We start from the raw sequence: 57027 nt of genomic DNA, 5'->3' as shown, positions 1-57027 counted from the left end.
ATTCGCTGTGGGAGCGCGAGCCCGAGACCAAGGTATTCCCCGTGCTCGCGGAGCTGGGCATCGGTTTCGTGCCGTACAGCCCATTGGGCCGTGGCTTCCTCACCGGCCAGATCCGCAGCGCGGACGACTTCGCGGAGGACGATTTCCGCAGGCACTCCCCCCGGTTCCAGGGCGAGAACTTCACACGGAACCTGGAACTGGTGGACCGGGTCAAGGAGCTGGCGGACCGGAAACAGTGCACTCCCGGCCAGCTGGCCCTGGCCTGGCTGCTGGCGCAGGGTGAGCATATTGTTCCGATCCCGGGGACCAAGAAGCGTGAACGGCTGAGGGAGAACCTGGGCGCCGTGGACGTGGAGCTGACCCAGGACGAGCTTCAGCTGCTGGACCAGCTGGCACCGGCTGGGTCCACTGCGGGCGCGCGCTACCCCAACATGTCCACCATCGACACGTAGCCTTCGGGAACCACGCACGGACGGCCCTTCCCCGCATAAGCGTTGCCGGCCAGCACCGCTTATGCGGGCCCGGGCCGTCCACGCCCCGGCCAGGGCAATGGTTTACGGTCGCGGGGCGGGGCTGGCGTAGGGTGGTCCTACGGCTGAAGCAAGCGGCTGCTGTTTTCTTCTGTGCGGAGCTCCGTTTCCATGTCCGACGAATCTGCCCTTCGGGCCCTTGCTGCTTCATCCTTCAACCTGCCGGACCTCCGGGACGGGCAACTGGCCGGCATGGCCGCCCTCGCGGACGGCCGCGACGTCCTGGCCGTCATGCCCACTGGCTACGGCAAATCCGCCATCTACCAGGTCGCAGCCCTGCACCTGCACAAGGCAACGGGACGTCCCGCCGTCGTGGTTTCCCCGTTGATCGCCCTGCAGGAGGACCAGCTGGACGGCCTGTCCCAGGTCCTCGGACCGGACGCCGCGGTAGCCATCAACTCCTCGCACAGCGACGCCGACGTGGAAGCCTCCTGGCGGGCCGCCGAGGAGGGTACGGCGGTGTTCCTGTTCCTCGCCCCGGAACAGCTGGCCAAGCAGTCAACCGTGGACCGGATCAAAGCCCTGGACATCACGCTGTTCGTGGTGGACGAGGCACACTGTGTCTCCTCATGGGGGCACGACTTCCGGCCGGACTACCTCGCGCTGGGAAATGTCCGCGCGCAATTGGGCAACCCGCCCGTGGCTGCCCTGACAGCCACGGCCTCCCCGCCGGTCCGGGACGAAATCGTGGAGCGGCTCGGGATGAAGAAGCCGCTGGTGCTGGTGCACGGTTTCGACCGGCCCAACATCACCCTTGACGTGGTCCGGCACCACGAAGACAAGGGCAAGCGCCAGGCCGTACTTGAGCAGGTGGCAGCGCTGGCCAGGAACGGGCATGGCCTCCTGTACGCCGCCACGCGGAAGGACACGGAAAAGTACGCCGCCACGCTGGCCAAGGAGGGCCTGCGCGCCGAGGCGTACCACGCTGGCCGTTCCGCCAGGGACCGCGAACATATCCACGAGCTGTTCCTGAACGACAAGCTGGACGTGGTGGTGGCCACCACCGCGTTCGGCATGGGCATCGACAAGCCCAACGTCCGTTTCGTGGTCCACGCCGACATTCCCGAGTCGCTGGACTCCTACTACCAGGAGATCGGACGGGCAGGCAGGGACGGCGAACCGGCGTCCGCCGTGCTGCACTACAGGTCCGAGGACCTTGGCCTGCGGAAGTTCTTCGGCACCCACTCCCCCGATCCCGACTCTCTCCTTGCGATCCTGAAGGTCCTCAAGGCGGCCCATGCCCCCACCCCAAGGTCATCCCTCGCTGAGTTGACGGGTTTCAAGGCCCGGCGCCTTACCGGGCTGGTGAACCAGCTGGAGGAGACGGGCGCCGTCAGTGCCGGCAAACGGGGGGTCCGGCTGACATCCAAGGCAAAGCTGCCCACGCTGGTGGCCGACGCCGTCGAACTGGCAGAGGCCCGCCAGCGCGTGGACCAGTCCCGGCTCACCATGATGCGCGCCTACGCGGAAACCGACGGCTGCCGCCGGCAGTTCCTGCTGGGCTACTTTGGCGAGGACCTTCCGGAACCCTGCCGAAACTGCGACGGGTGCGCCGAAGCCGCCAACCAGGCGGAGATGAGAAAGTCCGACGGCGGGGTCCCGGCTTCCGCAGCCGACGAGCCATTCCCGCTGCAGTCCACGGTGGTTCACAAGGAGTGGGGCCCCGGCCTGGTGATGCGGCACGAGGACGATGTCATCACGGTGCTCTTTGAGCAGGAGGGGTACAAGACGCTTTCGCGGGCGGCCGTCGTGGAGCATCAACTCCTGAAGCCCGCTTAGGTAGGCTGGGAGGACCCTCCGACGAAAGGCCCCGCGCGTGGAAGTACCTGCGTATGTCTGGACCCTGACCATTGCGGGAATCATCGGGCTGCTGGCCTTCGATTTCTTCTTCCACGTCCGCAAGGCCCACACCCCTTCCCTCAAGGAATCGGCCACGTGGTCCGCCATCTACGTGACCATCGCGGTGGTGTTCGGCCTGGTTGTGCTGCTGTTCGGGGGCGCCGACATGGGCACCGAATACTTTGCCGGCTACGTCACGGAGAAGGCATTGTCAGTAGACAACCTTTTCGTCTTCCTGATCATCATGGCCAGCTTCAAGGTGCCCCGCGCGGACCAGCAGAAGGTGCTGCTGTTCGGCATCGTGTTCTCCCTGATCGCGCGCACGGCGTTCATCTTCCTGGGCGCGGCACTGATCAACAGTTTTGCCTGGGTGTTCTACATCTTCGGGCTCATCCTGCTCCTCACGGCCGGAAACCTGCTCAAGCCGGACGACCACGATGACGACTCCGACGGCCTGGTGGTCCGGCTTGCCAAGAAACTACTGCCCGCCTCCGACCATTACGACGGCGACAAACTCTTCACAGTGGAGAACGGCAAGCGGGTCCTGACCCCGATGCTGCTGGTCATGGTGGCCATTGGCGGCACGGACATCCTGTTCGCCCTGGACTCGATCCCGGCCATCTTCGGCCTGACCCAGAACGTCTTCGTCGTTTTCACCGCCACCGCGTTCTCGCTGATGGGCCTGCGGCAGCTGTTCTTCCTGATCGACGGGCTGCTGGACCGGCTGATCTTCCTCTCCTACGGCCTGGCGGTCATCCTTGGCTTCATCGGAGTGAAGCTCATCCTGCATGCCCTGCACGAGAACACCCTGCCGTTCATCAACGACGGCGAGCAAGTCAACGTGGTGGAGGTCAGCACCGGCCTGTCACTCAGCGTGATCCTCGGGGTGCTGGTGGTGACCATCCTGGCGTCTGTCTTCAGCCCCAAGGGCAAGGCCAAGAACGCGGTCTCGGGGGCCAGGCGGCATGCCACCGAGTACGTGGACCTCAACTACGAAACGGACATGGCGGAGCGGGACAAGATTTTTGCCAGGATGGTCCGTGAGGAGGACCAGATCCGCAAGCTCCCCGAGAAGTACAAGCGGCTGATCCGCAACGAAACCGAGTTCCTGGACCTGATCCGGAAAGCCCATGACCAGCACGACAAAGCCCAGGTGCGGGCTGCCGCCACGGAGGGCTGACGCCGGCGGCTCCGTTCGGCGCCTGGAAAGAGCCCTGCCCGGGGCCATCACCAGGGCCTGCTGGAATGTTTGTCAGCCCCTCTTGCTACGTTTGATCCCAAGCCAGGGGAACCGTCCCCCGGCCCGCGAACAGTTGGGGAGGCCCCGTGTTTCTGCTCGACGCTGCCGGCAAGGATGCCGGACCCGGCACACCGCCGGACCTGGTCTTTTCGGCCAGCGACCTGGTGGCAGCCAGCGAGTGTGAATACCGCACGCTCCGCATCCTGGACGAAAAGCTGGGCCGCACCGCCAAGGCGGAGTTTCCCGCTGACGAGATGCAGAAACGCGCCGGCGAGTTGGGCGACCAGCATGAGCGGACCGTGCTTGCCAGCCTGGTGGCCAAGTACGGCGAATGGGACGCCAGCCGCGGCGCAGGGGTCTATTCCCTTGACCGCGGCCAGAACCTGCGCGGCGAACTGCAGGCCAAGCACGCCGAAACCGAACTCGCCCTCCGTTCCGGGGCAGACGTGGTCTTCCAGGCCACCTTTTTCGACGGCGAATTCCTGGGCTACGCCGACTTCCTGGTCAACGAGGCCGCCGGGACCGGCAACCCCGGCCGCTACGAGGTGTGGGACACCAAACTTGCCCGGCATGCAAAAGTGGGGGCGCTGCTGCAGCTTGCCGCCTACGGCGACCAACTCCTGGGGATGGGCCTGGAGCCCTCACCGGTTGTCACGCTGGTACTCGGAACGCGGGTGGGCGATGACTGGCTCAGGAGCAGCCATTCCCTGCCGGATCTCCTGCCCGTCTTCCGGGAACGACGCCGGCGCTTCCGCCACCTCACAGCCAGCCACCGCGCCGGTGACGGCGCAGTGGAGTGGCAACAGCCCGGCGTCGTCCACTGCGGGCGCTGCGACTACTGCGCGGAGCAGGTGCAGCTTCACCGGGATCTCCTGATGGTGGCTGGCATGTCCGTGGTCCAGCGGCGGAAGCTGCACGGGGCCGGCATCACCACCATCGACGAGTTGGCAGCCATGCCTGCCGGCGAGGCCAGGAACTCGGTGGCCAGGCTCCGCGCCCAGGCGCGGATGCAGCTTGGCCTGGACCCGACTGCAGGTTCCCGGACGTTCACCAAGGATGGACAGCCGCATACAGTGTCGTTCAGCGTCCTTCCCGACCATACGATCGGCTCGCTTCCTGCCCCCAGTGCCGGCGACATCTTCTTTGACTTCGAGGGCGATCCGCTCTGGCAGGATCCCGCCACCGGCGCCTGGGGCATCGAATACCTGTTTGGTGTCATAGAGGCCCCGGTGGCGGGCGCCCCCGGGGATCCGGTGTTCCGGCCGTTCTGGGCCCATTCCCGCTCCGGCGAGCGCCGCGCCTTCCTCGACTTCCTGGATTACGTCGAGGAACGCCGCGCCATGTACCCGGACATGCACGTCTACCATTACGCCGCCTACGAAAAAACGGCGCTGCGGAACCTGTCCCTGGCGCACCAGGCCGGTGAGGACACAGTAGACGACTGGCTTCGGCAGGGGCTGCTGGTGGACCTGTACGCCACGGTCCGGCACTCCATCCGGGTCTCGGAAGCGTCCTATTCCATCAAGAAGCTGGAACCGCTTTACATGGGGGACAACCTCCGGTCCGGCGAAGTCAAGGACGCCGGGGCCTCTGTGGTTGCCTACGCCGCCTACTGCGCCGCCCGTGATGACGGGCGGCAGGACGATGCCGCCGCCATCCTGGCCTCGATCTCGGACTACAACCAGTACGACTGCCTCTCCACCCTCCGGCTCCGGGACTGGTTGCTTCAGCTGGGCCAACAAGCCGGTGTCCCCGGAGAGCCAAGCCAGGAGGCCCTGGGAGCGGTGGATGCTGCGGGCGGACAGGCCACTCTGCCCGGGCAGGTGCTGTCATCGGCCGGCGAGGGCACTGCCGGTGACGGTTCAGCCCACGCCGGTGAGTCCCCTGAGGAAACCAGGCTGCGGGAGTACCTTGCAGGCTTGCCGGACAACCGTCCGTGGACCGACGACGAGCGCGCCATCGCCATGGTTGCCGCCGCCACCGGATACCACCGCCGCGAGCGCAAGCAGTTCTGGTGGCAGCATTTCGACCGGGTCGAGGCACCGCTGGACAACTGGTCCGACCAACGGAACGTGTTCGTGGTGTCCTCGGCGGAAGTTGTGTCGGACTGGGCCCTGGCAAAGCCCCGGGAACGGATGCGCACGCGGGTCCTGAAGCTCCGGGGAACCATGGCCGAGGGCTCAGATTTCCGCCCCGACTCCAGCTGGTGCCGCCTGTATGACGCGCCTGGACCCGATGGCATGACCGATCCGCCAGCCGCGTCCGGTGCGCGGGCATTCACGTTCGGGACCAGGATCAGTGAGCTGGAAGCGGCGCCGGACAGCCCGGAACACCTGATCACCATTGCGGAGCGGGAGACCGGAAAGGTCCGCGCCTACCCGCACGTGCCGGTGGCCCTCACCGAGGACCAGCCCCTCGCGACCGCCAGTATTGAAGCCGCCATCGCGGCGATAGCGCAGGCTGTTGGCTCTTCCGTGCCGTCCCTCCCCGCGCAGCCGGGCCTGGACATCCTGCGGAAGCTGCCGCCGCGGTTCCGCTCCCGGCAAGGACCAGCCGGAGTGCTGCCTGGTGAAGACGGCACCGCTGACTATGCACGGGCGATCACCGAGTCACTGCAGGACCTGGACCATTCCTATCTGGCCGTCCAGGGGCCGCCGGGGACAGGCAAGACGTTCGTGGGTGCCCATGTGATCGGCAGGCTGGTGGCCCAAGGATGGAAAATCGGTGTGGTGGCCCAGTCGCACAACGTGGTGGAAAACCTGCTGTGCCGGGCCATTGAAACCGGTGGAGTGGATCCGCAGGTGGTGGGCAAGAAACTGGCCGCTCCACACCAGGTTCCCTGGAGCCATACGTCAGAAGGCGATGTGGCCCGGCTGCTGGCGTCGCCGGGCGGATGCCTGATCGGAGGCACGGCATGGACTGTGACGGGTAAGGAAGTCCCTGCAGGGTCACTGGATCTTCTGGTCATTGACGAGGCAGGCCAGTTCTCGCTGGCCAACACCCTGGCGGTCTCTGTGGCAGCCACGCGGCTGCTCCTGCTGGGCGACCCGCAGCAGCTCCCGCAGGTTACACAGGGCACGCACCCCGAACCCGTGGATGAATCCGCTCTCGGCTGGCTGGCCGCCGGCCACGCCACCCTGCCTTCAAGCCTGGGGTACTTCCTGGCAGACACATGGCGGATGCATCCGCACCTGTGCCGGGCGGTGTCCAATCTCAGCTATGAAGGAAAGCTGCGTTCCGCTCCCGCTGCGGCCCTCCGCGAACTGGAGCAGCTGGCCCCGGGCGTGGAGACGGTCCTGGTCAACCACGCGGGCAACACCACAGCGTCACGGGAGGAGGCGGCGGAAGTTGTGCGCCAAGCCCGCCGCCATCTCGGCCTGAAGTGGACGCCGGGCCCGGACGCTGAGTCACTCCCCCTCGAGCAGCAGGACCTGCTGGTGGTTGCTGCCTATAACGCCCAGGTCCATCTGATCCGTAAGCATTTGGCAGAGGCCGGCCTGCCGGAGGTGCGGGTGGGAACCGTGGACAAATTCCAGGGCCAGGAAGCTCCGGTAGTGCTGGTCTCCATGGCGTGCTCCGCGGTGGCCGAGGCCCCGCGCGGTGCCGAATTCCTGCTCAACCGGAACCGTATCAACGTGGCCGTTTCCCGCGGACAATGGCGTGCCGTGATCATCCGCTCCCCGGAGCTCACCAGCTACATGCCGCACAAGCCCGCGGCGCTGGAGGAACTTGGCGCCTTCATCGGCCTAAGCCCCCGGGAGTAGCCGCACAGAAACGGGTGCCGTCAGTGCGCCCGGAATCCGCCGAAGGTCCCCTGGGCAGCTGAAAAGCCGGACTCAACCCGCTCCACCCGCCCAGGGGTCCGGTCCGACTTGAGCCAGTCCAGCAGTTTCCGGACCTGCGGTTCGGCGCCTTCGGCAATTACCGACACCGACCCGTCGTCGAGGTTGCTCACCTCGCCGGACAATCCAAGTTCCTCCGCGGTGCCCATGGTCCAGTAGCGGAAGCCCACACCCTGGACCATCCCAAACACCCGGGCGTCCAGGCGGACAGCGTCCTGGGCCGGACCGCCCCGCGCCGAATCGTGCGCTGAGTCTGCGTGCCTGCCCATGGTGCTCCTTCTCCAAACCTTGCTGCCCCCATCGGGTCGCAGTAACCGCGTCCCCCAACCCGGGAGACGGTTACTTACGACCCGACGGGGCTGCGTAAGGGCTAGTTGATGGTGATGTCGCGGGTGGCGTGGTTGTAACGGATGGTCACGGTGCCGCCGGCGTGGTGCAGCTCGTGGTTGGGGCCATCGAAGGTGCCGAACGCGCCGTAGTTCTCAGTCCACGAGCGGTTGAGGGCGATCTTGAACGTGTAGAAGCCGGCGGGAAGCTCGGCGCTCTTCTTCCACAGCTGGTCCAGGAAGTCGAACTCCATCTGTGCTTCGTCATACTGCGGCGCCCAGTTCTCGGGTGCACCCAGGATGGTGTTGAAGTCGCCGGCCAGGGCCACGGCTTCGGGCTGCGGCAGGGTTTCGACGTCCGGACCCTCCAGCGGTTCGGCAGCAACATCGGCAGCAGGTGCAGCAGCGGCCTTGTCCTTCGCGGGCGTCTTGCCCTTGCGGACGGCTGCCACCACGGGCTCGACGGCGTCTTCGATCGCCTTGGCTGCCTTGCCCACAACGGAGGCTGCCGTCTTGGCCGGGGCCTTCTTGGCGGTCTTCTTCGGAGCTTCCGTCTTGGCCGGAACCTCAAGTGTGGCCGCAGCGGCAGAGACCGGGCGGACAAAGCCTGCGGGAGCGCTGGGGACCGGGGTGTCGGCAGGGACGGGAGTACCGGCGTCGAGCGCGGCCGCGAAGGAGTCAGCGTCCGGGAAGGCGACCGTGGCGCGCATGCCGTCCTCGGTGATGGTCCAGCCGGTGCGGCCCTTGATCAGCCAGCCGGCCTTCACCAGCTTGGCGGTGGCCGAGGTGAGGGTCTTGTGGCCGCGCGGGATGCCGCCGCTGAGGAGTTCGGCCTCATGGTCGTTGAAGGGCACGCGGGCGGTTGCCTCCGCCAGGACCTGGCCCGCATTCAGTGCATCGCCGGACCACACGCCTTCGGTCAGGACATCCAGGACGGTCTTGAGTCGAAGGTAGGTGTTTTCTGCGGTGGACTTGGCCATGATTCCCCTTATATAAAAGCGATCGGTCTTAGGCATCTTGCCAACTGCCCATTAAATCGCGCGACTTTAATTGGTTAACTCTGCGTGTCGTGACCGACTGTGAAGCGGATGGTGCCGCAAGTGAGGCGGAGGTCTCGGGTAAGGGCTGTCTGCATAACCCTGGAAGCGCTGGCATGGGTGCCGCCCTGCACTCCCCGGACACGCCTGCGGCACCTAGTTTACCGGGCGAAAAGCACCGCTGTTGCGCCCGACACAGCGGGGGTCAGTCGGACACTTCCCTGCCGTTCAATTCCGCCAGCAGTTCCGCCTTCCGCTCCTCCGACGCGAAGGAGGAGTGGATGGAGTTCGCGGCCAGGCGTGCCTTGTCGAAATCAGAGAGGTCGAACACCGCGGTGAGCTGCGCAAAGTTGTCATCCACGTACCCGCCGAAGTACGCGGGGTCGTCGGAATTGACCGAGACATTCAGGCCGGCTGCCAGCATGGCGGGCAAGGGATGATCGGCGAGGGTGTCCACGGCGCGGAGCCGGACGTTGGACAGGGGGCAGACCGTCAGGGGCATGCGTGCGTCCACGAGGCGCTCCACCAGGTCGGGATCGTCCATGCAGCGGATGCCGTGGTCGATCCGTTCAACGCCCAGGACGTCCAGGGCTTCGATAATGTACGACGCCGGGCCCTCCTCCCCTGCGTGGGCCGTCAACCGCAACCCAGCTTCACGGGCCTTGCCGTACAGCCGCTCGAACTTGGAAGGCGGGTTGCCCACTTCGGCCGAGTCCAGGCCGATCGCACCGATCGGAGCATTCATGGCCAGCAGTTGATCCAGGACTTCGAGGGCGGAGTCCTCCGGGAGGTCACGCAGGAATGCAGCGATCAGCATGGTGGAGATGCCGTAGTCCTCCTCCGACGTGGCAAGGACAGAAGCCACACCTTGGACGCAGGCCTCCAGCGGAATCCCGCGGGATACGTGAGCCTGCGGGTCCATCATGATTTCCGCGTGCCGGACGCCGGCGGCAGCAGCCCGCTCCAGGTATGCCCGCGTCATGTCCGCGAAGTCCTGCTCGGTCCGCAGCACGGCCATGTTGGCGTAGTAGAGGTCCAGGAAGGACTGCAGGTCTGTGAACTCGTACTTTTCGCGCAGTTCGTCCAGGCCGGAGTACGGCAGCGCAATGCCGTTGCGTTCGGCCAGGGCGAAGATGAGCTCGGGCTGCAGCGTGCCCTCAATGTGCAGGTGCAGTTCGGCCACCGGGAGGGGCTTGGCAGGGACCGCAGGTTCCGCGAAGTCCGTTTCGGTTTCGGGCATGGTGCTGCCGCCGGGAAAGTTGTCCATCCGGTCAGGATAGTGCCCCGCCCGGTTTCGCGCCTGCCCGGGCCTCTGGAAGCGGATGGGTCCCACGCGTGGCGCGTGCCATGGCCCACACTCAACACGCCCGCTGGAATCTCGATTTGATAACACCCAAACGATGTCTTAGCGTGAAATGCATGCCCGTTCGGCGGGCTTCTTGATTGCCCGGTGCTGCCTTCACCAGAACTGCCCAGCGGCAGCCACCGATAGTGACCTCTATTCGTCAGGGGCGGGCAGTGGCGCGACGATCTCCGGGGACGGAACCAGCGCTGGTGGCCTTCAGGAGCATCACCATCATGAAAAACACCAAATTCCGTACTGCCGCACGCCGCGGAGTCACCCTGGCCGCCGTCTCCGCGGCAGGTTTGGCCCTCTCAGCCACGGCGGCCAACGCAGCGACCCCCACGTCCACCTGGGATGCACTCGCCCAGTGCGAGAGCGGCGGGAACTGGTCCACCAACACGGGCAACGGCTTTTCCGGCGGCCTGCAGTTCACCTCCAGCACCTGGTCAGCCTATGGCGGAACCGGTTCCCCGGAGAACGCCAGCCGTGAACAGCAGATCGCTGTCGCCGAGCGGGTCCAGGCATCCCAGGGCTGGGGCGCCTGGCCGTCCTGCTCGTCGCAGCTCGGACTGAGCGGCGGCGGCGGAGCACCGGTCCAGAGTGCCCCCGTTCAGAGCGCCCCCGTGCAGAGCACCAAGGTTCAGAGCGCTCCGGTCCAAAGCGCTCCGGTCAAGCAGGCACCTGCGCCGCGGCATGCAACTTCGGTTCCCCTCAGCGGCGAGACCTACACCCTGCAGGCCGGGGACACCTTGAGCATCGTGGCCCAGAAGCTCGGCATCCAGGGCGGCTGGCAGCACCTTGCCGACGCAAACCTGGACACCATTTCGGATCCGAACCTCGTGTTCGAGGGACAGGTCATCCAGCTCCCCGCCTAATACCTGGGGACGTTCCACCAGCGGCTGCGGCCGCCGCGCCTTTCACAGGCGCCACAGACAGGTCGGCGATAGACAAATTCCGTTGACCAAAGAACGACGCCGGCACACCCCCATAAGGGATGTGCCGGCGTCGTACTTTAATCAGTCAGCCCCTGCCGCCCTGGGCGGCAGGGACCGGACGGTCAGCTGGCGGGGAGCTCGCGGACGATCCGCACCTTCCAGGCGGACTCGTCGCTGGTGTCCAGCAAGGCGACGGTGCCATGTGCCAGATTCAGGGCAACCCGCTTGACGGCCAGCAGCTCCAGGTAGAGGTGCTCGTTCATCCGGCTGGGGGTGTCGATCATGTACTTCACCGCGTCGCGCAACTGCCGGTAGTTGGCGCTGCGTTCCCGGTGCATGTGCAGTTCCAGCGCGGAGCGTTGCTTGAGCCGCGGCTCGTGCCGGTTGAGCAGTGTCACGGCGGTGTGCACTGCAACCACGAGGGTCAGCGAGACGCCGTAGATCCACCAGCCGCTGGAGAGCAGGAACAGGGGCAGGTTTCCAATGGCCACGAGCGCGATGACCACCCGGAGGGCGGCGATGCGGCGGACCGTCCTGGCGACGGCAGCCATGCCGTCGCGGAAACGGTGCTGATCCTTGCGCGCGGCGGCGGGATCGATAATGAACTCGTCCAGAACCAGGATTCCCTGGGCTTCCGGGCCCAGCATCTGCCCGTAGCGGGGCAGCGCGGTGCGGGCGTGGTCGACGGCTTTGTCAGGTGTAGATGTCATGAGAGAGCTTCCAAAACGCGGGGGTGGTTGCGGTGATCTTAGTGGTTTAACCTGAAAGCCGTATGCAGGCGTCCATTATTTGGACAGGTCGCGCTGCCTCAAGTGGTCCTGCGCACTGTAATTGGAACATCCGGCGCATGCCGTCAGACTGAATAGATGCAAACCTTCCTCCCGTACCCTGACTTCCGCGAAAGCGCCAAAGCCCTGGACACCGCACGGCTGGGCAAGCAGCGGGTTGAAGCGCTGCAAACCCTTCGCGCCCTGGTGATTCCGGAGTACGGCTGGCAGACCCATCCAGCTATCCGGATGTGGATGGGCCACGTTCCCGCCCTCACCATGTATGGCCTGGCCATGGCGGACGAATGGATCGAGCGCGGCCACCCGGACAACACCCGCGCGAACATCGCGGAATTCGCACCGCAGGCAGCCCACCCTGACTACGCCGCCAAAATCGTGATGCCGCCGTGGCTCGGGGACCCCGACTTCCACTTGAGCCACCGTTCCAAGCTGGTGCACAAGGAGCCCAAGTTCTATACCCGCGTTTTCCCGGATGCGGTCCCGGATATGGACTACGTCTGGCCGGAGCCGCGGCACGAATTCCTGCCGCAGGAGCCGGAAGGGGACATTCTGTGGATCCTGCGCGAGCCGCACGACGACGTCGACCCCCAGTCCCTTACCACCGTGGCGCTTCCGCCCGTGAACCGGAATTCTGCTGCCGCCGCGGCGGCGGCCGGGGCCGACGGCTACTCTCCCGTCTACGTGGAGGATGGCTCCCGCCGGCCTTCCCGGGCCCCCAAGAAGGCGGCGCCCAGGCCGCAGATGAAGAAGCCCACCCGTAAGCGCCTGGCGCAGGAGGAGGCCTTCCGGACCCTTCCGGGAAAAACGCCGGTTGCTGTTCCGTTCGAGAACGGGGCCAGGTTCGCCGTCGGACAGGTGGTTGGGCGCCCCCTTACGCTCGATGACGGCCGTTTCGGCAGGAACTTCGAAGTCACGGAGATCATTGACCGCTCGGCATTCGCGTACCCCGCCCTGCTGCAGGATCCCCGCGTGTTCTTTCCGGTAGAGGCACCGTAGGCCATGACGGTTCTGTTGGCGGGGTGTGGGGACCTGGGCACCGAGGCGGGCCTGCGGTTTGCTGCCCTGGGCCACCGGGTTGTGGGCTGGCGCCGCTCCCCCGCCAAGCTGCCGGCGGCCATCGAAGGTGCCGCGGCTGACTTGGGATCGAAAGACCTGCCGCCCGTCCCCGCGGACACCACCGCCGTCGTCATCGCTGTTGCTGCTGACTCCCCTACCGAGGAGGCATACCGCGCTGCGTATGTACGCGGGGTGGAAAATGTCCTTGATGCCCTGGAGCGTGACCAGGTGTCGCCGGAACGGATCATCTTTGTGTCCTCCACTGCCGTATACGGGGACGCGGGTGGCGGCTGGGTGGATGAGTCCACCACCGCGGAGCCGGGCGGGTTTTCCGGCCGGGTGTTGTTGGAAGCCGAGGGGCTTCTGCAAGCCAGGCTCTCGGGGACCCGCACGGCCGGCGTCTCACTCAGGCTGGGAGGCATCTACGGGCCGGGCCGGACGCGCCTGATTGACCAGGTGAAGACGGGCTCTGCCGTGATCCCTGAAGACGTGCGCTACACCAACCGGATCCATCGCGACGACGCCGCGGCTGCCATCGTGCACCTTGCCGGGATGGCAGCTGTACCGGGCCCCGTATACATCGGCGTGGACAATGAGCCGGCCGACCTCGGCGCGGTGTTGCGATTCCTGGCAGCTGAACTTGGTTTCCCTGAGCCCCAGGTGGGTGACGCAGGACCTGCCCGCGGGGGCAACAAGCGCTGCCGAAACGGTCTCCTCCGCAGCGCGGGATTTTCCTTCACGTTTCCGACATTCCGGGAAGGGTACAAGGACGTTATAGCGGGGAACGGCGTCCGCCATCCGTGAGTGCGTCCGCCGTCCCCTGACCACTGCCGCGGCCCGCTCAGCGGGCCTTGGCCTGAGTTGAGGCAGGGCATGGAATTCCGGCACATCATTGAGACGGTTGGGCAGCTGGTCGACTTCGCCGGGGTTGCTGTGATGGTGATCGGCGCGGTGGTCTCCCTCCCGCTGGCGATCCGTGGTCATCAGCCCCGGCAGCTTCCGCCAGGTGCTGCAAAGCTGAGTTTCTACCGCTCCTACCGGCAACTGCTGGGCAGATCCATTCTGCTGGGGCTGGAACTGCTCGTCGCTGCCGACATCATCCGCACCGTTGCCGTCACGCCCACGTTCGCCAGCGTCGGGGTGCTGGCCATCATCGTGCTGATCAGGACGTTCCTTAGCTTTTCCCTGGAGCTGGAAATCACCGGGCGCTGGCCGTGGCAGAAAGAACCCTCAGCGGCCCGTGCCGGGTCGACCGCCGCCGCGGGCTGAGGCCCGCCGCCCACGTTTTCCACATAGGGGTCTTTGGGTCTCTTCGTTGTCAGGGGCGGCTGGCAGAGTGTGGTTATGGAGGCCATTGGGGAGCATCTAGGTGCGGCGTACGGCGGGAAAGCGTACGACGCCGGCAGCTGGCTGCCGCGCCCGGCCCACCTTCATGCGGTCCCAGGGGAGGCTTCACAGCAGCGGGCCACAGGCCCTGCCCACCAGGACCTCCTGGCTGGGTTGGCGGTCCGGATCGCGGCCGTTGCCGTGGCCGCCCCGGATGTTCTGGCGTCTGCCTCTTATCTCGAGGCCGCCGAGTTCGCCGCCCGCGCCGAGGAGCTCGCCCGGAGCGTGGAGTACCTGCAGCTCCTGGGCGCCGGGGCGGTGGACCGGACCCGCACCCAGGCCACCACCGACGCCGCAGCCACGACCCGTGCCGCCCGGTCCGCCGCCGTGGTTGAGACCGACGCCAACTGGCCCAATCCGGCCGCCGGTCCCGGCCACCCGGTGGTGTCACCGGCCGATGACGGGTGCCGGAACACCGCAGAGTTCCTCCGCCTGCGCTTGCGGATCCCCATCCGCGAAGCCCGCCGCCGCCTCGCCCTCGCCCACCACGTCCTCCCAGCCACCAGCCTTACCGGCGAACCACTCCCACCAGCCCGGACCCACCTCGCCGCCGCCCTCACTCCCACCACCGACACCGGGATCACGTCCCCGGTCGGGTACGGACCGGCCCTGTCCTCGCACGCCGCCACCCTCATCACGGCAACCCTCGACCGGCTCCAGCACCACACCACCGCCGAGACCCTGGACACGATCGAACACCACCTCACCACAGCCGCCACCATCACCGACCCTGACTTCCTCACCCGCCTCGCCCAACGCTGGACCGACACCATCGACGCCGACGGCACCGAACCCACCGAAGAAGCCCTCCGCCACACCCAGGGCGCCTTCATCCGCAAACCCCGCCACGGCCTCCACCACCTCGAAATCTTCGCCACCACCGACCAATACGAACACCTCCTCACCGTCATGAACACCGCCACAACCCACGCACCACCACCGGCACAGCAACGAGTCCAGCCAGCCGAGGCAGTTCAGGCAATCCAGGCCGTCCAGGCAGTTCCGAGACCCCGGCGGCGAACCACACCGCAGAACAGGGCGTATCCGAGCACACCCCGCTTCCCGACCTGGACCGGCGCACCCGCGCCCAGAAACAACTCGACGGCCTCATCACCGCCGCCAAAACCGCGCTCGCCACCAACACCCTGCATAACCGGCGGCAATCGACCCCACATCATCGCCACCATCAACTACGAAGACCTCTTCCCCACCAACCCCGTCACGCCCGCCACCTCGGCAGGAAAAGACCACAGCGTGGAAACAGTGACAGGTACGGGGACCTTCGCCTTCACCGGACCCGTCCCCGCCGCCACCCTGCGCAAAATCGCCTGCGACGCCGACATCATCCCCGCCCTCCTGGGCACCACCGGCGAAATCCTCGACCTCGGCCGCAAAACCCGCCTCTTCACCCCCGCCCAACGCACCGCCCTCACCGCCCGCGACCAAGGCTGTGCCTTCCCCAACTGCACCATCCCCGCACCCTGGTGCGAAGCCCACCACATCACCTACTGGTCACGCGGCGGGCCATCCACCACCAACAACGGCGTCCTGCTCTGCAGCCACCACCACCACCTCGTCCACAAAGAACAATGGACCATCACCACCACCCCCGGCACTCCAGCCTTCATCCCCCCCCCCACATCGACCCCACCCAAACACCCCAACAAAACCACTACTTCAAACCACCCCCGCCACCCCAACCACCACACCGCAGAGTGTCCAAAGACTGTCCGTTAGGCTTCACCCATGACCAAAAACAGCAGCGCAAAAGCCTCCGAACTTCTCCGCCTCCACCAGGCCCCTGAGATCCTCCAAGTGGTCAACGTGTGGGATGCCATCACAGCCAAAGTCATCACGGACATCCCGGGAACCACTGCCCTGGCAACGGCAAGCCACTCGATCGCCGCCACGCTGGGCTACGAGGACGGCGAGAACATTCCCGTCGACGAGATGATCAGCTTTGTGGGCCGCATCGCGGCCGCCACCCACCTGCCGGTCAGCGCTGACCTTGAGTCCGGCTACGGGAACCCTGGGGAGACAACCCGCAAGGCCATCGGAGTCGGAATCGTTGGCGCCAATATCGAGGACCAGATGCGCCCGCTCGAGGACGCGGTGAACCAGATGGCAGCCGCTGTGCATGCCGGCGCTGCAGAGGGAATTGACTTCGTCCTGAACGCGCGGACCGACGCCTTCCTCAAGGGCAAGGACCGGGACCCTGAAGACGTTCTTGCGGATGCCATCGCACGCGGCAAGGCCTTCCTGGACGTCGGTGCCACCACGGTCTTCGTCCCGGGCCTTTTGGACGAGCCCACGGTCACGGCCCTGGTGGAAGGCATCGGCTGGAACAAGGTCTCGGTCATTAACGTGCCGGGGTCCCTGCCTCCGGCGAAGCTGCAGGAACTGGGCGTGGCCCGCATTTCGTACGGTCCCTGGACCCAGCGGGTGGCGCTGACTGCCCTGGCTGACACAGCTGCCAAACTTCTCGCCGGTGGCCAGCTTCCAGAAGGCACACGTCCGCTGAACTGAGAGCTGCGGGGCGGAAACCAGGAGCTTCGCCACCTGGACCGAGCGAAGGAGTGGGAGCTTGACCGGAAACCTGAATACCGCGGGAGTGTGGCCGCGGCCGCCGGCACTTCCCAGGCCGGTATTTTCCGACCAGCGGTGGCTTGATGCCGTCTTCCTTCACTGGCGCATTCCGGAGGCTGCCGCCGCCGCGTTCATGCCGGAGGGAGTCCAACCCGATGTGTTCGACGGTAGTTCCTGGGTTGGCCTGATCGGCTTTCGCATGGAGCAGGCAGCGCTTGGGCGAGGCCCCGGCATCCCGTATCTGGGAAGCTTCAACGAGGTGAACGTCCGGCTTTACTCCCGCGAGCCGGACGGCACCCGCGGAGTGGTGTTCCTGAGCCTGGATGCAGACCGGCTGCCCGTTGTCCTGGCGACCCGGGCTGCCGGGATTCCTTACGTGTGGTCGCGCATCCGGCAATGGCCGCCCTTTCCGGGGAACGGCGGGGAACGGCAGCACGCCACCGGCGCGGCTGGAACACCCGGCGGCCGGAATGGATCCGCCGTTGGTTACTCGGTGCGCCGGCTGGGCGCCACTGCCGCCCGCAGCAACTTTGGGGTCATCCCCAAACTGCACACCGCGGCAGCCGACCCTTTATCCATCTTCCTCACCGCCAGATACGGCATGCATGGCCGCTTCCACGGCAGAACCATCTACGTTCCGAACACGCACCACGAGTGGCCGCTCTTCGGCGCTGAGGTCCACCAGCTCAGCGATGGATTGGTAGGAGCCGCCGGGATCAGTGTCAGCGGTCCGCCAGAGTCCGCTCTCTACTCCCCGGGGGTCCGGACAAGGTTCGGCAGGCCGCGCACGCTGGAGAGCGCCGGCTAAAGACCCGCGTCCTGGACGTCCTGCCAGCCCTGGCCTTCGGTGAACGTGCTCACCAAGGTGCCCACGCCTGCCTGGAGGGAGTCAGAGGGATCGAAGTAGAGGGATGCTTCCGAGGCGCGGCTGTGGGTAATCAGCTGTTCGGCCTCGAGCTTCGCCTCGGGCACGGTTGCGCCGACGATCCCGGTGCGGGCCGGGAGAACCGGTGTGTGCACCACGTCGGCGTCCGTCTGGGTCAGCGGAACCGTGGTGCCGGGGTTGATCTCATCGTTGGGGAACTCGAACTCGGCATCGCCGGGGGCAACGGGAACGGTGTACTCCAGGAAATAGGTCATACCCCCACCCTTGCAGAAAAGCCGTCACCGCCAAAAGACCTGGTGGACTACTTGCCCAGGCCGGCCTTTCGAAGTGCCTCGGCCATGGCCGTGTTGACAGGTTGGGGTGCGGGGCTGGACCTGACACTCCCACCGGACGTGCCCGATCCCTGCTTCCCCTGCTGTTGGCGGTCCGGACGCCCGGCACGCTCGGTCTTTCGGCTCCCGGAATCGCGCCGGCCGGACCCTGAATCGCGCCGGCCTGAACTTGCGCCGCCGCCGGCGGGTTCGTCGTCGAGCCTTAACGTGAGCGAAATCCGCTTCCGCTCCGGGTCAGCCTCAAGTACCTTCACCCGGACCACCTGGCCGGACTTCACCACCTCGCGCGGATCGGACACAAAGCGGTTGGACAGGGCGGAAACGTGGACCAGGCCGTCCTGGTGGACTCCAACATCCACGAACGCCCCAAAGGCCGCGACGTTGGTTACCGTTCCTTCGAGGATCATGCCCGGCACCAGATCCGAGATCTTCTCGACGCCTTCCGAGAACGTGGCGGCGGCAAAGGCGGGCCTAGGGTCACGCCCGGGTTTGTCCAGTTCAGCGAGGATGTCCTTGACGGTGGGCAGGCCGAACGTGCCGTCGACGAACTTCTGCGGGTCCAGGGAGGAAGCCGGGGCGGAACCGGCGGCCACGAGGATCTTCCTTGCCACGGCGTAGGACTCCGGGTGCACGCTTGATGCGTCCAGCGGCTCGGCCCCGCCGGTGATCCTGAGGAATCCTGCGCACTGCTCGAACGCCTTGGCGCCCAACCGCGGCACTTTCTTGAGGTCGGTCCGCTTGTTGAAGGGTCCGTGCTCGTTCCGGTACGCCACGATGTTTTCGCTCAGCAGGGGCCCGACGCCGGCAACCCGGCTCAGCAGCGCAGGCGAGGCAGTGTTGACGTCAACACCGACGGCGTTCACGCAGTCCTCCACCACCGCGTCCAGGCTCCGGTCCAGTTTCGACGCGGTCACATCATGCTGGTACTGGCCTACACCGATGGACTTGGGATCGATCTTGACGAGTTCGGCGAGGGGATCCTGCAGGCGGCGGGCAATGGACACGGCACCGCGAAGCGAAACGTCCATTCCCGGCAGTTCAGCGGCGGCGAGCGCGGAGGCGGAATAGACCGACGCGCCGGCCTCGGACACCACGATTTTCTGGGGTTTCCGGTCCAACTCGGGAAGCAGCTTGATCAGTTCGGCAGCGAGTTTGTCCGTTTCGCGTGAGGCGGTCCCGTTGCCGATGGCCACAAGTTCGACGGCGTGCTGCCGCGCCAAACGCACCAAAGTGGCCAGCGCTTCGTCCCATTTCCGCGCCGGAGCGTGCGGGTAAACGGTATCGGTGGCCACCACCTTCCCGGTGCCGTCCACCACGGCGACTTTCACCCCGGTCCGCAGTCCCGGGTCGAGGCCCAGCGTGGCACGGTTTCCGGCGGGGGCGGCCAGCAGGACGTCCCTGAGGTTGGCGGCGAACACCCGGACCGCTTCGTCCTCCGCTGCGGCGAACAACCTGGCGCGGAGGTCGGAAGTGAGCCGTGCCAGCACGCGTGAACGCCAGGCCACCTGGGCTGTCTGCATCAGCCATGCGTCGGCGGGACGGCCACGGTCGGCGACCCCGAGGAACCTGGCAACTGCGGACTCGTAGCGGGCGCGGGCGGCGGTGAGGGCGGCGTCGTCCGATGGGTCGGCTTCGGCGAGGTCCAGCTCAAGGACGCCGTCCTTCTCCCCGCGGAACAGCGCGAGCACACGGTGGGACGGCATCCGGTCCGGTGCCTGCGCGAACTCGAAGTAATCGGCGAACTTCTGGCCTTCGGCTTCCTTGCCCTTTTTGACGCGGGAGACCATCCGGCCCTGCGTCCACATCCTGTCCCGGAGGGTTGCGGCGAGGTCAGGGTCCTGGGCCACGCGCTCCACAAGGATGGCCCGGGCACCGGCGAGCGCGGCGGCGGGGTCACCGATGGCGTGGTCACTGTTGAGGTACTTCCCCGCCTCGTGTTCGGGGTCCAGGTCCGGCCGCTTCAGCAGCGCATCGGCGAGCGGCTCCAGCCCGGCCTCCCGGGCAATCTGGGCCTTGGTCCGGCGCTTGGACTTGAACGGGAGGTAGATGTCTTCGAGCCGCGATTTGGTGTCCGCGGCCAGGATCGCCTTGCGCAGTTCAGGCGTCAACTGGCCCTGCGCCTCGACCGCTTCGAGGACTGCGCGACGGCGGTCTGCCAGTTCGCGGAGGTAGCGCAGGCGTTCGTCGAGGTCACGGAGCTGGGTGTCGTCCAGCGTGCCGGTGGCTTCCTTGCGGTACCGGGCGATGAACGGAACCGTTGCCCCGCCGTCGAGCAATCCAACCGCGGCCTTTACCTGCCAGGCCGTGACCCCCAATTCGGCAGCGATCTGGGCGAAGATCGCATCGTCCTCCGATGCGCGGGAGGGGGCGGAGGCAGCGGAAGGTGCAGGCAGTTGAGTCACCAGAACATCTTGCCTTACCGCGCTGCAGGGCTCCACCGGACGCCGTGCGGATGGGGATTCAGCAGGGGACGGGAGGGTATTCCGCTGGGCCCGGCAAAGTGCTGTAGTGGACATGCCGTTACTGGCGCCCATGCTCGAGGAAGAGGCCATCATGCGGGAACTGCTTGTGGTGTTTCAGGAGGGATTCGATGAGGCTAACGTCACCGTGACAGTCAACGGCAAGGAGGTGCGGCGGGACCTGGGGATCTCGACCAATCCGCTGCTCGGCATCGCATCCGAGGTGTCTGTGGAGTTGCCGGCAAAGGGCGCACAGGTGGGAGTTGAGGTCACGAATCGGGGGTTGAAAGCCATTACCAAGGTCAGCGGAAAACCCAAGAGCGTGCTGGTTTCGATCGAGGATGGGCGCCTGCTGATGAAGGAAGGCACAGGCCGCGAGGCCGTTCTGTAGCTAACTTCCCAGGTGGCAAAACTGGCTCTGGTAAGAGTCCATTCGATGGAGTAGCATCTGATCACCGCCGGCTTCCAGTGGAGTCCGGCGGGCCACACAAGTCTTCAGCCGGGGGTCGTCGGATGGCCTCCGGCGCCGCTGTCGGGGACCAGCACCCCTGACAGCCAACGACGGCGGCACCCATGATGGGTGCCGCCGTCGTTGTTTCATCCGGGTTGGCCGGTGGGCCGCCGTTTAGCCCTGGTACAGCGGGTAATCCGTGTAACCGGTGGCGCCCTCCGCGTAGAACGTGGAGGCGTCGGGCTCGTTGAGCGGGAGGCTTTCCTTCCAGCGCCGGGCAAGGTCCGGGTTGGCGATGGCGGGGCGTCCCACCACAACGGCGTCTGCGTGGCCTTCCGCCACCAGGTTCACGGCTTCTTCGCGCGTGGTGATCACGCCGAAGCCGGTGTTCACCAGGAAGGTTCCGCCGAAGCGTGCACGAAGGTCCTGGACAAGTTCGCCGGTGGGCTCGTGGTGCAGGATGCTCAGGTATGCCAGGTTGAGCGGTGCGATGCTGTCCACGAGGACCTCGTAGGTGGCACGAACGTCCGCTGCGTCCATCTCGGCGATGCCCTGCACGTTGTGCTCGGGGGAAATGCGCACACCCACGCGGTTCGCGCCAAGGGCTGCCACCACGGCGTTGATGGTTTCGATGACGAAGCGGGCGCGGTTTTCCGGTGAACCGCCGTAGCTGTCCGTCCGGACGTTGGAGTTCGGCGCCAGGAACTCGTGCAGGAGGTAGCCGTTGGCCGCGTGCAGTTCCACGCCGTCGAACCCTGCCTCGATGGCGTTCAGCGAAGCGTTGACGAATTCCTGGATGACCATGGGGAGTTCGTCCGTGGTGAGGGCGTGCGGCACGGGGTACGGCTGCTTGCCGGCCGGTGTCCGGACCACGCCGTCGATGGCTACGGCGCTGGGAGCGACGATAGGCAGCCCACCGGTGATGTCGGAGTGGGAAACGCGGCCGCCATGCATGATCTGTGCGAACATGCGTCCGCCTTCGGCGTGGACGGCTTCGGTAACCGTCTTCCACCCGGCAACCTGTTCTTCGGTGACGATACCGGGCTGGCCCGGGTAGGCCTGGCCGGCCGGGGTGGGGTACGTGCCCTCGCTGACGATCAGGCCCAGGGAGGCGCGCTGGCGGTAGTGCTCGGCCAGGAGCGGTCCGGGGATGCCTTTCTCACCTGCGCGGAGGCGGGTGAGGGGTGCCATCACCAGGCGGTTGGGAAGTTCAAGTTCGCCGAGGGTGAGTGGGGAAAACAGCATGCGCAGTTCCTTTCGAAGGCTTAAGACGTACTGTCTTTGCCAACTGTGGGGCGCGTGCAACTATTCCGGACTTCCGCCAGTGCGACGGGGATCACAGGTTTCCCTCGGTCCCCGCGCTATCCTCCGACACCGGGGCAGCCCTGGCCCTGCGGATTGGCGTTGCAGTCGTCGGCGTAGTTGCGGGTGAGCGAACGCCACACACTGATGGTTTGCGGTGGTGCGTTGAACTGGCCTTGACCGGGGATCGGCAGCGGCGGCCCGGCGTTCACCGAGTACGTACCCTGGAACGAGGTGGTCAGGACAACCTGGAAATCGCCTGTGGAGGCATACGCGTGGCTGGTGCGGGTCTTTTCGCCCCACCGGTCCTGCGGCAACGGGCCGCCCATGGAAGGCTGCGGGCCGAAGACTGTGCCATCTCCGTAGTTCCACGTGTACTGCACCGGAGTGGCCACCACGTGGACTTTCTGGCCGAACATGGTGATGTCGAACTGCTGTTCAGCCGCTTCCGCGTAGAAATTCGTCTCAGCGCCCCGGAGGGTGTTGGGGCTGGGCTGGGCCACGACCGCCCCGGCACTGACAGGGAGGTTCTGGAACTGCCGCTGGATATCCGCGGCGATCCTGGGCAGGAGGTCCTCGGGCTTCGGATCGTAAAGGCAGGTGGGGCCCGAGTGATGCGCCCAAACAGCCCCCGGCACACCCCGGGGCCGCGACAGCCACATGACCGGAATGCCCTTGGCTCCGTCCTCACGGTCTTTGCAATCGAGCTGGCGGGCGAGGCAGGGCGTATCGAAGTCGCCTCCGCCAAGATGGCACTGAAGTTCGTACTTGTACTCGTTGGGGTCTTCGGAGGCGAGGTCGGGGCGTGCGGGAACAAACTCTTTCCGTTCGGGATCCCAAGTGTGCCCACCCATGGTGAGGCCAGGATTCCAAGCACCGCCAAATTCCGGATCTTCACCACCTTCCGCAAGCGCGGGGCACGCCGTGAACAAAACGGACATGACCGCCACGAAGAGCAGAGAGAGCAGCCGCGAAGGGGACATGTCTATCCGACGATGTTTCCGAGCTCAACCACCGACCATTTTCCGTCAGCGTAGGAAAGGACGAGCAGATTTCCTTGGTCAGGCGCCTGAGGATCTGTCCGAGCCACGGTTCCATCGGCCCTCATATAAATCAGAGGATCCTGGTGAACCTGAGCTGCGACTTGATACGTGCCATTCTGGCCCTTAGTGAATGTCGTATTTGCGACAGGCGTTGAAAGCTTTCCTCCAACCAACCAGCGGCCCTCAGAGTGCCAATCTTTGATCACCTTGCTAACCTTCTGGCACGCTTCGCATGGGCTTGGAGCAATACTCTCGAATAAGGCAGCATCACCCGTCTCATAGGCATAGCTCAGAACCGAGAACCAATGCTTGGCGAACGCTTCTGCACCTTCCTTCGTCTCCGTCTTAGCTACCTCGGGCAGCACAGGCACGGGGACGTTCTGGGCGGGTCCGGAGGCGTCGGCAGGCTTGTAGACGGCATTCGGCGTTGGGGTGGGAGTGGCCGTGGCGCTGGCAGTAGGTTTTTCCTCCGCTACCTGGGACGAAGTGCCGCCCGGCCCCGGCGACCCTCCGGAGTTACAGCCGGACAAAGCGAGCGTCAAACCGACAACAAGGGCTGCTGCTCCCGACGGCACAGCGCGGGACGTAAAGGAGTTCTGTGATGTCATGGGCCGCTATTCCCCCAGTAGTTTCAAGACGGCTTGCTCCGAACAGTGCCTTAAGGGTAGCCCACGTCACAATTTGGCGATCAAACTTATCCACAGGCACCGCCCACCGTTCTACCACCAGGTCCGGCCGGCAAAAAGTCATAAGGGGAGCCGATGCATAAAGTGCACCGGCTCCCCCGTCAATAAAGAATCAAGGAAACAAAACCCTACTTCTGTGCGGGCAGGACCAACTCCCCCGTCTTGTCCGTGGACAACGCGAGCGACGAAACATACTGCGGGCCGCCGTCGGACGCGTCCTGTGCGGACCGCACCATGTCCGGCCGTTCGAACTCCAACCCCGTCACGTGGCACAGGAGCTTGGCGTCGCTGGGGTTCCCGTCGGCGTCGAACATGGGCAGGTCGATCCCGTCGTCGGTCCGGCGGAGGTAGTAGCGGCCGCGGGTCAGGACCGCGAGCGCCGGTGGCAGGACCAGCGCCAGCCCCACCGCGAAGATGGGCGAGTACGGCTGGATCGCAGTTCCAAATGCCCCGAAGAACACGGCAATCGAAACCCCTGCGGAGACCAGCATGGACACGAAGCCAACAGGGTTCACGGCGTACAGCATGCCGCGGCGGAACTCAGGCACCTTGGGTGAAATCTTGAGCAGGTACTTGTTGATGGCAATGTCGGACGCCACGGTGACAACCCACGCCATGGCGCAGTTGGCGTAGAACCCGAGGATGGTGTTGAGGAAATCGAACATGTTCGCTTCCATCAGGACCAGCGCGATCAGCAGGTTCACCACCACGAACACCATCCGGCCCGGGTAGGTCTTGGTGATGCGCGTGAAGGAGTTGGTCCAGGCCAGCGAGCCGGAGTAGGCGTTGGTGACGTTGATCTTGATCTGCGAGATGACCACCAGCACCACGGCCAGCGTCATGGCCAGCCACGCGGGCATCATCTCCTGGTACACGCCCAGGAACTGGTGCACGGGCTCATTGGCCGTGGCGGAGGCGGCAGGATCAAGCGTGGCGATCAGGTAGATGGCGATGAACAGGCCCACGATCTGCTTGATGGCCCCGAAGATCACCCAACCCGGGCCGGCCAGGATCACTGCGCGCCACCAGGCGCTCCGGTTGGCCTCAGTGCGCGGCGGCATGAACCGGAGGTAGTCGATCTGCTCGGCAATCTGCGCCATCAAGGACAGGCACACGCCGGCGGCGAGCATCACGGACGCAAGGTTGGGCCCGCCGTCGCCCGTTGCTCCGGTGTAGGCGAAGAAGCTGTCGATGCTCTCCGGGTGCGAGACCAGCAGGTATCCCACAGGCACCACCATGAGGAGCAGCCAGAGCGGGGTGGTCCACACCTGGAGTTTGGCCAGCGTGTTCATGCCGTAGATGACCAGCGGGATGATGATCACCGTGGACGCGGCGTATCCCATCCACTGCGGAATGCCGAGCCCCAGCTCCAGCCCCTGCGCCATGATGGAGCCCTCCAGCGCAAAAAAGATGAAAGTGAACGTGGCAAAGATGACGTTGGTGACCACCGACCCGTAGTATCCAAAGCCCGAGCCCCGGGTGATCAGGTCCAGGTCGATGTTGTAGCGCGCGGCGTAGTACGCCAAGGGAAAGCCGGTGGCGAAGATGACCACGGCCGCCACCAGGATTCCCAGGATCGCGTTGACCGTCCCGTAGGAGATGCCGATGTTCGCCCCGATCGAGAAGTCCGCCAGGTAGGCGATGCCGCCCAGCGCACTCGTGGCCACCACGCCCGCACTCCACTTGCGGTAGGACCGCGGCGCGAACCGCAGCGTGTAATCCTCCAGGCTTTCCTTGGTGGCGTTGAGGGCGGCAGTGTTGCCCGCCGTAGGGATTGCCGGAGAACGTCCGACGACGGCGGCACCAGCGGGTGCCGCCGGTTCCAGCAGTTGCGTTGTGTCTGTGTCGTTGCCCATTGGGTGCGTCGCTTTCGTTTGCCTTCAGCCGTCATGGCCCTGCGTGCGACGCTATCCAGCGGGAAATACAGCCCGGTCACAGACCTGTTTCCGAACTGTTAAGCCTTGACTGTGCTGTCATAAAGCGGAGGAAATGGGGCACAAAGCCTCTGGCGCTTTTCTACTCCACGTAGAAGAATGGCCGCATGATGTTTGAACACGCGGACGGCAATCCTGTCCTGGAACTCGAAGATGAGCAGTCGTGGCGGCTTCTGGCGGCAACGCAGCATGGCCGGCTGGTGGTTTCCGTCGCAGGGGAACCGGACATCTTCCCGGTGAATTACGTGACCTCCAACCGGAAGCTCTACCTGCGCACGGCACCTGGAAACAAACTGGCGCAACTCACAATCAACGCCAAGGTGCTGTTCGAAACCGATGGCATCCTGTCGCAGGAGGCCTGGTCCGTTGTCCTCCGGGGGACGGCAAGGGTCCTCAGCAACTCGGACGAGCTCGCTGCCATCGAAGAACTGGGCCTGAAGACCTGGGTCCCCACGCTCAAGGACTTCTACGTGGAGATCGACCCAACCTCCGTCAGCGGCCGGCACTTCGTGTTCGGCGAACAGCCGGAACGGGAGATCTAGGCCCTCCTAGACTGGAAGGATGCCGGACGACTCCAGCGCTGCCAAGCCCGCTGCAGACAGGCTCACTACTGAGCAGCGCAGCTGGAACATGTCCCGGATCCGCGGGAAGAACACCAAACCCGAGCTGCTGGTGCGGCAGCTCCTGCACGCCAGGGGCTACCGGTACCGGCTGCACGGCAGGTCCGGCAGCACCAGGCTGCCAGGCAATCCTGACCTCGTCTTCGCCGCCCGGCACAAGGTGATCTTCGTCAACGGCTGCTTCTGGCATTTCCACGACTGCAGGGTGGGCCTGCACGCCCCGAAGGCCAACGCCGAGTTCTGGGCAGCAAAGCGGAGCCGGACCCGGGAACGCGACGCCGGCCAGCGCCGGAAGCTGGAAGACGCCGGCTGGGAAGTGCTGACGGTCTGGGAGTGCGAACTGAAGGATCGATCAGCACTCGAAGCCCAGTTGGTGCACTTCCTCGAAGCCGGCGCCTGAAGGCCTGTAAACAGCCAATCTTGAGGAAATCTTTCGCTGCTCCGGCCACTGTCCTTGATCCTGGCGCGGCAGGATAAACGGGTTGCCGGCGATCAGGCAGCCGCCACTGACAGTTTCGGAGCAGCTATCCCCTATCCCCTAGCTTCTTCGAGCCAACAGGGCGGACTTGAACGCCGACGCCGACGAGTCACTGCTGTTGATGCGCCAGTCTGTTTCCTTTTGCATATGGAACCAGACAAAGCCCATCACGTCCGGCTGGGCGGCAAGGTAGGACACCAGGTCCGTATTCCAGGTCGCTTTGGAACCGCCCAGTTCGCTGGACGCCGTTTCCGCGACCAGCACGGGTTTCCCGGGGGCCAGGGTGCGGAGCTGGGAGATGCCGGGGCCGAGGAGGTCCACGGGGGAAACCCAGCTGCTCCAGGTTTGCGAGGTGCCCCAGTTGTAGCCGTCCAGGGCCACGATGTCCGCGTAGCCCGGGCCCGGGTACAGGCCTGCCAGGTCAGTGGAGCCCCAGTACGGCACGTTGGGCGACCAGACCCACTGGACGTTCGCGGCGCCCGTGGCGGCAACGACGTCGTGCACATGCCGCCAGGCGGCTATGTAATCTCCGGGCTGGTTGCCGTTGACGCCTTCGGCCCAGGGATACCAGTTGCCGTTCATCTCGTGGGCAAAGCGCAGCATGACCGGTTTGCCCCAGGCCGCGAGGGACTGGCCCCACTGGCTGATGTACCCGTCGAAGTCCCCGGCAGTAATCCGGGCCAGCGAATACGCCGGCTGGTTGACGCCGCCTCCCCATGCCCACGGCTCCCAGGTAACCAGGGGCGTGGCTCCGCGGGAGCGGACAGCGTCCAGCTCAGTGATGGGCGGGGACTGCAGGAAATCCTTGTAACTCATCACGATGGAAGGGATTTCCCCGGACACGGTGGCAACCTCGTCCAGTTCCGAACTGGCCAGGGGTCCCCCCGGCGTTGCCGCTCCAAAGCGCAGGGCGGCGGAACTGATGGCCGGCGCCGGTGCGGGCGCCGGAGCCGGAGCCGCCTGGACCACGAATGTGGCGGATGCCTTGATGGACGACGTCTTGGCGGTAATGGTGAGGTTCCCGGTAGCCGCCGCCGGAATGGTGATGCCTGTGCTGAACGCACCCGTCGAGGTTGTTTGGAACGCGAACGTGGTGGACCCGACGATCACGGTGCCTGTGGTGGAGGCCCTGAACCCGGTTCCGGCGACCGTCACGGCGGAACCGGCCGGTCCGGAGGTGGGATTGAGCGAAACTTGCGGTGACGTGGCTGCTGCGCTGGCCGGCTGGATGACGGAAACCGCCAATCCAACCCCGATTATGAGCGCGACAAATAAGGACCTAAGCATTCGGAACACGGCAATCTATCCCCAGATTGAGAGGCGGCCGCGGCCGCCGGTGGCGTCAATGCAGAAAGCACTGGCCTTGATTTTATGGGCAAAAATCCGCCCTCCCATCAAGAAAACCACAATTCTTGCCGAGTCTTCTGCGAGGTCCTGGGAACAGTCCTAACCTGAAAAAGAGCAAGCGTTCCGGCCTCACCGCCCAGATTCCCGAGTCTACAAAACCAGCAGAAAGGAGTGTCATGAGCACATCAGATGATGCCCCCAGGCCGCTGGTAGACCAGTCCGTCCTGGACCGGCTGCGGGATGAACTCGAGGAGGAGGAAGGCTACAGCCGCGTCTTCGTGGGGAACTTTATCGAGTACCTGCCCCAGCGGCTGGGCCGGTTGCGGCTGGCCCTGACCACGGGGGACCTGGAGGGCTCCATGGACGCGGTCCTGAGCCTGAAGACGTCAAGCCAGATGGTGGGAGCAGAGCGCCTGGCCGGACTGGCTTTGGAACTGGAGAACGAGATCCGCGCCGAGGCGCGCCACGCTGACATGGCGGTGGCGCTGCCCAGGCTGGCCGCCACCTATCTGCGGCCCATCACCCAGTGCAGCAGGCAGACCATGCACCGGCTGCAGGCTCAGTGCTGCCCCGGGGCCAAACGGTAGCCCACCCCGCGAACGGTTTGCAGCCACCGTGGCTGCTGCGGTGAGTCGCCCAGCTTTTTGCGCAGGTTCCCCATGTGGACCTCCACGGAACGTTCGTCTGCTTCGCTGATGTAGCTGCCGACGTCGTAATCCTCATCGCGGAGCCGCCGCACCAGGTCGGACTTGGTCCTGACCGTCCTTCCTGCTTCCAGGAGCGCGTAAAGGAGTTCGAACTCCGTACGGGTCAGGTTCATCTCCTTGCCGTCAACGGTGACGGTGCGGGAGGCGTAGCTGAGCTCCAGGCCGTTGTGGGTGAAGTTTCCTCGCTCCGGATGGGCCGCGCTGTCCACGGAGGCATCCACCGAAACTTCGTGCGGGTCAGGAACGGACCGCGGCCGGCGCATCATGGCCGCAACCCGTGCGCGGAGCTCCCGCGGGCGGAACGGCTTGGTGAGGTAGTCATCGGCCCCCGATTCGAGCCCGATCAGGGTGTCCAGTTCCTCGGTGCGCGCCGTCAGCATCACGATGTAGGCATCCGAGAACTCGCGGATCTGCCGGGAGACCTCAAAGCCGTCGATGTCCGGCAACCCCAGGTCCAGGGTAATGACATCGGGATTAAGGCTCTTGGCCATCAGGACGCCCTCGGCGCCGCCGCTGGCGACAGTTACCTCAAATCCAGCCTGGGTCAGCACAGTGCGAACCAGTTCCCGAATGTCGTGGTCATCTTCGATGACCAGACCCACACGTGCCTCACTCATAGAGCCCCCTCAGTGCCAACGTCTGAAGTATAGCTGGCTGCGGATATCCTGCTGGTATGGTCCCGCACACCCCCACATCCGCGTCCCCCGCGCCATGAGCGACCCCACTGCCTGGTCCTCGGGCCGGCTGCGGTTTTTCAAGCGGCCCTTCCATGAGTACCGGCTGACGGACCGGGTGGCCCTGAGCCAGATGCCGTTGTTCGTGACCACGCTCCTCACGGCTTTCCTGGTGTGGGCGTTCTTCCCGGACACCATGGGCAATCCCCTCTTTGTTACGTTCCTTGTTTCGCAGCTGGCCATCATGGCGCTCTGCTACGTGATCCCCTGGGACCGGTTGCCCTACACCAGCTTCCTCGCCATCCCGCTGCTGGACTTCATCTCCATCGGCGCAGGCCGCGAAGGCGGCCAGGAAAGCCTGACAGGGATCAGCCTGCTGGCCGTCTTCCCCGTCATTTGGCTCTGCGCGTCCGGCTACTATCCGAGGGCCGCGCTTTGGTTCTCCTTCCTTGGACCGCTGGCCATCATCTGGGTGCCGCTGCTCCTGAAGGGAAATTTCACGCCGCAGGATTTCGCGCGCTCACTGCTGCTGCCCGTCATGATGCTGGGCATCGGTGTGTCCGTGAGCGTCCTGACCTTGAGCATGATGCGCCAGCAGAAGCAGCTGGAAGAGAAGGACGAGCAGCTGCGGGCCAACCTGCGGACCAGCAAGCGCCAGGAATCGCTGCTGAACACTGTGCTGGATACCGTGCATCTGGGCGTGCTGGCTATTGATGCCGACGGCCATGACATCCTGATGAACCGGAAGCAGCGGGCCAACCATGAATTGGCCCGGCCAAAGAACATTGCGGACCCCAACGAATCGCAGCTGCTGGTCTACGGCCCGGACCGGAAAACCCTGATCCCCGTCCAGGAGCGTCCCGTGCGCCGCGCCGTCCTGGGCGAAACCTTCACCGATTACCTGGTCTGGCTGGGTGACGGGAAGGACCAGCGGGCACTCGTGACCACGGCCCGGGCCATGAAGGACTCCGACGGCAACTTCACCGGCTCGGTGATTGTCTTCAGCGACGTCACGGACCTGGTGAACGCGCTCACCGCCAAGGACGACTTCGTCTCCAGCGTCTCGCACGAATTCCGGACCCCGCTGACGTCCATCCTGGGCTACGTTGAGATCCTGCTGGCCGATGATCCGGACGAGCCTGAGCGGGAGATGCTGGAGATCATCCGCCGGAATTCCGAGCGCCTCCTGACCCTGGTGTCGGACCTGCTGGCCAGCCGGAACGGCCAGCTGATCGTCTCGCCCGACGCCGTGGATGTTGCCGAACTGGTGCGCAGCAGCGTGTCCTCGGCGTTGCCCCGCGCAGCCGTAGCCGGCGTGGAACTGCGGGCGGAAACCCCGGAACGGCTGGAGGCCCGCGTGGACAGCGCCAGGATCTCCCAAGTCCTGGACAACCTGGTGTCGAACGCCATCAAATACTCCCCTGACGGCGGCGAGGTGGTGGTGTCGCTGGCGCGGGAAAACGGCCATTTGGCCTGCCGGGTCAAGGACACGGGGATGGGCATGAGTCCGGAGGACACCTCCGAGGTGTTCGCCAAGTTCTTCCGGACCAGCAACGTCCGGCGCACCGCCATCCCGGGCGTCGGCCTGGGCCTGCCCATCAGCAAGGCGATCGTGGAAGCCCACGGCGGGACCATCGACGTCGAGAGCACGCTGGGCGAGGGAACGACGTTTACGTTCCGGGTTCCGGTGCAGCGGTCCTGAGCACCTCGCCCCAGGATTGGGAGGCAAGGTCCCGGATGGATGCCAGGATGGCCGACGGCGGCTGGCTGAGATCCAGCGGGAACTCCACGATGTCGAGGTCGGTGTTCAGGATGCGGCGGAGCTTCATCTCGCCTTTGCCCGCGTAGACCAGCCAGGCGGTGGGCACGGCGAGCGCGGTGCAGTGGGCCAGCATTTGGTAGTGGTCCGCAGTCAGCGACGCGCCGGCATCCGAGGCCGCCCGGTACTTGGCGTTGTAGGCCACCACCGGGCGTCCGCCGAGCATGTGGACGGCATCCGGGCGCACGGACAGCCGGTCGGAATCGCGCACCGCCTCGCTGAGGAGGGCGTTGTACCGCAGCCGCAGCTCCCCCGGATATGACGCCATCGCACTGCGCAGTGCCGTTCCCACGAAGTCTTCGAACACCTGGGCCATGTCCACCACGAACGACGCTGTCTGTTGCCTGCCCTCCCCCGCCTCGGCGGACGCGTTGCACAGGACCAGCTCCGCGAGGCGCAGCACTGCGTGGTAGCGCAGGTTCATCCTGGTGGGCGTCCACGGCGGCACCGGGGCGCCCGCTGGAAGGCGGGTGACGGCGTCGAGCTTTCCCTTCAGCTGGCGCAGCCGCCCCAGCACCTCGGGTCGGACGCCGGGCACCTGCCCCATCCGTTCCAGGGCGGCGCGCAGGATCCGGTTCTCGGCGATGTCCTCGGTGAACTCGTCGTAAGAGACCTCCAGCGGGACCAGCATGCCGGGGCGGCGGGATATCTGGTCCGAGATCCGGATCCGGCCCTTGACCGTGCGCAGGGATTCATCCACGGTGAGGTAGCCCTGCAGGACCCCGCGGCCCAGGGCACGCTCGGCCAGCTGCGCCAGGGACTCCGCCAGCGCACTCCATAGCTCCCGGTCCTCGTCCGCCGCCACCAGCTCCGGGCGGAACCCCTGCTCCCCCGCGTAGCTGAGCAAAAACAGGAGCCGGCTGAGCCCCAGCCGGTCCTTGGGCCGGACGTCCAGCTGGACCGTGGAGGTGCGTACCGAACCCACCTTGCCTACCGGCTCGATCCGGTACAGCCCCATGCCCATGGGCGAGGCCTTGGCCAGGCCACTGGAATTCAGGAAGGAAGCGCTTGGCGCATCCAGCCGCTCAACCAGCCCGGTGGACAGCTCGTCCAGGACCAGGTGCCGCACGGACGCGCCGGGGTCAGCGCGCTGCAACGCGTCCCAGCAGCTGGTCCAGCCCGAACCGCTCCTCCAGCTGCGCCCGCGTCAGCTGGCCGTGGTAATGCTCCTCCAGTAGCGGCATGAGCTCGTACTTCCAGATCCGGCGCAGACCTGCAGGGGTTTGGGCTGCCGGCTTCATGAAATAGGACGGGCCGATCATCAGGTCCCGGTCCCACTCGTCAATGGCCCCGTTGAGCGCGTCCAGCAGGAGCGCCGGGGTGGTGTCCAGTTGGCGGGCCTCCAGGAACCGGAGCAGGGAACCCTTGACCGGCTCCGTCTGCGGGTGCAGCTCGATGAAGGAGAAGCGCCGGCGGATGGCCGCGTCCATCATCGCGATCGACCGGTCGGCGGTGTTCATGGTGCCGATGATGTAGAGGTTGTCCGGCAGCGTGAACGGCTCGTTGGGGCTGTACTGCAGGTAGATCCGGTCATCGCGGTACTCCAGCAGGAAGTACAGCTCGCCGAACACCTTGGCCAGGTTGGCGCGGTTCATCTCATCGATGATCAGGAAGTACGGCTTTTTCTCGTTGCCGGGCTTGGCGGCTTCCTCGGCGAGGCGGCGCAGCGGACCGGCCACCAGCTTGAAGGACACCTGGCCTTCATCCGTCTTGTCCGGCCGGTAGCCCTCGAAGAAGTCCTCGTAGGCGTAGGACGGGTGGAACTGGACCAGCTTGACGCGTTCGTCCGTGGTGTCGTCCGCCAGTTCCGCGGCGAGGTGCTTGGCCAGGTAGGTCTTGCCCGTGCCGGGAGGGCCGTAGAGGACCAGCTGGCGGTTCTCCTCCAGCAGGTCGGCGATCTCCTGGAGGGGCTCCAGCTCCATGTGCAGCGAGGCTGCGAATTCCTGCGTCAGAGGGCGGAAGCCCTCCTGGACAGGGGGGACGACGGCGGCGCCGTCAGCATCGCAGTCGGGCTCGGTTTCCGCCTCCGCCGGAAGCAGCGCCTGCAGCGCCTGGACCACGCGGGTCACGTCCACCACGATGCCGGGGGTGGCGAGCTGGCGCTGGACGTGCCGGGGAAGGCTGGTGGCGGTATGGCGGTCGTCGAACCAGCGCACCTTGCGGCGCAGGCGCCGGTTGTCGTCGTTGTACTGGGGCTCCCCCAGCACGCCGCCCAGCCGAACGGTTCCGGCGTGCTGGTACAGCACCAGGTCCCCGGGCTTCATGACGGTCAGGAAGGCAAAGACCGCGGTTTTGGTGTCCTCGCGTTCCACGTAGCCGAGGTGCTTGTAGTCCTCGTCCACGGCGTGCTGCACCAGGCCGGCGGTGACGCCGGGGTCCAGCATGCGGAGATGCTCGACGTCGAGGGTCACCTTCTCTTCGCCGTGCCATGCGGTGAGCAGCTCGGCATGGTCGCTGTGTGTCCGGAGCAGCCAGGCGCGCCGGCCGGGGTCGCCCACTTTGCGCCATTGGCTGACCAGCTGGCGGGAGTACCAGTCGATCCGCTGGCCGGCCTGCTCGTCCAGGTGCAGCCGGATGCGGTGGATGTCCGCGGTGATGTCCTCTTCCCCGTCGCCTTTCGCGCCGCCCACCAGGGAGGCGAAGGCGTCGCGGATCTCCTGCCGCTCCACGTCCGCCACGACGGGCTCGAAGTAGCTGGGCCACGCCAGGAATTCGATGCTCCGGCGGATGGCGGGCTGGTCGTCGGGGGTGGATGCGGCGAGGCGGTGGAACTGGAGGGGGTCCTTGATGGCCGCCTGCACCACGGCAGCCGGCCGCTGGGCAACGTTCCGCACGAACCGGCACAGCCACTTCAGGTGGTCCCAGATGGTCCAGTTGAATTCGGCGGTCCGGTCCCGGATTACGCCGTGGTCGGTCATCCCGGCGTACAGCTCCTCTGGCAGTTCCAGCGGCGGTTCCAGCCAGCCGGCGGCTTCGGCCACGCGGGCGCGCTTGACCTTGAGGGACTTCACTTCGTGGGCCAGCGGAAGGGACTGGAGGAAGAGCAGCTCCACGGCCAGCTGTTTTGCTCCGCGCGTGGCACCCTCCAGGTTTTCGCGGAGGTTCGTCATCATCGGGGCTTTGGGGTCGGCGATGCCGCGGTCCAGCCGGTCGAGCAGCTCCGCGGCTGCCGGAACGGACCATGTCCTGGTGCGGCCGTCCAGGGGCGAGGCCTTGCCTTGGAGGCCGGGACCCAACACGAACCATGCCGCGTCCTCGATCTCCCTGGAGATGCCGAGGGCGCGGGTCATGGCAACAGTGGCAGTGGGGGTCATGCCCTCAAATTTACAGGGTCAAGCTGGGCGGCCGCTCCACGGGTGCCGGCCGCCCTCCTGCCAGCGGGGACTACTTGCCGGTGGCGGAGTGCTTCCGGCCGAAGATGAAGTAACCCATGGGGCCGATGAAATTGACGAAGGACGCCGCCCGCCACGCGGCCTTGGGCCCGTTGATGAGTTCTGCCGGCCGCCGGGAGATGTCGCGCTGGGCGGCAACCAGCAGGGACACCTGAACCAGGCCCGTCACAATGGTGCCCATCTTGGCACCCGGTGACATTTCCTTCCAGGTCTTCTTTTTCCGGGCGGTGCGGTTCTTGTTGCCGGCCATGAGCGCTTCCTTTCGGTGTACAACGTGGTTCCAGTCCAGTAGGTCCGGTGCCGGCTGTCCAGAGTCTTAGTGCCTGTAGGGGGCCATCCGGTCTTTCTGTTCCTGGCTGAGCCTCTGTACCCGGCCCGTGGCTTCATCCACGAACGCCAGATGGCTGCTCGCCTTCACGCAGTCCTCCCGGGTAACGGGGTCCTGGAGCAGGTAGTGGATGTCGAAGCTGGCGCCCTTGACGGCACCGATCCATACCTGGACCACCGCAGGAACGTTGCGGTACTCCAGTGTCCGGACGTAACGGATCTTGTGGTCCACCACCAGGGCAAGAGTCCCGGCCGGGACGTCGTTGAACAGCGACACCGGGGGCTCAATGCCCGGAAGGCCCGCACCCCGAGGCGGTCCGAAGGCTGCGATCCGGGCCTCCTCCAGCATCCGCACGATCTGGACGTTGTTGATGTGGCCATAGGCGTCCATGTCGCCCCAGCGCATCGGCACCAGCACCTCGATCCGCTGGCCGCCGTGCGCGCTCAGCTGCGCACCGCCGTCGAATCGTCAACCGGGAAGTCCCCGGCGTCCGCCCCGGCAAACTGCGACATGTAGAGGCGGTGGTAGGCCCCGCCGGCAGCGAGCAGCACCTGATGGTTGCCCTGTTCCACGATTCGTCCGTTCTCCATAACCAGGATCGTATCCGCATCACGGATGGTGGAGAGACGGTGCGCGATGACGAAGCTGGTCCGGTCTGAGCGCAGCGCCGCCATGGCCTTCTGCACCAGGAGCTCGGTGCGGGTGTCCACGGAACTGGTGGCTTCGTCCAGGATCAGCAGCGACGGGTTGGCCACAAATGCGCGGGCAATGGTGATCAGCTGTTTCTCGCCGGCACTGACGTTGTTGCCCTCTTCGTCGATCACGGTGTTGTAGCCCTCGGGGAGCGCCCGGACGAACCGGTCCACAAAGGTGGCCTTGGCGGCCGCCATGACCTGCTCCTCTGTGGCGTCGAGGTTGCCGTAGCGGATGTTGTCGTAGATGGATCCGCCGAACAGCCAGGCGTCCTGCAGCACCATGCCCACCTTGGAGCGCAGTTCGGAGCGGCTGAGGTGGGTGACGTCCACACCATCCAGCATGATGGAGCCCGAGTTGAGCTCGTAAAAGCGCATCACCAGGTTCACCAGTGTGGTCTTGCCGGCTCCCGTGGGCCCGACGATGGCCACGGTGTTGCCAGGCTCCGCCGTGAAGGACAGGTTCTCGATGAGCGGCTTGTCCGGGGTGTAGCTGAAGGTGACGCCCCTGAAGTCCACGTGCCCGTCGGTTTTGGCCGGCAGGTGTTCGGTGGCGGTTTCGGCATCCTGTTCGTCGGCGTCCAGGAATTCGAAAACGCGTTCCGAGGACGCTACGCCGGACTGGAGCATGTTGGCCATTCCGGCCATCTGGCCCAACGGCTGGGTGAACTCGCGGGAGTACTGGATAAACGCGGTGGCATCGCCCAGGGACATGGCGCCGGAGGCCACCCGGAGTCCGCCCACCACGGCGATGCCCACGTAGCTCAGGTAGGACACGAACTGCATGACGGGGAAGATGATCCCGGAGACGAACTGCGCCCCGAAGCTTGCCTTGTACAGGGCCTCGTTGCGTTCCTCGAACCGGGCCAGCATGTCAGCGTCCCGGCCGAAGACGCGGACCAGGTCGTGGCCGGAAAAGGATTCCTCGATCTGGCCATTCAGCGACCCGGTGTTTTTCCACTGGGCTGCGAACAGCTTCTGGCTCCGGGCCCCGATCAACCCGGCCGCCACCCCGGACAGCGGGAGCGCCACCAGGGCGATCAGCGCCAGTTGCCAGGAGACGATGAACATCATGATCACAATGCCCACCACGGTCAGCACGGAGTTCACCAGCTGCGCGAACGCCTGCTGGAGCGCCTGTTGGATGTTGTCGACGTCGTTGGTCACGCGGGACAGCACGTCGCCGCGCTGCCGGGTGTCGAAGTAGTTCAGCGGCAGGCGGTTCAGCTTGCTTTCGGTATCGTCGCGGAGCCGCCGGATCACTTTCATGACGATGCGGTTCAGCACGTACCCCTGCAGCCACATGAAGATGTTGGCCACGAAGTACATGAGCAGGACGATGGCGATGAGCATGCTGAGCCTGCTGAAGTTGATGCCGGTGCCCGGTACCAGTTCCATCCTGGAAACCATGTCCGCGAAGTTGTCCTGGCCCTGCTGGCGCAGGCCTGCCACGAACTGCTCCTTGCTGGCGCCGGCCGGCAGCTGCCTGCCGACTACCCCGGCGAAGATGACGTCCATGGCCTGGCCCAGGATCTTGGGAGCTATGACGTTCAGGACCACGGAGATGACCACCAGGCCCACCACCGCGTAGATGCCCATGGCCTCGGGCTTCAGGAGGCCCATGAGGCGTTTCGCGGAAGGCCAGAAGTGCTGGGCCTTCTTGGCGGGCATGCCACCGAACATGTCCCCGTCCGCCTCGGAGGGCGTGAATTCCTCCTCGAAGTAGTCGTCGTCCTGCGGCGGGGCGGGCTGTGTGGCCTGTTCCACGGAATCGGCATCCTTCCTGCGGGGACTCATGCCACTTCCTCCACGCTCAGCTGGGATTCAACAATTTCCTGGTAGGTGGGCGAGGTTTCCAGGAGTTCCTCGTGCGTGCCGCGGTCCACGATCCGCCCGTTGTCCAGCACCAGGATCTGGTCGGCCTCGGTGATGGTGGAGATCCGTTGGGCCACGATGATCACGGTGGCGTCCGACGTGGTGCGCTTGAGGGCTGCGCGGAGCCGGGCGTCAGTGGCGACGTCAAGGGCGGAGAAGGAGTCGTCGAACAGGTAGACCCGCGGCTTGGTCACCAGGGCGCGTGCGATGCAGAGGCGCTGGCGCTGTCCGCCGGACACGTTGGTGCCGCCTTGGGAGATCCGGGAGTCCAGGCCGTTCTTCTTCTCGCGGACGAACGACTCGCCCTGTGCGACCAGGAGGGCGTCCCACAGTTCCTGGTCTGTGGCCTCGGTCTTGCCGAACCGGAGATTGTGCCCGATGGTGCCGGAGAACAGGTAGGGGCGCTGGGGCACCAGTGCCACGCGCCGAGTGATCTCTGCACGGTCCAGCCTGTCCACGGGGACCCCGTCCAGCAGCACCTGGCCTTCCGCGGGGTCATACAGCCGCGGCAGGAGGGACAGGAGGGAGGTCTTGCCGGCGCCTGTGGAGCCGATGATGGCGATGGTCTGACCGGGCCGGGCGGTGAAGCTGATGTTGCTCAATACGGGCGACTCGGCTCCGGGGTAGGCGAAGGTCACGTTGCGGTACTCCACCACCCCGGCAAGGGCGGCCGGGGCCTCGGGGTTTAGGGGGTCGTGGATGGAGGGCTCGACGTCGAGCACCTCGCCGATGCGGTCGGCGCAGACGGAGGCGCGCGGGATCATCATGGCCATGAAGGTTCCCATCATGACGGCCATCAGGATCTGCAGCAGGTATTGCAGGAACGCGGTCAGGGACCCCACTTGCATGGCACCGGCGTCCACGCGCTGGCCGCCAAACCAGAGCACGGCGGCGGTGGACAGGTGCAGGATCGTGCTGATGGCCGGGAACATGAGGACGAACAGGGCACCGATGCGGAGCGAGACGTCCGTGAGTTCCTTGTTGGCGCCGCCAAAGCGGTCCGTCTCATAAGGTTCCCGCACGAAGGCCCGGACCACCCGGATGCCGATGATCTGTTCGCGCAGCACGGCGTTGATCCGGTCGATCTTCCGTTGCATGGAGCGGAACAGCGGCATGAGCCGGACCACCAGGTATCCCACCACCACGGCCAGCAGCGGGACGGACACCCAGACCAGCCAGGACAGGTTCAGGTCCTCGCGCAGCGCCATGATGATGCCGCCAATGCACATGATGGGCGTGGCCACCATGAAGTTCAGTCCCATCAGGAGGAGCATCTGCACCTGCTGGACATCATTGGTGCCCCGGGTGATCAGCGTGGGCGCGCCAAACGCGTTGACGTCCTTGGCGGAGAAGCTGGTGACCTTGCCGAACACGGCGCGGCGCAGGTCCCGGCCAACGGCCATGGCTGTCCTGGAGCCGAAATAGACGCCGGCGATGGCCGCAGCCACCTGGGCGAAAGCCACAAGGAGCATCAGCGCACCGGTTCGCCAGATGAAATCGGTGTCTCCGCGCGCCACGCCCTGGTCGATGATCTGGGCGTTCAGGCTGGGCAGGTAGAGCGCGGCGATGGTGGCGGCAAGCTGGAAAATGACCACGGCGGCGATATACGGCAAATACGGTTTGGAGTAGCGCCGTATGAGGGTGAGGAGCATGGACTCAACTCTAGTAACGCCCACCGACAATTGGGCTCCGGCGGAGCATCTTTTCCCGCGCCCGCCCGCTGGTGACGGCGGGGGCCCGGCACAACCGCCACAGGCCGGCATGTTGCATGAAAGCCGCAGCCCGCACCCGGAGGGTTTCCAGGTGCGGGCTGCGGCTTTGTTGCTTTCCGCCGGGGGCTTGGCCGGCCCCGGCAGGGACGGCTTATTGCCGGCCTGCGGGCCGGCTACAGTCCCTGGTCCGGCTCCGAAGAACCATCGGCGGACGGAGTGGCAGTCGGGGCTGCGGCACTGTGCCGGCCGTGACCGGCCAGGTACAGCGCGGCTGCTGCCTGGATCTTGCGTTCCTTCAGCAGCTTGCGCTGCAGCCGGCTGAGCTCTGCCGCCGTGGCGGCCTGCCTGGCAGCCACCTCCTGCTGGGAGCGCAGCTGTTCCTGGATGTCCAGCACCATGGTTCCCAGTTCGGCCTGCTGGCGGGCCAGCAGGTGCTGGGTGTCCTGCAGCTTCTGCAGGGTGTCAGCGGCGCTGGCAATCGCGTTGGCGGCCTTGTCCACGTTGTCCGCGGACCGCAGGTCCAGCTCTTCCGAGCGGAAGCTGCGTGCAAAGACGTCCTCGAAGTCTTCCGTGGCAACCCTGCCGGACGCTGCTGCCGCAGCGGCAGCACCGGCGTCGTACATTTTTGCGGGAGCCGCGGCAGTCCGCACGGCGCTCCGGGGGGTGATGTCCCCGGCTGGGGCGCCCCTGTCCGGCGCGGCAGCGGAGACCATGGGCAGCTGGCCGGTCATAGCCGTCATGCCCGCTTCACCGGCCGCGTTGGCCTGCAGCGCGGCCTCGGGGGTGATGTCGACCGTCTTGCGCAGCGGCACTTCGTTGATGAAAATCACGGCGATGAGGGCAACGGCGCTCACCACGGCGGAGATCATGAAGATGCCGGCCGTGGCATCACCGTAGGCGGCGCGCATGACGTCCGCGATCGGTGCAGGCAGGTCCTTGAGGTCCAGGGTGGCACCGCTGTTGCCGCCGGACTGGATGCCCAGCTTGGCGAGCCCGTCGGTGGCCAGGTCCTTGACGTGGTTGGCCATGACCGCGCCCAGGACGGACACGCCGATGGCACCGCCCACGGAACGGAAGAAGGCCACGGAGGCGCTGGCGGAGCCGATGTCCTTGGCCTGGACGGTGTTCTGGACCGCGAGGACCAGGTTCTGCATGAGCATGCCCAGGCCGATGCCGAAGATGCCGGTGTAAAGGCCGGTCAGCCAGAGTTCGGTGGTGTGGTCCATGGTGCCGGCGAGGGCCAGGCCGCCGATCAGCAGGATGGTGCCGCCGATCAGGAAGCGCTTCCACTTGCCGTAGCGGCTGATGAGCTGGCCGGAGACCACCGAGCCGACGAGGTTGCCGGCGATCATGGGCAGCGTGAGCAGGCCGGCCTCGGTGGGCGTTGCACCGCGGGCCACCTGGTAGTACTGGCCCAGGAAGGTGGAGGAACCGAACATGGCAACGCCGACGGCCACGGAAGCCACGATGGCCAGCGCCGTGGTGCGCTCGGAGATGATCTTCAGCGGGATGATCGGTGCGGACACCTTGGACTCAACCAGGACCAGCAGTGCGAGCAGCAGGACGCCGCCGCCCACCATGACGGCCGACTGCCAGGACCACCAGTCGTAGTAGTCGGCCTTCCCGGCGAAGGAAACCCAGATCAGGAGCAGGCTGACGCCGGAGGTCAACAGGATGGCGCCGAACCAGTCGATCTTGGCAGGACGGCGGACGTGGGGGATCTTCAGCGTGACCTGGAGCAGGATCAGGGCGACGACGGCGAGCGGCACGCAGACGAAGAAGGTCCAGCGCCAGCCGAGTGAGCTGTCCACGATGAAACCGCCCAGCAGCGGGCCGCCGGCGGTGCCGACGGCCATGACGGCGCCCATGTAGCCGGAGTATTTGCCGCGTTCGCGCGGCGGGATGATGGAGCCGATGATCGCCTGGGCCAGGGCGGTGAGGCCGCCCATGGCGATGCCCTGGATCACGCGGGCGGTGAGCAGGAACGGGATGTTTTCGGAGAAGCCTGCCATGACCGAGCCGGCCACGAAGATCACGATGCTGAGCTGGACCAGGACCTTCTTGTCGAAAAGGTCTGCCAGCTTGCCCCAGATGGGGGTGGTGGCCGCGTTGGCCAGCAGTGCCGCCGTGATGACCCACGCGAAGTCCGTTTGCGTGCCCTTGAGCTCGGACATGATGGTGGGCAGCGCGTTGGCAACGATGGTGCTGCTGAGGATGGCGGTGAAGAAGGCAGCGAGGAGGCCGGTCAGGGCCTCCATGATCTGCCGGTGGTTCATGGGCGCGCCCGGTTCGTGGCGCTTGGATTGCCGCGATTCCTGTCTGGCGGTGCGTTCGCGCTGGCGCTCCTGCTCCTGGTCCGCGGCGGCGGCGGTGACGTTAGCCATTAATGGACTCCTGCGTTTTCTGTTCGGTGGTGGTTCCGGCCGCCCTTGCCCGGATGGAATTCTTCAGGGATGCAGTGAGCTTGTTCAGCATCGCGGCTGTTGCAACGGCATCGTCCTCGTTCCAGTCCGACAGGTACGCCTGGAGCGTTTCCGCCCGGTGCCGCACCAGCTCCGCCAGCTTCTCCTTGCCCCGCGGGGAAAGTGCCAGCAGCTGGGCCCGGCCATCGTCCGGATCCGGCGTGCGAAGCACCAGGCCTGCGTCAGCCAGCTCGGCCACGTGCCGGCTGAGCACCGGCGCGCTGACCCCCAGGCGCTCGGCCAGGTGCGCTGCGCGGGTCTCCCCTTCGCCGATGAACCTGAGTACGCCCTGGAGGGCGATCCCGGTGTCCTGGCCTTTGACGTTGATCATGGTCACGCAGCGCAGTGCACGCTGGAGGTCATAGATGTGGCTGACGAGGTCGGCTGCTGTGGCCGGTGCGACAGACATGATGCTCCCTAAAGAATTAGTTGCTGCAAGCAACTGTATCAGGAAAAGGTTGCTTAGGGAAACGAAGTTAGTGGCGTTGCCGGCTTAAACGCCAAGCTCCCCCACTTCAGCCGGAGGTGATCCGGTAAGCGGGGGAGCTTGCAGGCGGCGTTGGAGTCAGGGCGCCAGATGGGTGGGGCCGAACATCTTCAGGAGGGTTTCGACCACGACGACGTTGGGGCCGTCCGCAGCGAATCCGGCCCTGAGCGCGTCCCCCACATCTTCCGGGGCAACCCGCGTTGCAGGCACACCAAAGGATTCGGCGAGCTTCACGAAGTCGGGCCGGGCCAGTTCGGTGGCGGTGGCCTTGCCGAACGCACCCACCATGTATTCGCGCAGGATGCCGTAGCCGCCGTCGTCCACAATCAGCCAGGTGACCGGCACGTTGTGCTGCTTCGCGGTGGCCAGTTCGGCAATGGAGTACATGGACGAGCCATCGCCGGAGACAGCGAGGACGCGGGCAGAACCAGCCGGCCTGCCCAGCGTCTCCAGCCCCACGGCAGCACCGATGGCCCCGGGAAACGCGTAGCCCAGGCCGCCGGCGCCCTGGGCGGAGTGGAACTGGCCTTCACGGGCGTCCCAGCAGGACCAGCCCCAGTACGCGGCGATGGTCATGTCCCAGAAGGTCTGCATGTCCGCCGGCACGGCCTCGCGGATATCCGCCATGAACTTCAGTTCCTTGGCCAGGTCCTGCGATTCCAGCCGGGCGCGGACCTTGGCAAGTGACTCTTTAACCAGCTCTTCCGGGGTGCTGCCGTGCCAGTCCGGCGTGGTTGTCCTGCCCGGCTCGAGGGCCGCGTCAAGAGCCTCGTCCAGCGCCGCGAGCGCCTGGCCGGCGTCGGCGCGGATGCCCAGGCCTGGCCGGTTGGACTCCAGGACGCGGGGTTCGGCGTCGATCTGGATGATCCTGCCGCGCGGCTCGAAGGTGAAGTAGTTGGAGGTGACCTCGCCCAGGGATGACCCGATGACCACCAGGACGTCGGCGTCCTCGAGGAGGTCGGTCATGTACCGGTCCTCGATCCAGGACTGCAGGGACAGCTCGTGGTTCCAGGGGAATGCGCCGTTGCCGCCCGGGGTGCAGATCACCGGCGCACGCAGTTTTTCCGCGAGGGACAGCAGCGACTTCTCCGCCTTCCCTCGGCGCGTGCCGCCGCCGGCGATGATGGCCGGGCGCTGTGCTGATTCCAGCCACTTCACGGCCTCGCGGACCAGCTCGATGCGCGGCGGGTTGTCAGCCGCCTCTGCCAGGGCATCCTCCACCGGCGGGACCATGATCGGGTCCAGCAGCACGTTCTGCGGGATCTCCAGCCATACCGGGCCCTGCGGCGAGGAGATGGCTTCTGTCCAGGCGTCCTGGATGGCCGAGGGGATGCCTGAGGCGTGCTGGATCAGCCGCTGGCTTTTGGTGACGTTGGCGGCGGAGGCCTTCTGGTCATCGAGCTGGTGCAGCATGCCCTTGCGCCGTGCACCCAGCCCCTCCAACGGGATCTGGCTGGCCACCACCACCATCGGAACGCCGGTGGCGTAGGCCTCCTGGAGTCCGGCCAGCGAGGTCAGCGCGCCGGGGCCGGTGGACAGGAACAGCACGCCCACCTCGCCGGTGGCGCGGGAGTACCCGTCCGCGGCGAAGGCGCTGTTGTTCTCAACCCGGGAGGACACAAAGTGCAGGTTTCCGCGGCCCATGGCGTCAAAGAGGCCCAGGGCGTGCTGGCCCGGAATGCCGAACACAGTCTTGGCTCCCAGCGCTTCCAGGGTTTCGACGACGAGGTCCCCGCCGTTGCGGGCACCGCTCCCCTGCTCCGGGACAGGTGCGGCGCCGGATTCCGTCATGGCCCTACTCCTTGCCGGCGGCCGCGAAGCCGGCGGGGCGGCGGGCCTCCTGGCCGAGCGCCTGGGCCTGGTACCCGGTCTCTGCCCCGAACCGGCTGCCGGGCACTGCGCTGTCCGCCATGAGGGTCACCAGTTCGTAGGCGACGTGGCTGGCGGCCACGCCGGTGATCTCGGCGTGGTCATAGGCGGGCGCGACTTCGACGACGTCGGCGCCCACGAGGTTCATGCCACGGAAGCCCCGGATAATTTCCAGGAGTTCACGGCTGGTAATGCCACCCGCTTCGGGGGTGCCGGTACCGGGCGCGTGGGCCGGATCCAGGACGTCGATGTCCACCGAGATGTAGAGCGGGCGGTTGCCGATGCGGTCCCGGACCTTGGCCACGGTCTCCAGGACACCCTGGTAGTAGACGTCCGCGGAGGTGACGATGCCGAACCCAAAGCGGTGGTCGTCGTCGAGGTCCTTCTTCCCGTACAGGGGGCCGCGGGTGCCGATGTGGCTGATGGCTTCGGTGTCCAGGATGCCCTCTTCCACTGCGCGGCGGAAGGGGGTGCCGTGGGTGTACTCGGCACCGAAGTAGGTGTCCCAGGTGTCCAGGTGTGCGTCGAAGTGCAGCATGGCGATGGGCTGGCCGGCGCGTTCGGCGGCGGCGCGGAGCAGCGGCAGGGCGATGGTGTGGTCCCCGCCGAGGGTCAGCAGCCTGCTGCCGGAAGCGGTCAGGTCCAGCGCGTTCTGCTGGATGGTCTCGATCGCCTCGTTGATGTTGAAGGGGTTGACCGCCATGTCGCCGGCGTCGGCCACCTGGATGTTCTCGAACGGGCTGACGTCCCAGGCCGGGTTGTAGGGCCGCAGCAGGCGGCTGGCCCCGCGGACGTGGTTCGCGCCGAAGCGGGCGCCCGGGCGGTAGGAAACCCCCGAGTCGAAAGGCACCCCCACTACTGTCACATCAGCCTTGGCCACCTGGTCCAGCCGCGGAAGGCGGGCATACGTGGCAGCTCCGGCATAGCGGGGGATCCGGGATGAATCGATGGGGCCAAGGTTGCCGTTGGCTTCAATGCGCAGCTCTTCCAATGGAGGCCTCTCCTTCGAGGAGTTGACGGGACTGTGTGACTGCCATCATACACCGCGGTTTTCTAATGAGCATCAGGTGTTTACAAAAAGGTCCCCGGGCGCACAACTGGGTAGCAGCAGGTGTCGTTATGGAGGTCCATAACGACACCTGCTGCTACCCAGTTGGGGAGGTCAGCGGCTCGCGGCGGGCACCAGGACCCAGAGCACCTCGACCGGCTTGTCGGTGGGGTTGACCCAGGTGTGGGGTTCCCGTCCCGGGAAGGTCACGGTGTCGCCCGTCTCGAGGTCGTATTCCTCGTTGGTGAGGATGAGCTTGATGGACCCCTTGATGACGTGCAGGACATCCACGTCGCAGTCCACGGCGTAAAGCTCGGACTCACCGCGGCCGTGCGGTTCGATCACCGCCTGGATGATTTGCACCCGCCGCTCCGAGCGGGCCGTCAGGAGCCGCTCCACGATGCCCTGGCCGCCAAGCGAGATCCGGGGACCGTCGTTGCGTTTGGTCAGGTGGGTTTCGGGTGCCACGAAAAGGTCGCCGATGGAGATGGAGAGCACCTGGCACAGCGTCACCAGGGAGGCAACGGACGGTGATGTCAGGTCCCGCTCCACCCGGCTGAGGAAACCTTTGGTCAGCCCGGTGGCATCCGCGACCTGCTCGATGGTGAGCCGCTGGGACTGCCTGGCGGCCCGGATCCTGGAGCCGATGGCAACAGGGACATTGCTCGGCTCAACTGGCAGTGCCTTCATCTACGAACCTTTCACGGCCGGCAGTCCGGCTCCACTCTCGAGCCATACTAATCGGCACCGCTTTTGTGACGCGCGCATGCCACACCCGCGCGGCTGCAGGCGCGGCCTCCTTGACTGTCACTCACGTCACACCCTAGTCTTTGGAAACTCCTGTTGCCTATAAGGCAATTGCAGGACCCTCTCCGTATTCGTCCGCGGCGGTTCCGGGCGTCCCTGCCCAAGGTCCCACACCCGGCCCCAACAGCTCCAAGGAGCCATTTATGGATGCAAGTGCCATCAACATCGCCATTGTGGTGGTGTATCTTCTCGCGATGCTGGCCTTCGGCTGGTGGGGCAAGTCCCGCACCAGGAACAACAGCGACTTCCTGGTGGCCGGACGCCGCCTGGGCCCGTTCCTGTACACGGGAACCATGGCCGCCGTCGTCCTGGGCGGAGCGTCCACCGTGGGCGGCGTGGGGCTTGGCTACAAGTTCGGCATCTCCGGGATGTGGCTGGTGGTGGCCATCGGTGCGGGCGTCCTGCTCCTGAGCCTGCTCTTTGCCGGGACCATCCAGAAGCTGAAGATCTACACGGTGTCCCAGATGCTCACGCTCCGCTACGGAAGCAGGGCCACCGAGGCGTCCGGCATCGTCATGCTCGCCTACACACTGATGCTCTGCGCCACCTCCACGGGCGCCTACGCCACCATCTTCGTCGTTCTTTTCGGCCTTGACCGGGCACTGGCCATTGCCATCGGCGGCGCCATCGTGCTGGTGTACTCCACCATCGGCGGCATGTGGTCCATCACGCTGGCGGACCAGGTCCAGTTCGTCATCAAGACCGTGGGCATCTTCTTCCTGATGCTGCCCTTCACGCTGAACGCCGCCGGCGGCCTGGACGGGATCCGCAGCCGGGTGGACGCCAGCTTCTTCCAGATCGACGGCATCGGCATCCAGACGATCATCACCTACTTCGTGGTCTACACCCTGGGCCTGCTGATCGGGCAGGACATCTGGCAGCGCGTGTTCACCGCCAAGACCCCCAAGGTGGCCCGCTGGGGCGGCGCCACTGCAGGCATCTACTGCATCCTCTACGGTGTTGCCGGCTCCCTGATCGGCATGGCCGCCAACGTTGCACTATCCAACGTCAAGATCGCCGCGAAGGACGACGTCTACGCCGAGGTTGCCCAGAACATCCTGCCCGTCGGCATCGGCGGCCTGGTCCTGGCGGCTGCCGTGGCGGCCATGATGTCCACCGCCTCCGGCGCCCTGATCGCCGCCGCCACCGTTGCCCGCGCCGACGTCCTGCCGTTCGTGGCCGGCTGGTTCGGCAAGACGGTCAACACCGGAGACACCGAAAACCCAGAACACGACGTCAAGGCCAACCGGATCTGGGTCCTGGCGCTGGGCATCGTGGCCATTGTCATCGCCATCGTTACCAAGGACGTTGTCGCGGCCCTGACCATTGCGTACGACATCCTGGTGGGCGGCCTCCTCGTGGCCATCCTCGGCGGCCTGGTGTGGAAGCGCGGCACCGGCCCGGCGGCCGCGGCATCCATGGCGGTCGGCTCCGTGGTGACCCTGGGGACCATGATCATCCTTGAGATCAATGCCGAGGTTCCGCTGGACGGCATCTACGCCAACGAACCCATCTACTACGGCCTGCTCAGCTCAGCCGTTGTGTACGTTGCCGCCTCGCTGCTCACGCGCCCCACCGATCCCGCAGTCATGCGCGCGTGGCAGCGCCGCGTTGCCGGGCAGGAACAGGAAGGCGCTCCGGAGGAAGTCCTCGCCGGCCGCTGACCTGCAGGGATTGAACGCACGACGACGGCACCTCCTTTCGCCCTGCAGCGAAAGGAGGTGCCGTCGTCGTAAGTCCTACTCCCCCGTGTCGCGCTCGTCGTCATCCAGCGGGACCTCACGGTCCTCGGCGTCGATGACTACCGGGGCCGGCTGGACCACCGGCTCTTCCTCGTCGATGAACTCGTCCTCCGCGTCCCAGTCCGCGTCGTCTACCGGTGCATCCTCGGCGTAATCGTAGGCGGGGTCCGCTTCGACGGCGTCCAGGTGCGGCATGTCCGGGTGCTGTCCGGTGGTGCTCATGATTCAACCTCCGTATATTCGCCTGACGTGCTCTTTCAGGTAGGGCGCAGCCTGCGCCACACCTTCATCAGAGCACCGGCCGGGCGGACGGGTCAATAGCCGCAGCGGACCCGGAGAAGAGCCTGCAACCCGGGCGCGGGCACCGCCGGTTTTAAGGTAAACCGAAACTTCCCAGCGAGGTTTGCCAGCCAAAAAACCGCGGAAATCCGCAGTAGGCTGGCAGGGCAAAGGCGCGAGTTCATGCCCTTTCCAGCCCAGGAGTTACAGTGTCGCAGCACGCCCAGCCCGAATCCCACGCCACGCCCGCGGAGGCCGCCAACCCAGCCCAGCCCTCGCCGTCGAACATCAAGCGGTGGCGCCAGTACCTGGCCGATGAGCGCGCCGAAGCCGCCGTCTACCGGGACCTGGCCCAGAACCGCGAAGGCGAGGAACGGTCCATCCTCCTGGCCCTGGCCGAGGCCGAAGGCCGGCACGAGGCCCACTGGCTCGCACTGCTGGGCGAGCACGCCGGCAAGCCGAAGAGGGCCTCCGCCCGCAGCCGGTTCCTCGGCTTCCTGGCCCGCCACTTCGGTTCCGTGTTTGTCCTGGCCCTGGCCCAGCGCGCCGAGGGCCGCTCCCCCTACGCCAAGGACCCCAACGCCACCGCTGCGATGGCCGCCGATGAACAGATCCATGAGGAAGTAGTGCGGGGCCTGGCCACCCGCGGCCGCAACCGCCTGGCCGGCACCTTCCGCGCCGCGGTCTTTGGCGCGAACGATGGCCTGGTCAGCAACCTCTCCCTGGTGATGGGCATGGCCGCGTCCGGCGTGGCCAGCAGCGTGGTGCTGCTCAGCGGCATCGCCGGGCTCCTGGCCGGTGCCATGTCCATGGGCGCGGGCGAATTCATTTCCGTCCGCTCCCAGCGGGAACTGCTGGCGGCCACCCGGCCCACGCAGGTCACGCTGGCGGCCGCGCCGCAGCTTGACCTCGAGCACAACGAGCTGCTCCTGGTGTACCTGGCCCGCGGGATGTCCCGGGAAGCGGCCGAACACCGGGTGGCCGAGCGCATGGGCCTGTTGCCTTGCGACTGCGATCCCAGCCTGTCCCTGCAGCCGGACCTGCCGGAGGAAGAGGACCAGCATGAAGCAGTGGGCACGGCCTGGGGTGCGGCGCTGTCCAGCTTCTGCTTCTTCGCCTCCGGCGCCATCGTTCCCATCCTGCCGTTCCTGTTCGGCCTCACCGGTGTCGCTGCCCTCGTAGTGGCGGGCGCCCTGGTGGGAATCGCGCTCCTGGCGACCGGGGCCGCCGTCGGCCTGCTGTCCGGCACGTCCCCGCTGACCCGCGGCCTCCGGCAGCTTGCCATCGGCCTGGGCGCGGCAGCCATCACGTACCTGCTGGGCCTGCTCTTCGGCACGGCCGTCGGCTAGCACCATGCGGAAGGATCCTTCGTGGAGGTCCTCCGGCAGCGTTCAGCGCTACCGGAGGACCTCCACTGCTTCCTCCACCGTGTCCACCAGGTGGATGTAGTCCGCCATGGCCCTGCCTGCGGCCAGGCTGCGGAGCATGGGCCAAGCCGGAAACTCCTGCTCCCAGTGCCTGCGCCCCACCAGCACCATGGGTGCCACCTTCTCGCGGGCGCCGTAATAGTTCTCGCAGGCGTCCTGGAAGATCTCCTGGACGGTGCCGGCCGCTCCCGGCAGGAAGACGATTCCGCCATGGCACAGTTCCAGCAGGATGGCTTCTCGGATGGCATTGGCGAAGTACTTGGCGATGTGCGTGGCGAAGTAGTTGGGCGGTTCGTGTCCATAGAACCAGGTGGGGATCCCGAGGGACGGCGTCCCGTCCGGATGGCGTTCGACGACGGCTGCCGCCGCACGCGCCCACGCCGACACCGAGGGACGGAAGCCGGGAACAGCGGCGAGCGCGGCAAGTGCTGCCTGCACCTCGTCGTCCGAGGCCCGGCTGAGGTACGCCCCGAGGTTCGCCGCCTCCATGGCCCCGGGGCCGCCGCCCGTTGCCACCGAGTGGCCGTCGAGGGCAAGGAGCCTGCCCAGCCGGGCAGCGTCCGCAAATTCCCGGCTGCCGCGGGGCGCTGCGTGGCCGCCCATCACGCCGACGATTGAGCGGCGGGGCCACGCTGCAGACCGGGTCAGCTCATCCAGCGCATCACCGATGGCGTGGTCATGCAGGGCCGAGGCCAGCGTTGAGTCCACACGGTGGCGCTGGCCAGGCTGGATGCTCCAGTGATAGATGCGCGCATCCGGCAGCTCCTCATACGGCGCGGTTGCCAGTCCCGCGTACAGCTCGGCCGGCGAGTACAGGACGGCCCGGTACGGGTCGAAGGGGACGCCCTCCAGGCGCGGGAAGATCAGGGCGCCGCGGCTGCGGAGGTTGGCTTCCATGCCGTCGTCGAAGAGGCAGCCCAGGAACATCGCGCCCTCGACGCTGACGTTTTTGAGTGCCGCCGACCGGCCCCGCAGGTCCAGCGACTGCGCGTGCCAGCCGTGCAGGTTGACCGCACCGCCGGCCACCAGGCTGTCGAAGCTGGCCAGGTCCTGGACTTCGAGGTTGCGGGGGCGGGGACCAAGGCTTCCGGCGAAATTCATGGTTGCTGCCCCGCGCTCCACATCATGGAGCCAGCCTAGGCCACCCCACGCAAAAAGCGGGGCCGGACCGTGCCCGTCCGGTTGATACCGGACGGGCACGGGTCCAACCCCGCCGTGAGCCGCGCGATGCCGCGGCAAGGCGTCGCTAAGCGGAGACCTTTGCCGGAACCTCACCATCGCGGAAGTGCGCTTCGAGGTCCTCAAGGGAGTGGCCCTTGGTTTCGGGCACGAACTTGATGACGAACGACAGGGAGGCCAGGTTGACCAGGACGAAGAGTCCGAAGGTACCGGTGGATCCCAGGGCGTTGACCACGATCGGGAACAGGAAGGAGATGGCCGCGTTCACGGTCCACAGTGCGAAGACCGCAATGCCCATGGCGAAGCCGCGGATGGCCAGCGGGAACATTTCGGAGAGCAGGAGCCAGACGCAGGTGCCGATGAAGCACTGGACGAAGGCAACGAACAGCATCATCGCGGCCAGGATGGTGTAGCTGGCAAGGTCGGACTGCGGGAGGAGGAAGACGATGGCCAGCAGGGCCTGGGAGCCGACCACACCGGAGAATCCGATGACCAGCATCCGGCGGCGCCCAACAAAGCCGAGCAGCCAGATGCCCAGGATGGTCATGAGGACTGAGGTGACGCCGACGCCGATGGTGGCCACAAGCGAGGCACTGACGCCAAGCCCGCTCTTTTCCAGGATGGTGGGGGCGTAGTAGTTCACGGTGTTGATGCCTGTTGCCTGCTGGACGGTGGCCAGGCCAATGCCGATCCAGAGCAGCCGGCGCATCCAGGGGTTGTTGCGGAGGTCGCGGAGGGCGTGGCCGCGTTCTTCCTTGGCGGTGCGTGCTGCGAGGGCAATTTCCTCGAATTCAGCGGCTGCCTCTTCCGGGCTGCGGCTCAGGTTCAGGACGCGGCGGCTGTCTTCCAGGCGGCCGCGGATGGCGTACCAGCGCGGGGATTCTGGAAGCAACAGCATGCCGGCGAGCAGTGCGAGTGCAGGGATGGACGCGATGCCCAGCATGCTGCGCCAGACCTCATTGTCGTGGATCAGGGCGTCGAGAAGGGCGTTGATGGCAAAGGCGAGCATCTGGCCGGTGACGATCATGAGTTCGTTGATGGTGACCATCCGGCCTCGAAGATGGGCGGGAGCCATCTCGGCCAGGTACAGCGGGCATGTCACGGCGGCGGCACCAACCCCGAGGCCCAGCACGATGCGGGCGGCAATCATGAAGGTCACGGTGGGCGCAAGGGCGCAGCCCATGGCACCGAGCAGGAAGAGCAGTGCGCAGACCAGCAGCGAGCCGCGGCGGCCCAGCTTGTCGGCCATGCGGCCGCCGGTGAGGGCGCCGACGGCGGCACCCGGGAACAGCAGCGCGCTCACCACGGTTGCTTCCTCGACGGCGCTCATGTTGAGGGAGTCGTTCATGTACAGCAGGGCGCCGGAGATCACGCCGGTGTCGTACCCAAAGAGCAGGCCGCCCAGGGTGGAGATGACAGTGAGCCGGGCGAGGTACCCGCGGCGCTTGCTGCCGGTGGCGCCCATGGTGTGTTTCTGCAACAGCATTGTTGCCTCTCAAATTCTCTCGGGGACCGGAAGACCCGGTCAGGAATGTGATGCGTGCCACTAACGTTAGAGCGCTCTAATTGTTCCCGTCAAGAGAAAGTCTTAATGTCAGCACAATTTAATTTCGCGGTCCCTCCCTCTCCCTGGCTGACACCCCTCTTGACCCACCTGACCCGCCTGCTACGATCAAGGAAGAAAGTATGTCCTATCAAGCGAACATATAGCGGCAAAGTGTCCGCTGGCGCAGCCTCCCACGAGGGGAATGCGCAGACACCGAAGACAAGGGAACGCACCGTGGCGAACAACCTGGGACTCAACATCGACCGCTCCTCCCCCGTACCCCTGTACCACCAGGTGGTCCAGGGCATTGAGGCGGCGATTTACAGCGGGGTGCTGGAGCCAGGCAGCAGGCTGGACAACGAGATCGACCTTGCCGCCCAGCTCAACCTGTCCCGGCCCACCATGCGCAAGGCCATGGATGAACTGGTCCGGTCCGGCCTGCTGGTCCGCAAGCGGGGCGTGGGAACTCAGGTGGTGTCCAGCCAGGTCCGCCGGCCGTTGGAGCTGTCCAGCCTCTACGACGACCTGACCAACAACGGCAAGAAGCCCACCACCGAGGTGCTGAGCTTCTCGCATCTGGAGGCGGACGACGCCACGATCACCACGCTGCAGCTTCCCGCGGGCTCGAAGGTGTACCACTTCACCCGGCTGCGGAGGGTGGGCGGCAAACCCCTGGCCCTCATGGAGAACTGGGTGCGTGATGACATAGCGGAGATGGATGAGGCCATGCTCAAGGCTGAAGGCCTCTATTCGATCCTTCGCCGCGGCGGCGTGAACTTCCGGCTTGCCACCCAGCGCATCGGTGCCATGACCGCCAATGACTACCAGGCATCCATGCTGGACACCCCGGCCGGCTCGGCGCTGGTCACCATGGAACGCACCGCCGTGGACGATACCGGCCGCCGGGTTGAAACCGGCCACCACGTGTACCGCGCCGATTCCTACAGCTTTGAAATGACACTCGTACAGCGCTAACCAAGGAGCCAACTCCATGACCAATTGGGTCTATCCCCTGGGCACCGCCGCTGACGGCGCCTGGGACGTGTCCATCGGAACCTCCGATTCCTCCCTTGCCGTGGACGGCTGGGCGCACACCGGACTGAAGGTGGCCACCCTGCCGGCGGGCGCCGCCGTCGAACTTCCCGCCGCGGATGAGGAACGGATCGTGGTGCCCCTCAACGGGTCCTTCACGGTGACCGTGGACGGCACGGACTACCCGTTGGCGGGGCGCCGCTCGGTGTTCGCCGGCCCGACGGATGTGCTGTACTCCGGCACCGGCCACGCGGTCAGCATCAGCTCAGCCGACGGCGGCAGGGTGGCGGTTGCCACCGCGCCGGCCCAGGCGTCCTACCCCACCAGGCTGGTGTCCGCCGCGGAAACGCCGGTGGAACTGCGCGGGGCGGGCAACTGCTCGCGCCAGGTCCACAACTTCGGCACCCCCGCCGCACTGGAAGCCGACCGCTTCATCGTGTGCGAGGTCCTCACCCCGGCCGGCAACTGGTCCTCCTACCCTCCGCACAAGCATGACGAGGAGAAGGACGGCGAGACCTCCCTTGAAGAGATCTACTATTTCGAAACCCAGGTGGGAGCTGGATCCGGCGCACCTGCCGACGCCGATGCCATCGGCTACCAGCGCGTCTACGCCTCCGACGAGCGCCCCATCGACGTTTCCGCCGAAGTACGGACCGGGGATGTTGTCCTGGTCCCCTACGGCTGGCACGGCCCGGCCATGGCCGCACCCGGCTACGACCTTTACTACCTCAACGTCATGGCCGGCCCCGGGCCGGTACGGGAGTGGCTGATCAGCGACGACCCGCACCACGGCTGGGTCCGGCAGACGTGGGAGAGCCAGAACATCGACCCCCGGTTGCCGTTCGGCGCGTAGGCACCCCGGCAGGCCGCCAGCGACTGGCATAGTGGAGTTCTGTGAAACAGATTTCCCCTTCGCCGCGGTCGGTGACCATGGAGGACGTGGCACGCGACGCCGGGGTGAGCCGCGCCCTGGTGTCCCTGGTGATGCGCGATTCCCCCAAGGTTTCGCCCGCAAAGCGGACGGCGGTGCTGGAAAGCGCCGCCGCCCTGGGCTACTCCCCCAACAGGCTGGCCAGCCGCCTGGCGAGCCACCGCACCAATACGCTGGGCGTCCTGTTCCTGGACCTGCACAACTCCGTCTTTGCCGATATCTATGACGGCATCACCGACGGACTGGCGGGCAGCGGCAACCAGGTGATGGTCGCCGTCGGCTCCGCCGATCCCGGAACGGAACTGGAGGCCGTCCGGTCCTTCGTGGACCTTCGCGTGGACGGCGTGCTGCTGGCCGGCTACACCGGCAGCTCGGAGGAGCTGGCCGGGGCCCTGCGCGGGACGCCCGCCGTCGTCATCACCCGGGAGCTGGAGGCCGACGGCGTGGATTCCGTCCTGACCGACGACTTCCGTTCCGGGTCGCTCGCCGTGGAGCACCTGTACCACCTGGGGCACCGGCGGATTGCCCACGTGGACATCTCCGACTGGCTCCCCTACACGGCCCGGCGGGAGGGCTACCTGCACGCCATGAAGCAGTTCGGACTGGAGCCGCACCTGGTCCACAGCGACATGACCGAACGCGGCGGCCGGGCCGTGATGGAACAGTTCCTCGACTCGGGCGCCACGCCTCCCACGGCAGTCTTTGCGCACAACGACCTCACCGCCATTGGCATCATGGAGGCCCTGGCGTCCCGGGGACTGTCCGTCCCGGGCGATATGGCGATCGTTGGCTGCGACAACATCGAAGTGGGCGCCTCGCCACTGATTGGCCTGACGTCCATCGACCAGCACGCCGGGCAGCTCGGCCAGCTGGCGGCGCAGGCCATCCTGGAGCGGGTTGCCGGGACGGCCGGACCAGCCGTGACCCGGAAGCTTGAACCCGCCCTGATGGTGCGCCGCTCGTCCGACCCCTCCGCCTAGCGGCTGACCAGCTCCTCCGCGGCCTCGACCGTGCCGCGGCCACCGCGGCGCTGTTCGCTCCGCCTGGCACCTGCCGCGGCGAACGCCATGACGGCAACGCCCGCAAGGGTGATGAGGGCGCCGGCCCAGATGGGCGACGTGTAGCCGAACCCGGCGGTGATGGTGACGCCGCCCAGCCAGGCGCCCAGGGCGTTACCCACATTGAAGGCACCGATATTGGCGCCGGAGGCGAGGGTGGGAGCACCGGAGGCGTACTTCATGACCCGCATCTGCAGACCCGGTACGGTGGCAAACCCGAAGCCGCCCATCAGGACCAGCGAGATGACCGTCAGGACGGGATTGGCGGCCGTCAAGGCAAAGGCCACCATGACCATGGTCAGCGCGGCGAGCACCACGAGCAGCGTCCGGTCCACGTTGCGGTCGGCAGCTTTACCGCCCAGGGTATTGCCCGCAAAGAGGCCCACGCCGAAGGCGATCAGCAGCCACGGCACCGTGGCTGCAGCGAATCCTGATACCTCCGTGAGGGTGTAGGCGATGTAGGTGAACGCTCCAAACATGCCGCCGAAGCCCAGGACGGTGACCACGATGGAGAGCCATACCTGCCCGGAGCGGAAGGCACGGAGTTCGGAACGGAGGCTGCCTGCCTCGTCCGATGCACCGGCCGATGCGGGGACGAGTGCAAGGATGCCGGCGAGCGCGGCTACGCCAATGACGGTGATGGCCCAGAACGTGGCACGCCAGCCGGCCGCCTGGCCCAGCAGGGTTCCGAAGGGAACACCCAGGACATTGGCCGCCGTCAGCCCGGTGAACATCAGTGCTATGGCCCCTGCCTTCTTGCTGGGCGGAACCATACCGGCCGCCACCACGGCCCCAATTCCAAAGAAGGCGCCATGCGAAAGGGCTGCGATGATGCGCCCCAGCATCATGGCCCAATAACCGTCCGCGGTGGCGGAGAGCAGGTTGCCGGCAATGAACAGGACCAGCAATGCAGCCAGCACGGGTTTGCGCGGGAAGCGGGTCACGGCCGCGGTCAGGCCCAGCGCTCCCACCACCACGGAGAGTGCGTAGCCGGAGATGAACCAGCCCGCGGACGCTTCACTGACTGCAAAGTCCGCGGCTACCTGCGGAAGGAGGCCGGCGATCACGAATTCCGTGAGTCCAATGCCAAACCCACCCAGGGCGAGTGCTATCAGGCCAACAGGCATGAGGATGCTCCTTTGAGCTGTTCGTGGTTGTTCCCGAGGCGGGAAGGCGCCTAAGATAGTTGCAGACGCGGTATTTATTGTTGCACATGCAAATATGCCGCGCAAGCAACTATCTATGACCGGAGCAATGGATGGCGCCCTACGCCATCTTCGAAGGAGCAACCATGGGCATCAAGGACGACGCCGTTGAGGTCCGCGCCCAGGGCTGGCGCACCCTCGCGGCGCTTCACGGGCTGATCGAAAACGAACTGGAACGCAGCCTCCAGGCGGAGTCGAAGCTCTCCGTGGTGGAGTACACGGTGCTGGATGCCCTCAGCCGGCAGGACGGGTGGCACATGCGGATGCAGCAGCTGGCGCGCGCCACGGCGCTGAGCCCCAGCGCCACC

At 66.1% G+C, this 57027-nt stretch carries 49 protein-coding genes (2 of these 49 cut by a window edge); 22 read left to right on the top strand and 27 right to left on the bottom strand.

Annotated features, from left to right (window positions below; all coding sequences use genetic code 11):
- The 4 genes from MRBLMD1_RS21810 to MRBLMD1_RS21795 all read left to right on the top strand — a co-directional run.
- A protein-coding gene (locus MRBLMD1_RS21810; RefSeq protein WP_159632775.1) for an aldo/keto reductase crosses the window boundary here: on the top strand, window positions 1-452 show its final stretch. Its footprint begins 523 nt before the window's first position; 452 of the gene's 975 nt are visible here — the last part of the coding sequence; its start codon lies off the left edge, out of view; it ends in the stop codon at window positions 450-452.
- A gap of 189 nt (window positions 453-641) precedes the next feature.
- Window positions 642-2309, top strand: coding sequence for a RecQ family ATP-dependent DNA helicase (locus tag MRBLMD1_RS21805; RefSeq protein WP_364403688.1), 1668 nt, complete (start codon window positions 642-644; stop codon window positions 2307-2309).
- 37 nt (window positions 2310-2346) lie between these two features.
- Window positions 2347-3549, top strand: a complete 1203-nt coding sequence (locus tag MRBLMD1_RS21800; protein ID WP_364403685.1) for a TerC family protein — start codon at window positions 2347-2349, stop codon at window positions 3547-3549.
- Between the two features lie 146 nt (window positions 3550-3695).
- Window positions 3696-7373 (top strand): TM0106 family RecB-like putative nuclease, encoded by a 3678-nt coding sequence (locus MRBLMD1_RS21795; protein WP_364403682.1) that lies wholly within the window; start codon window positions 3696-3698, stop codon window positions 7371-7373.
- Window positions 7374-7393: 20 nt separating this feature from the next.
- On the opposite strand, the gene MRBLMD1_RS21790 is transcribed toward MRBLMD1_RS21795, so the two are convergent.
- The 3 genes from MRBLMD1_RS21790 to MRBLMD1_RS21780 form a co-directional block, all read right to left on the bottom strand.
- Window positions 7394-7720, bottom strand: coding sequence for an acylphosphatase (locus MRBLMD1_RS21790; RefSeq protein WP_364403679.1), 327 nt, complete (start codon window positions 7718-7720; stop codon window positions 7394-7396).
- A 101-nt stretch (window positions 7721-7821) separates the two neighbouring features.
- On the bottom strand, window positions 7822-8757 hold the full coding sequence (locus tag MRBLMD1_RS21785) for a glycosidase (RefSeq protein ID WP_364403677.1): 936 nt from the start codon (window positions 8755-8757) through the stop codon (window positions 7822-7824).
- A gap of 262 nt (window positions 8758-9019) precedes the next feature.
- Entirely contained in the window at window positions 9020-10081 is a 1062-nt protein-coding gene (locus MRBLMD1_RS21780; protein WP_414703723.1) for an adenosine deaminase, read from the bottom strand.
- A gap of 311 nt (window positions 10082-10392) precedes the next feature.
- Between MRBLMD1_RS21780 and MRBLMD1_RS21775 the strand changes: the two genes are divergently transcribed.
- A complete protein-coding gene (locus MRBLMD1_RS21775) occupies window positions 10393-11034 on the top strand; it encodes a transglycosylase family protein (protein ID WP_159632781.1) in 642 nt (213 codons plus the stop codon).
- 182 nt (window positions 11035-11216) lie between these two features.
- On the opposite strand, the gene MRBLMD1_RS21770 is transcribed toward MRBLMD1_RS21775, so the two are convergent.
- Entirely contained in the window at window positions 11217-11804 is a 588-nt protein-coding gene (locus MRBLMD1_RS21770; RefSeq protein WP_159632782.1) for a hypothetical protein, read from the bottom strand.
- 156 nt (window positions 11805-11960) lie between these two features.
- On the opposite strand from MRBLMD1_RS21770, the gene MRBLMD1_RS21765 reads away from it, so the two are divergent.
- From MRBLMD1_RS21765 to MRBLMD1_RS21740, 6 genes are all read left to right on the top strand, one after another.
- Entirely contained in the window at window positions 11961-12878 is a 918-nt protein-coding gene (locus MRBLMD1_RS21765) for an MSMEG_6728 family protein (protein ID WP_364403674.1), read from the top strand.
- Between the two features lie 3 nt (window positions 12879-12881).
- A complete protein-coding gene (locus MRBLMD1_RS21760) occupies window positions 12882-13742 on the top strand; it encodes an SDR family oxidoreductase (protein WP_364403671.1) in 861 nt (286 codons plus the stop codon).
- Window positions 13743-13811: 69 nt separating this feature from the next.
- The gene (locus MRBLMD1_RS21755; protein WP_364403668.1) at window positions 13812-14207 is read left to right on the top strand and encodes a DUF1622 domain-containing protein; all 396 of its coding nucleotides are present in this window, start codon (window positions 13812-13814) and stop codon (window positions 14205-14207) included.
- A gap of 75 nt (window positions 14208-14282) precedes the next feature.
- A complete protein-coding gene (locus MRBLMD1_RS21750; protein ID WP_364403665.1) occupies window positions 14283-16061 on the top strand; it encodes an HNH endonuclease signature motif containing protein in 1779 nt (592 codons plus the stop codon).
- Window positions 16062-16070: 9 nt separating this feature from the next.
- A complete protein-coding gene (locus MRBLMD1_RS21745; RefSeq protein WP_364403663.1) occupies window positions 16071-16850 on the top strand; it encodes an isocitrate lyase/PEP mutase family protein in 780 nt (259 codons plus the stop codon).
- Between the two features lie 58 nt (window positions 16851-16908).
- Window positions 16909-17718 carry a YqjF family protein gene (locus MRBLMD1_RS21740; protein ID WP_255174586.1) on the top strand — a complete coding sequence of 270 codons (810 nt, stop codon included), beginning with the start codon at window positions 16909-16911 and terminating at the stop codon, window positions 17716-17718.
- Here the strand turns inward: MRBLMD1_RS21740 and MRBLMD1_RS21735 are convergent.
- Both MRBLMD1_RS21735 and MRBLMD1_RS21730 read right to left on the bottom strand, forming a co-directional pair.
- Window positions 17715-18050, bottom strand: coding sequence for a hypothetical protein (locus MRBLMD1_RS21735; protein ID WP_364403660.1), 336 nt, complete (start codon window positions 18048-18050; stop codon window positions 17715-17717). The two genes, MRBLMD1_RS21740 and MRBLMD1_RS21735, sit on opposite strands and share 4 nt — an antisense overlap.
- A gap of 47 nt (window positions 18051-18097) precedes the next feature.
- Window positions 18098-20521, bottom strand: a complete 2424-nt coding sequence (locus tag MRBLMD1_RS21730; protein ID WP_414703724.1) for a Tex family protein — start codon at window positions 20519-20521, stop codon at window positions 18098-18100.
- A gap of 139 nt (window positions 20522-20660) precedes the next feature.
- On the opposite strand from MRBLMD1_RS21730, the gene MRBLMD1_RS21725 reads away from it, so the two are divergent.
- On the top strand, window positions 20661-20978 hold the full coding sequence (locus tag MRBLMD1_RS21725) for a hypothetical protein (protein WP_141157959.1): 318 nt from the start codon (window positions 20661-20663) through the stop codon (window positions 20976-20978).
- Window positions 20979-21212: 234 nt separating this feature from the next.
- Here the strand turns inward: MRBLMD1_RS21725 and MRBLMD1_RS21720 are convergent, their stop codons facing one another.
- The 4 genes from MRBLMD1_RS21720 to MRBLMD1_RS21705 form a co-directional block, all read right to left on the bottom strand.
- A complete protein-coding gene (locus MRBLMD1_RS21720) occupies window positions 21213-22283 on the bottom strand; it encodes an alkene reductase (RefSeq protein ID WP_159632789.1) in 1071 nt (356 codons plus the stop codon).
- Window positions 22284-22399: 116 nt separating this feature from the next.
- Window positions 22400-23194 (bottom strand): PKD domain-containing protein, encoded by a 795-nt coding sequence (locus tag MRBLMD1_RS21715; protein WP_364403654.1) that lies wholly within the window; start codon window positions 23192-23194, stop codon window positions 22400-22402.
- 131 nt (window positions 23195-23325) lie between these two features.
- A complete protein-coding gene (locus MRBLMD1_RS21710) occupies window positions 23326-23991 on the bottom strand; it encodes a DUF6318 family protein (RefSeq protein WP_364403651.1) in 666 nt (221 codons plus the stop codon).
- Between the two features lie 206 nt (window positions 23992-24197).
- Entirely contained in the window at window positions 24198-25925 is a 1728-nt protein-coding gene (locus tag MRBLMD1_RS21705; RefSeq protein WP_364403648.1) for a purine-cytosine permease family protein, read from the bottom strand.
- A 185-nt stretch (window positions 25926-26110) separates the two neighbouring features.
- On the opposite strand from MRBLMD1_RS21705, the gene MRBLMD1_RS21700 reads away from it, so the two are divergent.
- Window positions 26111-26545: a pyridoxamine 5'-phosphate oxidase family protein gene (locus tag MRBLMD1_RS21700; protein WP_159632792.1), complete on the top strand. Its 435-nt coding sequence runs from the start codon at window positions 26111-26113 to the stop codon at window positions 26543-26545.
- A gap of 19 nt (window positions 26546-26564) precedes the next feature.
- On the top strand, window positions 26565-27023 hold the full coding sequence (locus tag MRBLMD1_RS21695) for a very short patch repair endonuclease (protein ID WP_364403645.1): 459 nt from the start codon (window positions 26565-26567) through the stop codon (window positions 27021-27023).
- 138 nt (window positions 27024-27161) lie between these two features.
- On the opposite strand, the gene MRBLMD1_RS21690 is transcribed toward MRBLMD1_RS21695, so the two are convergent.
- Window positions 27162-28388 (bottom strand): glycosyl hydrolase, encoded by a 1227-nt coding sequence (locus MRBLMD1_RS21690; RefSeq protein ID WP_364403642.1) that lies wholly within the window; start codon window positions 28386-28388, stop codon window positions 27162-27164.
- Window positions 28389-28624: 236 nt separating this feature from the next.
- Between MRBLMD1_RS21690 and MRBLMD1_RS21685 the strand changes: the two genes are divergently transcribed.
- A complete protein-coding gene (locus MRBLMD1_RS21685) occupies window positions 28625-29035 on the top strand; it encodes an Hpt domain-containing protein (RefSeq protein ID WP_159632795.1) in 411 nt (136 codons plus the stop codon).
- Here MRBLMD1_RS21685 and MRBLMD1_RS21680 read toward each other — a convergent pair.
- Window positions 29008-29772: a response regulator transcription factor gene (locus tag MRBLMD1_RS21680; RefSeq protein WP_364403639.1), complete on the bottom strand. Its 765-nt coding sequence runs from the start codon at window positions 29770-29772 to the stop codon at window positions 29008-29010. The genes MRBLMD1_RS21685 and MRBLMD1_RS21680 overlap by 28 nt on opposite strands.
- A 94-nt stretch (window positions 29773-29866) precedes the next feature.
- Here MRBLMD1_RS21680 and MRBLMD1_RS21675 point away from each other — a divergent pair, with 94 nt between their 5' ends.
- Complete coding sequence (locus MRBLMD1_RS21675) at window positions 29867-31531, top strand: sensor histidine kinase (RefSeq protein WP_364403637.1); 1665 nt, start codon at window positions 29867-29869, stop codon at window positions 31529-31531.
- Here MRBLMD1_RS21675 and MRBLMD1_RS21670 read toward each other — a convergent pair.
- From MRBLMD1_RS21670 to MRBLMD1_RS21620, 11 genes are all read right to left on the bottom strand, one after another.
- Window positions 31500-32744: a 5-methylcytosine restriction system specificity protein McrC gene (locus MRBLMD1_RS21670; protein WP_364403634.1), complete on the bottom strand. Its 1245-nt coding sequence runs from the start codon at window positions 32742-32744 to the stop codon at window positions 31500-31502. The genes MRBLMD1_RS21675 and MRBLMD1_RS21670 overlap by 32 nt on opposite strands.
- Entirely contained in the window at window positions 32731-34962 is a 2232-nt protein-coding gene (locus tag MRBLMD1_RS21665; protein ID WP_364403631.1) for an McrB family protein, read from the bottom strand. The genes MRBLMD1_RS21670 and MRBLMD1_RS21665 overlap by 14 nt, the downstream gene beginning before the upstream one ends.
- 70 nt (window positions 34963-35032) lie before the next feature.
- Window positions 35033-35290, bottom strand: a complete 258-nt coding sequence (locus tag MRBLMD1_RS21660) for a PLD nuclease N-terminal domain-containing protein (RefSeq protein ID WP_159632798.1) — start codon at window positions 35288-35290, stop codon at window positions 35033-35035.
- 66 nt (window positions 35291-35356) lie between these two features.
- Window positions 35357-35773, bottom strand: a complete 417-nt coding sequence (locus MRBLMD1_RS21655; protein ID WP_224025132.1) for an acyl-CoA thioesterase — start codon at window positions 35771-35773, stop codon at window positions 35357-35359.
- Between the two features lie 38 nt (window positions 35774-35811).
- Window positions 35812-37857: an ABC transporter ATP-binding protein gene (locus MRBLMD1_RS21650; protein WP_159632800.1), complete on the bottom strand. Its 2046-nt coding sequence runs from the start codon at window positions 37855-37857 to the stop codon at window positions 35812-35814.
- Window positions 37854-39587 carry an ABC transporter ATP-binding protein gene (locus MRBLMD1_RS21645; protein WP_364403626.1) on the bottom strand — a complete coding sequence of 578 codons (1734 nt, stop codon included), beginning with the start codon at window positions 39585-39587 and terminating at the stop codon, window positions 37854-37856. Before MRBLMD1_RS21645 ends, MRBLMD1_RS21650 begins: the two co-directional genes overlap by 4 nt.
- Before the next feature lie 233 nt (window positions 39588-39820).
- Window positions 39821-42031, bottom strand: coding sequence for an MDR family MFS transporter (locus MRBLMD1_RS21640; protein WP_364403623.1), 2211 nt, complete (start codon window positions 42029-42031; stop codon window positions 39821-39823).
- On the bottom strand, window positions 42024-42518 hold the full coding sequence (locus tag MRBLMD1_RS21635) for a MarR family winged helix-turn-helix transcriptional regulator (RefSeq protein WP_364403620.1): 495 nt from the start codon (window positions 42516-42518) through the stop codon (window positions 42024-42026). The genes MRBLMD1_RS21640 and MRBLMD1_RS21635 overlap by 8 nt, the downstream gene beginning before the upstream one ends.
- A gap of 156 nt (window positions 42519-42674) precedes the next feature.
- On the bottom strand, window positions 42675-44387 hold the full coding sequence (locus MRBLMD1_RS21630; protein ID WP_364403617.1) for a thiamine pyrophosphate-binding protein: 1713 nt from the start codon (window positions 44385-44387) through the stop codon (window positions 42675-42677).
- Between the two features lie 4 nt (window positions 44388-44391).
- Window positions 44392-45456 carry an agmatinase gene (gene speB, locus MRBLMD1_RS21625; RefSeq protein ID WP_364403614.1) on the bottom strand — a complete coding sequence of 355 codons (1065 nt, stop codon included), beginning with the start codon at window positions 45454-45456 and terminating at the stop codon, window positions 44392-44394.
- 171 nt (window positions 45457-45627) lie between these two features.
- Complete coding sequence (locus MRBLMD1_RS21620; protein ID WP_224025126.1) at window positions 45628-46203, bottom strand: helix-turn-helix domain-containing protein; 576 nt, start codon at window positions 46201-46203, stop codon at window positions 45628-45630.
- Between the two features lie 260 nt (window positions 46204-46463).
- Between MRBLMD1_RS21620 and MRBLMD1_RS21615 the strand changes: the two genes are divergently transcribed.
- Window positions 46464-47984 carry a sodium:solute symporter gene (locus MRBLMD1_RS21615; RefSeq protein ID WP_364403611.1) on the top strand — a complete coding sequence of 507 codons (1521 nt, stop codon included), beginning with the start codon at window positions 46464-46466 and terminating at the stop codon, window positions 47982-47984.
- 75 nt (window positions 47985-48059) lie between these two features.
- Here the strand turns inward: MRBLMD1_RS21615 and MRBLMD1_RS21610 are convergent, their stop codons facing one another.
- On the bottom strand, window positions 48060-48284 hold the full coding sequence (locus MRBLMD1_RS21610; RefSeq protein WP_159632808.1) for a hypothetical protein: 225 nt from the start codon (window positions 48282-48284) through the stop codon (window positions 48060-48062).
- Between the two features lie 266 nt (window positions 48285-48550).
- Here MRBLMD1_RS21610 and MRBLMD1_RS21605 point away from each other — a divergent pair, with 266 nt between their 5' ends.
- Window positions 48551-49690, top strand: a complete 1140-nt coding sequence (locus MRBLMD1_RS21605) for a VIT1/CCC1 transporter family protein (protein ID WP_364403607.1) — start codon at window positions 48551-48553, stop codon at window positions 49688-49690.
- 48 nt (window positions 49691-49738) lie between these two features.
- On the opposite strand, the gene MRBLMD1_RS21600 is transcribed toward MRBLMD1_RS21605, so the two are convergent.
- Together MRBLMD1_RS21600 and MRBLMD1_RS21595 are read right to left on the bottom strand one after the other, a co-directional pair.
- Complete coding sequence (locus tag MRBLMD1_RS21600) at window positions 49739-50869, bottom strand: LOG family protein (protein WP_364403605.1); 1131 nt, start codon at window positions 50867-50869, stop codon at window positions 49739-49741.
- Window positions 50870-51014: 145 nt separating this feature from the next.
- Entirely contained in the window at window positions 51015-52433 is a 1419-nt protein-coding gene (locus MRBLMD1_RS21595) for a sugar porter family MFS transporter (RefSeq protein WP_364403603.1), read from the bottom strand.
- A 294-nt stretch (window positions 52434-52727) separates the two neighbouring features.
- On the opposite strand from MRBLMD1_RS21595, the gene MRBLMD1_RS21590 reads away from it, so the two are divergent.
- From MRBLMD1_RS21590 to MRBLMD1_RS21580, 3 genes are read left to right on the top strand one after another with little or no spacing between them, the layout of a single operon-like run.
- On the top strand, window positions 52728-53468 hold the full coding sequence (locus MRBLMD1_RS21590) for a GntR family transcriptional regulator (RefSeq protein ID WP_159632812.1): 741 nt from the start codon (window positions 52728-52730) through the stop codon (window positions 53466-53468).
- Between the two features lie 16 nt (window positions 53469-53484).
- Complete coding sequence (iolB, locus tag MRBLMD1_RS21585; protein WP_364403599.1) at window positions 53485-54378, top strand: 5-deoxy-glucuronate isomerase; 894 nt, start codon at window positions 53485-53487, stop codon at window positions 54376-54378.
- 41 nt (window positions 54379-54419) lie between these two features.
- Window positions 54420-55436 (top strand): LacI family DNA-binding transcriptional regulator, encoded by a 1017-nt coding sequence (locus MRBLMD1_RS21580; RefSeq protein WP_364403596.1) that lies wholly within the window; start codon window positions 54420-54422, stop codon window positions 55434-55436.
- Here MRBLMD1_RS21580 and MRBLMD1_RS21575 read toward each other — a convergent pair.
- On the bottom strand, window positions 55433-56641 hold the full coding sequence (locus tag MRBLMD1_RS21575) for an MFS transporter (protein WP_364403593.1): 1209 nt from the start codon (window positions 56639-56641) through the stop codon (window positions 55433-55435). The genes MRBLMD1_RS21580 and MRBLMD1_RS21575 overlap by 4 nt on opposite strands.
- A 164-nt stretch (window positions 56642-56805) precedes the next feature.
- On the opposite strand from MRBLMD1_RS21575, the gene MRBLMD1_RS21570 reads away from it, so the two are divergent.
- Window positions 56806-57027 carry the start of a MarR family winged helix-turn-helix transcriptional regulator gene (locus MRBLMD1_RS21570; protein ID WP_159635744.1) on the top strand. It continues 228 nt past the right edge of the window, so 222 of the gene's 450 nt are visible here — the first part of the coding sequence; its start codon is at window positions 56806-56808; its stop codon lies off the right edge, out of view.

It is taken from the genome of Pseudarthrobacter sp. LMD1-1-1.1 (assembly GCF_040676255.1).
Taxonomy (GTDB): Bacteria; Actinomycetota; Actinomycetes; order Actinomycetales; family Micrococcaceae; genus Arthrobacter.
The sequence above is the reverse complement of the archived record's forward strand: the minus strand, read 5'-3'. Positions and strand labels throughout refer to the sequence as shown.

Coding starts and splice junctions, on each gene's coding strand:
- MRBLMD1_RS21805 (WP_364403688.1), top strand. CDS start 642: ATGTCCGACGAATCTGCCCTTCGGGCCCTTGCTGCTTCATCCTTCAAC.
- MRBLMD1_RS21790 (WP_364403679.1), bottom strand. CDS start 7,720: ATGGGCAGGCACGCAGACTCAGCGCACGATTCGGCGCGGGGCGGTCCG.
- MRBLMD1_RS21785 (WP_364403677.1), bottom strand. CDS start 8,757: ATGGCCAAGTCCACCGCAGAAAACACCTACCTTCGACTCAAGACCGTC.
- MRBLMD1_RS21780 (WP_414703723.1), bottom strand. CDS start 10,081: ATGGACAACTTTCCCGGCGGCAGCACCATGCCCGAAACCGAAACGGAC.
- MRBLMD1_RS21775 (WP_159632781.1), top strand. CDS start 10,393: ATGAAAAACACCAAATTCCGTACTGCCGCACGCCGCGGAGTCACCCTG.
- MRBLMD1_RS21770 (WP_159632782.1), bottom strand. CDS start 11,804: ATGACATCTACACCTGACAAAGCCGTCGACCACGCCCGCACCGCGCTG.
- MRBLMD1_RS21765 (WP_364403674.1), top strand. CDS start 11,961: ATGCAAACCTTCCTCCCGTACCCTGACTTCCGCGAAAGCGCCAAAGCC.
- MRBLMD1_RS21760 (WP_364403671.1), top strand. CDS start 12,882: ATGACGGTTCTGTTGGCGGGGTGTGGGGACCTGGGCACCGAGGCGGGC.
- MRBLMD1_RS21755 (WP_364403668.1), top strand. CDS start 13,812: ATGGAATTCCGGCACATCATTGAGACGGTTGGGCAGCTGGTCGACTTC.
- MRBLMD1_RS21750 (WP_364403665.1), top strand. CDS start 14,283: ATGGAGGCCATTGGGGAGCATCTAGGTGCGGCGTACGGCGGGAAAGCG.
- MRBLMD1_RS21745 (WP_364403663.1), top strand. CDS start 16,071: ATGACCAAAAACAGCAGCGCAAAAGCCTCCGAACTTCTCCGCCTCCAC.
- MRBLMD1_RS21735 (WP_364403660.1), bottom strand. CDS start 18,050: ATGACCTATTTCCTGGAGTACACCGTTCCCGTTGCCCCCGGCGATGCC.
- MRBLMD1_RS21725 (WP_141157959.1), top strand. CDS start 20,661: ATGCTCGAGGAAGAGGCCATCATGCGGGAACTGCTTGTGGTGTTTCAG.
- MRBLMD1_RS21720 (WP_159632789.1), bottom strand. CDS start 22,283: ATGCTGTTTTCCCCACTCACCCTCGGCGAACTTGAACTTCCCAACCGC.
- MRBLMD1_RS21715 (WP_364403654.1), bottom strand. CDS start 23,194: ATGGGTGGGCACACTTGGGATCCCGAACGGAAAGAGTTTGTTCCCGCA.
- MRBLMD1_RS21710 (WP_364403651.1), bottom strand. CDS start 23,991: ATGACATCACAGAACTCCTTTACGTCCCGCGCTGTGCCGTCGGGAGCA.
- MRBLMD1_RS21705 (WP_364403648.1), bottom strand. CDS start 25,925: ATGGGCAACGACACAGACACAACGCAACTGCTGGAACCGGCGGCACCC.
- MRBLMD1_RS21700 (WP_159632792.1), top strand. CDS start 26,111: ATGATGTTTGAACACGCGGACGGCAATCCTGTCCTGGAACTCGAAGAT.
- MRBLMD1_RS21695 (WP_364403645.1), top strand. CDS start 26,565: ATGCCGGACGACTCCAGCGCTGCCAAGCCCGCTGCAGACAGGCTCACT.
- MRBLMD1_RS21690 (WP_364403642.1), bottom strand. CDS start 28,388: ATGCTTAGGTCCTTATTTGTCGCGCTCATAATCGGGGTTGGATTGGCG.
- MRBLMD1_RS21685 (WP_159632795.1), top strand. CDS start 28,625: ATGAGCACATCAGATGATGCCCCCAGGCCGCTGGTAGACCAGTCCGTC.
- MRBLMD1_RS21680 (WP_364403639.1), bottom strand. CDS start 29,772: ATGAGTGAGGCACGTGTGGGTCTGGTCATCGAAGATGACCACGACATT.
- MRBLMD1_RS21675 (WP_364403637.1), top strand. CDS start 29,867: ATGAGCGACCCCACTGCCTGGTCCTCGGGCCGGCTGCGGTTTTTCAAG.
- MRBLMD1_RS21665 (WP_364403631.1), bottom strand. CDS start 34,962: ATGACCCCCACTGCCACTGTTGCCATGACCCGCGCCCTCGGCATCTCC.
- MRBLMD1_RS21660 (WP_159632798.1), bottom strand. CDS start 35,290: ATGGCCGGCAACAAGAACCGCACCGCCCGGAAAAAGAAGACCTGGAAG.
- MRBLMD1_RS21655 (WP_224025132.1), bottom strand. CDS start 35,773: ATGCGCTGGGGCGACATGGACGCCTATGGCCACATCAACAACGTCCAG.
- MRBLMD1_RS21650 (WP_159632800.1), bottom strand. CDS start 37,857: ATGAGTCCCCGCAGGAAGGATGCCGATTCCGTGGAACAGGCCACACAG.
- MRBLMD1_RS21645 (WP_364403626.1), bottom strand. CDS start 39,587: ATGCTCCTCACCCTCATACGGCGCTACTCCAAACCGTATTTGCCGTAT.
- MRBLMD1_RS21640 (WP_364403623.1), bottom strand. CDS start 42,031: ATGGCTAACGTCACCGCCGCCGCCGCGGACCAGGAGCAGGAGCGCCAG.
- MRBLMD1_RS21635 (WP_364403620.1), bottom strand. CDS start 42,518: ATGTCTGTCGCACCGGCCACAGCAGCCGACCTCGTCAGCCACATCTAT.
- MRBLMD1_RS21630 (WP_364403617.1), bottom strand. CDS start 44,387: ATGACGGAATCCGGCGCCGCACCTGTCCCGGAGCAGGGGAGCGGTGCC.
- MRBLMD1_RS21620 (WP_224025126.1), bottom strand. CDS start 46,203: ATGAAGGCACTGCCAGTTGAGCCGAGCAATGTCCCTGTTGCCATCGGC.
- MRBLMD1_RS21615 (WP_364403611.1), top strand. CDS start 46,464: ATGGATGCAAGTGCCATCAACATCGCCATTGTGGTGGTGTATCTTCTC.
- MRBLMD1_RS21610 (WP_159632808.1), bottom strand. CDS start 48,284: ATGAGCACCACCGGACAGCACCCGGACATGCCGCACCTGGACGCCGTC.
- MRBLMD1_RS21600 (WP_364403605.1), bottom strand. CDS start 50,869: ATGAATTTCGCCGGAAGCCTTGGTCCCCGCCCCCGCAACCTCGAAGTC.
- MRBLMD1_RS21595 (WP_364403603.1), bottom strand. CDS start 52,433: ATGCTGTTGCAGAAACACACCATGGGCGCCACCGGCAGCAAGCGCCGC.
- iolB (WP_364403599.1), top strand. CDS start 53,485: ATGACCAATTGGGTCTATCCCCTGGGCACCGCCGCTGACGGCGCCTGG.
- MRBLMD1_RS21575 (WP_364403593.1), bottom strand. CDS start 56,641: ATGCCTGTTGGCCTGATAGCACTCGCCCTGGGTGGGTTTGGCATTGGA.